Annotated in this window: 28 protein-coding genes, 1 tRNA gene and 1 pseudogene; 19 read left to right on the forward strand and 11 right to left on the reverse strand. The window is 42.9% G+C overall.

What is annotated here, in order from left to right; all coding sequences use genetic code 11:
* Positions 1-231: 231 nt before the first annotated feature.
* Together V7K42_RS18685 and V7K42_RS18690 are read right to left on the reverse strand one after the other, a co-directional pair.
* Positions 232-906 carry a response regulator transcription factor gene (locus V7K42_RS18685; protein WP_334918630.1) on the reverse strand — a complete coding sequence of 225 codons (675 nt, stop codon included), beginning with the start codon at positions 904-906 and terminating at the stop codon, positions 232-234.
* A 281-nt stretch (positions 907-1,187) separates the two neighbouring features.
* Entirely contained in the window at positions 1,188-2,270 is a 1,083-nt protein-coding gene (locus tag V7K42_RS18690; protein ID WP_442938593.1) for a sensor histidine kinase, read from the reverse strand.
* A 547-nt stretch (positions 2,271-2,817) separates the two neighbouring features.
* Here V7K42_RS18690 and V7K42_RS18695 point away from each other — a divergent pair.
* From V7K42_RS18695 to V7K42_RS18720, 6 genes are all read left to right on the forward strand, one after another.
* A complete protein-coding gene (locus V7K42_RS18695) occupies positions 2,818-7,080 on the forward strand; it encodes a PAS domain-containing protein (protein WP_334918632.1) in 4,263 nt (1,420 codons plus the stop codon).
* Between the two features lie 1,004 nt (positions 7,081-8,084).
* Positions 8,085-9,770, forward strand: a complete 1,686-nt coding sequence (kdpA, locus tag V7K42_RS18700; RefSeq protein ID WP_334918634.1) for a potassium-transporting ATPase subunit KdpA — start codon at positions 8,085-8,087, stop codon at positions 9,768-9,770.
* Positions 9,771-10,039: 269 nt separating this feature from the next.
* Complete coding sequence (kdpB, locus tag V7K42_RS18705; protein ID WP_334918636.1) at positions 10,040-12,145, forward strand: potassium-transporting ATPase subunit KdpB; 2,106 nt, start codon at positions 10,040-10,042, stop codon at positions 12,143-12,145.
* Positions 12,146-12,246: 101 nt separating this feature from the next.
* Positions 12,247-12,465 (forward strand): hypothetical protein, encoded by a 219-nt coding sequence (locus V7K42_RS18710; protein WP_334918638.1) that lies wholly within the window; start codon positions 12,247-12,249, stop codon positions 12,463-12,465.
* A gap of 40 nt (positions 12,466-12,505) precedes the next feature.
* Positions 12,506-13,105, forward strand: a complete 600-nt coding sequence (kdpC, locus tag V7K42_RS18715; protein ID WP_334918640.1) for a K(+)-transporting ATPase subunit C — start codon at positions 12,506-12,508, stop codon at positions 13,103-13,105.
* Between the two features lie 119 nt (positions 13,106-13,224).
* The gene (locus tag V7K42_RS18720) at positions 13,225-14,382 is read left to right on the forward strand and encodes a universal stress protein (RefSeq protein ID WP_334918642.1); all 1,158 of its coding nucleotides are present in this window, start codon (positions 13,225-13,227) and stop codon (positions 14,380-14,382) included.
* 4 nt (positions 14,383-14,386) lie between these two features.
* On the opposite strand, the gene V7K42_RS18725 is transcribed toward V7K42_RS18720, so the two are convergent.
* The 3 genes from V7K42_RS18725 to V7K42_RS18735 all read right to left on the reverse strand — a co-directional run bounded on the left by V7K42_RS18725 (position 14,387) and on the right by V7K42_RS18735 (position 18,978).
* Positions 14,387-15,883 (reverse strand): carotenoid oxygenase family protein, encoded by a 1,497-nt coding sequence (locus tag V7K42_RS18725; protein ID WP_334918644.1) that lies wholly within the window; start codon positions 15,881-15,883, stop codon positions 14,387-14,389.
* A 332-nt stretch (positions 15,884-16,215) separates the two neighbouring features.
* A complete protein-coding gene (locus V7K42_RS18730; RefSeq protein WP_334918646.1) occupies positions 16,216-17,631 on the reverse strand; it encodes a folate/biopterin family MFS transporter in 1,416 nt (471 codons plus the stop codon).
* A gap of 543 nt (positions 17,632-18,174) precedes the next feature.
* Positions 18,175-18,978 carry an Npun_F0296 family exosortase-dependent surface protein gene (locus V7K42_RS18735; protein WP_334918648.1) on the reverse strand — a complete coding sequence of 268 codons (804 nt, stop codon included), beginning with the start codon at positions 18,976-18,978 and terminating at the stop codon, positions 18,175-18,177.
* Between the two features lie 1,119 nt (positions 18,979-20,097).
* Here V7K42_RS18735 and V7K42_RS18740 point away from each other — a divergent pair.
* The 4 genes from V7K42_RS18740 (at position 20,098) to V7K42_RS18755 (ending at position 25,781) form a co-directional block, all read left to right on the forward strand.
* Positions 20,098-21,327: an anhydro-N-acetylmuramic acid kinase gene (locus V7K42_RS18740; protein WP_334918650.1), complete on the forward strand. Its 1,230-nt coding sequence runs from the start codon at positions 20,098-20,100 to the stop codon at positions 21,325-21,327.
* 129 nt (positions 21,328-21,456) lie between these two features.
* Positions 21,457-21,903 carry a hypothetical protein gene (locus V7K42_RS18745; protein ID WP_334918652.1) on the forward strand — a complete coding sequence of 149 codons (447 nt, stop codon included), beginning with the start codon at positions 21,457-21,459 and terminating at the stop codon, positions 21,901-21,903.
* A 386-nt stretch (positions 21,904-22,289) separates the two neighbouring features.
* Positions 22,290-23,303, forward strand: coding sequence for a glycosyltransferase family 2 protein (locus V7K42_RS18750; protein WP_334918654.1), 1,014 nt, complete (start codon positions 22,290-22,292; stop codon positions 23,301-23,303).
* Between the two features lie 921 nt (positions 23,304-24,224).
* On the forward strand, positions 24,225-25,781 hold the full coding sequence (locus V7K42_RS18755; protein ID WP_334918673.1) for a serine/threonine-protein kinase: 1,557 nt from the start codon (positions 24,225-24,227) through the stop codon (positions 25,779-25,781).
* A 478-nt stretch (positions 25,782-26,259) separates the two neighbouring features.
* On the opposite strand, the gene V7K42_RS18760 is transcribed toward V7K42_RS18755, so the two are convergent.
* The 4 genes from V7K42_RS18760 to V7K42_RS18775 form a co-directional block, all read right to left on the reverse strand.
* The gene (locus V7K42_RS18760) at positions 26,260-26,457 is read right to left on the reverse strand and encodes an NblA/ycf18 family protein (protein WP_041565841.1); all 198 of its coding nucleotides are present in this window, start codon (positions 26,455-26,457) and stop codon (positions 26,260-26,262) included.
* A gap of 664 nt (positions 26,458-27,121) precedes the next feature.
* The gene (locus V7K42_RS18765) at positions 27,122-27,847 is read right to left on the reverse strand and encodes a Stp1/IreP family PP2C-type Ser/Thr phosphatase (protein ID WP_334918656.1); all 726 of its coding nucleotides are present in this window, start codon (positions 27,845-27,847) and stop codon (positions 27,122-27,124) included.
* An 18-nt stretch (positions 27,848-27,865) separates the two neighbouring features.
* Positions 27,866-29,551: an ABC1 kinase family protein gene (locus V7K42_RS18770; protein WP_334918675.1), complete on the reverse strand. Its 1,686-nt coding sequence runs from the start codon at positions 29,549-29,551 to the stop codon at positions 27,866-27,868.
* Positions 29,552-29,701: 150 nt separating this feature from the next.
* Positions 29,702-30,028 (reverse strand): DUF6825 family protein, encoded by a 327-nt coding sequence (locus V7K42_RS18775; protein ID WP_334918658.1) that lies wholly within the window; start codon positions 30,026-30,028, stop codon positions 29,702-29,704.
* A 133-nt stretch (positions 30,029-30,161) separates the two neighbouring features.
* Between V7K42_RS18775 and V7K42_RS18780 the strand changes: the two genes are divergently transcribed.
* Positions 30,162-30,398 (forward strand): hypothetical protein, encoded by a 237-nt coding sequence (locus V7K42_RS18780; RefSeq protein WP_334918660.1) that lies wholly within the window; start codon positions 30,162-30,164, stop codon positions 30,396-30,398.
* Positions 30,399-30,665: 267 nt separating this feature from the next.
* Here V7K42_RS18780 and abc-f read toward each other — a convergent pair whose 3' ends face one another.
* Complete coding sequence (abc-f, locus tag V7K42_RS18785) at positions 30,666-32,279, reverse strand: ribosomal protection-like ABC-F family protein (protein WP_334918662.1); 1,614 nt, start codon at positions 32,277-32,279, stop codon at positions 30,666-30,668.
* Between the two features lie 528 nt (positions 32,280-32,807).
* On the opposite strand from abc-f, the gene V7K42_RS18790 reads away from it, so the two are divergent.
* The gene (locus tag V7K42_RS18790) at positions 32,808-33,509 is read left to right on the forward strand and encodes a Uma2 family endonuclease (RefSeq protein ID WP_334918664.1); all 702 of its coding nucleotides are present in this window, start codon (positions 32,808-32,810) and stop codon (positions 33,507-33,509) included.
* A gap of 68 nt (positions 33,510-33,577) precedes the next feature.
* Here V7K42_RS18790 and V7K42_RS18795 read toward each other — a convergent pair whose 3' ends face one another.
* Positions 33,578-36,289, reverse strand: a complete 2,712-nt coding sequence (locus tag V7K42_RS18795; protein ID WP_334918677.1) for a CBS domain-containing protein — start codon at positions 36,287-36,289, stop codon at positions 33,578-33,580.
* Between the two features lie 151 nt (positions 36,290-36,440).
* Here V7K42_RS18795 and psbZ point away from each other — a divergent pair, with 151 nt between their 5' ends.
* From psbZ to V7K42_RS18830, 7 genes and pseudogenes are all read left to right on the forward strand, one after another.
* Positions 36,441-36,629, forward strand: coding sequence for a photosystem II reaction center protein PsbZ (gene psbZ / locus V7K42_RS18800; protein ID WP_094346523.1), 189 nt, complete (start codon positions 36,441-36,443; stop codon positions 36,627-36,629).
* Positions 36,630-36,819: 190 nt separating this feature from the next.
* The gene (gene ribH / locus V7K42_RS18805; RefSeq protein WP_100901501.1) at positions 36,820-37,398 is read left to right on the forward strand and encodes a 6,7-dimethyl-8-ribityllumazine synthase; all 579 of its coding nucleotides are present in this window, start codon (positions 36,820-36,822) and stop codon (positions 37,396-37,398) included.
* A 131-nt stretch (positions 37,399-37,529) separates the two neighbouring features.
* Positions 37,530-37,601, forward strand: a tRNA-Gly gene (locus V7K42_RS18810).
* 630 nt (positions 37,602-38,231) lie between these two features.
* Positions 38,232-38,639, forward strand: coding sequence for a hypothetical protein (locus tag V7K42_RS18815; RefSeq protein ID WP_334918678.1), 408 nt, complete (start codon positions 38,232-38,234; stop codon positions 38,637-38,639).
* Between the two features lie 4 nt (positions 38,640-38,643).
* The gene (locus tag V7K42_RS18820) at positions 38,644-39,909 is read left to right on the forward strand and encodes a glutamate-5-semialdehyde dehydrogenase (RefSeq protein WP_334918667.1); all 1,266 of its coding nucleotides are present in this window, start codon (positions 38,644-38,646) and stop codon (positions 39,907-39,909) included.
* 108 nt (positions 39,910-40,017) lie between these two features.
* Positions 40,018-40,320: pseudogene (locus V7K42_RS18825) on the forward strand (PhoD-like phosphatase N-terminal domain-containing protein); the annotation flags it as partial.
* 499 nt (positions 40,321-40,819) lie between these two features.
* Entirely contained in the window at positions 40,820-41,671 is an 852-nt protein-coding gene (locus tag V7K42_RS18830; protein ID WP_334918669.1) for a universal stress protein, read from the forward strand.
* Positions 41,672-42,444 lie beyond the last annotated feature (773 nt).

A 42,444-nucleotide genomic window follows, 5' to 3' on the forward strand; every position in this document is an offset into this window, starting at 1 on the left:
TAGAAAAACTAAGTTATGTTCTATCTATATTTCTTCTAGTACAATAAAATTTATACTGTATAAAAAATACAATCAACTGTAATTATACTTAAATAGATCGGAGTGACCCAATACGATTTATTTTTAGGATTTTGCGATCGCTCTTATTTAGAAAAAGCTAGACTTTTTAACTAAAAAGCCACTGCATTTAAACTCAAGTTAGGTCTAGCTCCTAGCTTGATGTGAATGAATCTAGTTAATCAACAGTTCTGGTGCTACCAATCCTTTTTGGATCGCCAAGACTGCGGCTTGAGTGCGATCGCGTACTTCTAGTTTCTGTAAAATAGCATGGACATGAACCCGCACTGTACCAGGGGCAATGTAGAGAATCTCAGCAATTTCTTGATTGCTTTTACCAGCTGCTACCAGTGCCAAAATTTCTTGCTCTCGCTTCGTTAGGGGATTTTCTAGGGTTCCCTCTGTTTTTGCAGGCAGCACTACAGTAGAATTACCTTCAAAAGCTGCTCTAATCTCTGTTGTTGCCGTTTGATCCCACCAAGAAGCGCCCGCAGCAACCGATCGCACTGCCAATATCAGAGACTCAGCAGGAATCCCTTTCAGACAGTAACCTTGCGCCCCGGCAGCAATTAACCGTGAAATCAGAGGTTTTTCAGAACGAGATGTTAAAACCAGAATTGGTAAATTTGGGTGCTTCTGCTTGATTTGGCGACAAGCTTCAATTCCACCAATACCCGGTAAACCTATATCCATCAAGACCAAATCTAGGGGATAGCGATTTGCTAATTCTACAGCTTGTTCCCCATCTTCTGCCTCTGCAACAATCTCCAAAGTAGTTTCTTGCTGCAACCGCATCCGCAGACCAAGCCTAAACAATTCATCGTCTTCAACAAGTAAGATTTTTGTCATTTGTTATTGGTCATTGGTCATTTGTCATTGGGGACTGGTTATTAATTCTTCTCCCCCTGCTCCCTGCCCCCTGCAGGAGCAATGCTCTAACAGTGAGATGGGTAAGCAGGGGAGGCAGGGGAGGCAGGGGAAGAGAAAGAAATAAGTGTAGAAGCAGTCTGTTTCGGTAGTAAAAAATACTAAAAATGCCTCTTTACTCCCCCTGCTCCCCCTGCTCCCCCTGCCTCAAGAGCCTATTTCACGAGGATCTCACTTTTTCGCGTTGCTCCTGCCCCCTGCTCTCATCTCCCCGGTGGTGGACAAGCTGGGAGTCGAAAACCAAATATTGCTCCCCGTGGTGAGCGATTCTCTGCCCAAATTGTACCCCCATGAGCAGCGATAATTTGCCTTGTTAAATAAAGCCCTAGTCCAGATCCTGAGACGTGGCGATCGCTATGTCCTTGATAAAACCTCTCAAATAAGTGGGGTAACTCTTCTTCGGTAAAGCCGGAACCAGTATCGAGTATTTTTACTACTTGATCGCTAGAATAACTTTCAAGTACTACTTCCACTTTACCGCCACGCGGGGTATGGTTAATGCCATTACTCAGGAGATTAGTGAAGACTCGCCCCAGTTGCAAAGGGTCGCCATCTACCCAGAGAAAGCTCCGAAAATCTGATTCGCCATAGTGCAGAGAAATATAAACCTGACGTGTTCTCGCTAATTCAGTCAGGGTAGCTATTACCTCCTCTGCCACAGTTGCCAAATTAACGGGTGATATCTGTAATTTCAACCCTTCGGCATCGTTGCGGTATACATCTAAAAGAGTTTGGACTAATTGCAGTGTACTCCGATGACTACGAGCCATTGTTTGGAGGACTTTTGCTTGCATGGGCGTGATTTCACCAAATTGCTCGTTTTGAAAATATTTCAGTGTTTCAATTGCTCCTAATAGGGGTGTTTTCAAATCATGCGTTAGGGTAGAAACAAAATCTTCACGCATGATAGCTAGTTGTTCTTGGGAGCGTAATTGTGCTTGGGTATAAGCGATCGCTTCTTCATTGCGGTGGTTGCGATCGCTTAACCAACCCGTTACCAACAAAGCCAATACTGCAATCAACCTATTTGCCAATGTTGCAGCATTAATTATTTCTCCCCCTGGGATAAACAAATTTAACAATGTTAATCCTGTGGCTGCCAGAGTGATCCCCAATACTGCTTTCCGATTCAATCGAGAATCTGCTACTAAAATCGTCCCTGTGTAGAGGTAGCCAAATACGTACTCAGGTGGTGTCAAATATTCTAAGCCGATTACGATCGCAAAGGCGATCGCTATTAGCCCATAAGTCTTCCGCCGCTCATTTATAGCTTCTTTTATAGCCACTAATCAACTTAATATTATTATTTCTAATTTACTAAAAATTTTTACCCTACAATCTTTATAACTATTTAATTCAACGATTATGATTTATCTGCAATCTATATCTGCAAATACTTACTTGAGCATTAACTCGGAAATTCTGATTGTCCAGATATAAAAATTGGTGCTGGGGACGGGAGCAATGCTCTAACAGTGAGCAGGGGGAGCAGGGGAGGCAGGGGAAGAGAAAGAAACAAGTGTATTTATAGCTATAAAGGTCGTAAAAAATACTAAAGTTTTCTCTTCACTCCCTCTGCTCCCCCTGCTCCTCCTGCCTCAAGAGCTCTTTTCACGAGGATCTCACTTTTTCGCGTTGCTCCCCTGGGGACTGAGGATTAGGGACTGAGTAGTTGCCTACAAGGGACAGAGTATCTAACACAACCTTCTCAAACCGTAATCCCTTTCAGAAAATCCTCTAAGATATTTATATTCTTTGAAACTAGCAAACTTCGAGAATGTATTGTATAGAACCCATTTGGGATCTTGGGAGAGAGGGTAAAATAAGAAATAAATGCCGTACTCCAGCAGTGTAAGCGATTCTGAGGGATTGCCGCAAAAGCGATTAATTAAGTCTGTGACTGCAAACGAGACACAGCGGTTGTCCGCGCTGCATCGCTACAGGGTTCTTGATACCCCTCCTGAAGTAGCATTTGATCGCATTACTCGGTTGGCAGCACGGCTATTTAATATGCCGACCGTACTAATTTCTCTGGTTGATGAGTCAAGAGCCTGGTTTAAGTCCTGCGTTGGTTTTGATGCCCGCGAAGTGCCGCGTGATGCTACGCTTTGCAGCTTTGCGGTGTTAGCAGACGAGCCACTGATTATTCCTGATGCTCGACTCGACGATCGTTTTGCCTGCAATCCGTTTGTGCAGAGTGAACCGGGAGTACGGTTTTATGCGGGTGCGCCCCTGCTCAGTCAGGATGGCTTCAATCTAGGAACGCTGTGTCTGCTCGACAGTCAGCCCCACGACCCTTTGAGCCAAGAGCAGCAAGCCACTCTGGTGGATCTGGCAGCAATGGTGGTCGATGAACTGGAACTGAGATTGGCATCTCACAAAATTGCTCAAGTCGATGCGGCGCTGTTGGAAATCACGCAAGGCGTAGTGACAGTAACGGGTGGCGCTTTTTTTGATGCATTGGTACAGCACTTTGCCAATGTTTTAGACAGCGATTATGTCTACATTGCCTTACTGGAGGGCGATCACCCCAAGCGGATGAGAACGATCGCCACTTGCGCTCACGGTCAAATCGTCGAAAACTTTGAATATCTCTTGCAAGATACGCCATGCTGGGAAGTGCTTGAGCAGCGAAAAGTTTGCTGCTACCCGCGCAATGTGCAGGCGCAATTTCCGAATGCGCCCTTGCTGAAACCGCTTGCGATCGAAAGTTATGTAGCGACTCCCTTCTTTGACTCGAACGGCACACCGTTAGGGTTGTTAGGGGTGATGGATGGTGAGCCACTAGAGAATGTGCATCTGGCAGAATCGTTGCTAACAGTCTTCGCCGATCGCATTGCGACAGAACTAGAGCGCCAGCAAACAGAAATTGCCCTACGCGAATCTGAGCAGCTAAAGCAACGCATTCTGGACAGCAGTAATGACTGCATCAAAGTTTTAACGTTAAACAGCGAAATCGTCTACATCAGTCCCGGTGGGTTGTGTCTGTTAGAAATCGATGATCCGACTTCTATCTTGAATACAATTTGGGTTGATCGCTGGCAGGGCGAAGATTACGAGAATGCCCAAGCTGCGATCGCCTCTGCCACTTTGGGCAACATCGGACAATTCCAAGGTTATCTCGCAACTGCCAAGGGCACACCGAAGTGGTGGGATAGCCGGATCACGCCTGTGCGAGATGCGTCTGGACAGGTTGTGCAACTGGTGGCAATTTCACGAGATATTACTGCTCGCAAACAAGCAGAAGCCGAACGCCTACAAACAGAAATGGCGCTGCGAGAAGCGCATGTGCAGTTGGAGTCTGCTTTAGCGGCAGGATCGGTCTACACCTGGCGCTGGAACATTGCAGGCAATCGCGTTGTTGTCAATGCTGCCTTCGCTCACCTGTTTGACGTAGACCCAGCAGACGCAACGACGGCAGGGTTGGCAATCGAGTTCTTTATCAACTCGATGCATGAGTCAGACCGTCCTCGCGTTTCAGCCGCCATCCAGCAGGCGATCGAGACGGGAGAGGAGTATACGGCTGAATACCGCGTTCATACTGCCACTGGCGAGGAGCGTTGGCTCACTGCACGCGGGCAGGTTGAATATGATGCCGCAGGCAGACCGATTGCGTTTCCCGGTGCGCTTGCTGATATTACCGAGCGCAAACGGGCACAGGAAGACCGCGATCGCTTCTTCCAGATGTCCCACGATATGCTGGCGACCATTGACAAAAACGGGTACTTCATCCAGCTAAATCCAGCCTGGACAGAAACGCTCGGATACACTCTACAAGAGCTAGGCGCACAGCCTTATATCGAATTTGTGCATCCAGACGATCAAGCAAAGACAATAGCTGAAGCGGAAGTCGTTGCCCAGGGCAAGCCTACGATCGAGTTTGAAAACCGTTACCGCGCTCGTGATGGTTCCTACCTCTGGATTTCGTGGAATGTTGTCCCCTTTATTGAGCAAGGACTCCTCTACTGCGTGGCGCGGGATATCACCGATCGCAAACAGGCAGAAGCAGCCATTGCAGCCGACCTTCGAGATACACAACTGTTGCATGACCTAAGCGTACAACTCACTAACGAAACCGATATTCAGGTACTTTATGACGAGATTATGGCAACCGCTATCGTGCTTACAGGAGCAGATGCCGGAACGGTGCAAATTCTCGATACCGTGACACAAGACTTGGTGCTGCTTGCCACGCAGGGATTTGAGCAAAATATGACTGAGCATTTTCACCGCGTGAATGCCAGTTCTAACACGTCTTGCGGCATCGGCCTTAAGAATGGCAATCGCACCTTCATTGACTTCGATGTGCCGGAGAGCGAAGACCCTGATGGTTCATTGCAAATACATCTGGAGGCTGGATACCTCTTTGGGCAGTCCACCCTGCTGATCACCCGTTCTAGTAAACTGATCGGCATGGTTTCCACGCATTGGCGAGAGTACCGCCGACCCAGCGATCGCGAGTTGCGGTTTCTCGATTTACTTGCTCGCCAAGCTGCTGACCTGATTGAGCAACGGCAGACCCAAGCAGCCCTGCGCGACAGTGAAAACCGCTTCCGCATGGCAATCGAGTCTGCCCAATTAGGCACCTGGGACTGGAATCTGATCACCAATCAATTGATTTGGGATGAGGGTTGTAAAGCCATGTTTGGGTTACTACCAGAAGCCGAAAGCAGCATTGAGGTCTTTTTTGCAGGGCTGCACCCTAACGATCGCCAACGACTAGAACAGGTAGTGCAATGGACTTTGAACCCAGCAAGCAGCGGCAAGTATGACGTAGAATATCGCACGATTGGAATTGAGGATGGGGTGGAACGGTGGATTGCAGCAAGAGGACAGGCTTACTTTGATGTAGATGGAAACCCGCAACGTTTTGTTGGTACTGTACTCAATATCACTGAGCAAAAACGCATTGAGGCGGAACGGGAACAACTCCTTGTCCGCGAACAAGCCGCCCGAGCGGAAGCCGACCGCGCCAACCGGATCAAGGATGAGTTTTTGGCAGTACTCTCGCACGAGTTGCGATCGCCCCTGAACCCGATTTTAGGTTGGATACGGTTGCTACAAAACGGCAAACTCGATCTAGCTCGGCAAACTGAAGCTTTGAAAACGATCGAGCGCAACGCCAAACTACAATCGCAACTGATCGAAGACCTGCTCGATATCTCCCGCATAATGCAGGGTAAGCTGACTTTAACAGCGGCTCCCGTGAGTTTAACCTTTGTGATTTCTGCGGCAATCGAAACGGTGCGTTTGGCAGCAGAAGCCAAAAATATTCAGATATTGCTTGACCTTAGCACGACAGTATCCCAGGTCTTTGGCGATGCGACCCGCTTACAGCAGGTCGTGTGGAACTTACTAATCAATGCTGTTAAATTTACCCCTCAAGGTGGACAAGTCACCGTCGAACTGCGGCAACTCGACGGGTTGGCTCAGATTCGGGTGAGTGACACCGGAAAAGGAATCAATCCGCAGTTCTTACCACATGTGTTTGAGTATTTCCGTCAAGCAGATTCCACTACAACCCGGAAATTCGGGGGATTAGGGTTAGGGCTAGCGATCGTGCGACAAATTGTGGAAATGCATGGGGGAACCGTCAAGGTAGAGAGCTTAGGTGAAGATCAAGGTGCGATCTTTACGGTACAACTGCCCATCATTCAGCAGACAGTCCCGACTATAGCTGAACTTGTTCAGACTAAAGCAGAAAAGACGGAAAATCCTTTAAGTAATCTGCAAATTCTAGTTGTGGATGATGATGTGGACACCCGCGAGTTTCAAGCATTTGTGCTGGAACAAAGTGGAGCGAGGGTAATCGCTGTTGCTTCTGGCTTGGAGGTATTGCAAGTGCTAGATCGATCCATTCCTGACGTACTGGTAAGTGATGTCGGTATGCCTGAGATGGACGGTTATATGCTGATACGGCAAATTCGCTCCCGCCCACCCCATCAAGGAGGAACAATTCGAGCGATCGCCGTGACCGCTTATGCGAGGGACTTTGAGCGGCAAAAAGCACTTCAGTCAGGGTTTCAAGGTCACATCACAAAACCTGTGGAACCAGAGATATTGGTCAAGACAATTGTGGATTTGCTAGACCGTTAATGGTATTGAGCCGAGATCCAGATAGGGGTTCAGCCAGGGTACCCGCAAAACAGGACACGTTGTAAATTTTTGTTGCAGAGCGTGTTTTATTGATTTACCAACTTGCCCATAAATGATATCCGGGCAATCAAAATTTTGCACGATAAAATCAACTATTCACCCCAATAGTCCCTCAAGCTTGCCCATAAACAATCATTTTTGGTGATGTTTTCATCTTCAGTTGACATCACAACCACGGGGTGAAACAACGCTAAATCAATAGTTTCGGCTACTTATTGTTACAAAACTTTACAAGGTGTCTCAATCTACACGTATCCCGCCTGTACCCCAACCAAAGCAGAAATTGCAGCCCTTGGGAAAACTGGATTTGTACCTGTAGCTAGGGAGCAATGCGATTTTGTGAGCAGGGGATGCAGGGGATGCAGGGGAGGCAGGGGAAGAGAAAGAAATAAGTGTATTTATAGCTATAAAGGTCGTAAAAAATACTAAAGTTTTCTCTTCACTCCCCCTGCTCCCCCTGCTCCCCCTGCTCCCCCTGCTCCCCCTGCCTAAGAAAGCTCTTTTCACGAGGATCTCACTTTTTCGCGTTGCTCCCTGTAGCTACCCGGTAGGTAATTGAGCGGTCAAATGCTTGGATGGAACGCTGTAAAAGTTTGGTCAAAAACTTTGAGAGAACCCTCTCCCATGCCACCGCGAAGCTCAATCTTTGCTTCATCAGACTCATGCTCAAGCGATTGGCAAATGGATAGACCCCAAATGGGTTCTATAAACAAATAATCCTAAATAACAACATAGATGAATTTAAGAATAAAAATTAAATATTCTTAACAATAACTTTAACAAAAATCTGGAAAATAGTAATAACTGAAAATACTAAACCAGATTAAAAAATGGCGGTGAGATTTTATATTACCAAATCCATCAAAATCAAATACTTAAACAGTTAATCTGTTATTTCTAAGAATTAGCTTGCTAGCACTTAAATTTAATTGATCTGGAAATATATGGGACAAGGTTTTTTGCAAATTGGCTTAACGCTGTGTATTGTCATAGCAATCACTCCGCTACTGGGTAGATACATAGCCCGTGTCTTCTTGGGAGAAAGAACACTGCTTGATTTTTTAATGAACCCCATAGAGCGAAGTATGTTCGTACTGGCAGGTGTCCGCAGAAAAGATGATATGACGGGTTTGCAGTATATCCGGGCTGTATTGTACAGCAATCTGATTATGGGTATTTCAGTGTATTTGCTGATATATTTCCAGAGACATCTGCCCTGGAACCCTAACGGCTTTGGTGCGCCCAGTTGGGATGTATTACTGCACACAACCATTTCTTTTGTAACCAATACCGACCAGCAACACTATGCTGGCGAGACAACCTTAAGCTATTTTAGCCAGGTAGCAGCTTTAGGCTTTTTGATGTTCACCTCCGCAGCCACCGGTTTAGCTGTGGGAATTGCCTTTATTCGTGGGTTGACGGGGAGAAAGCTGGGAAACTTTTATGTCGATCTCGTCCGTGGAATTACGCGAATATTGCTGCCGATTTCGATTATTGGAGCGATCGCTTTACTTGTCGCAGGTGTACCACAAACATTAGCTAAGACTCTGGATTTGAGAACCTTAGAAGGTGGGACGCAATATCTTGCCAGAGGCCCAGTGGCATCCTTTGAAACGATCAAACTTTTGGGCGAAAACGGCGGTGGCTTTTTTGGCGTAAACTCAGCCCATCCTTTTGAAAATCCCAATGGCGCTTCTAACTTGATAGAAATGATTGCCATGATTTCTATCCCAGCTGCCTTGATTTACACCTACGGTATCTTTGCCAACAACATCAAACAAGCTTGGCTACTTTTTTGGATGGTGTTTGTGATTTTTGTCGTTCTGGTGGGAGTGACAGCCGTGGGAGAATTGCAAGGCAATCCCCTGGTTAATAACGCCTTTGGATTAGAACAGCCCAATTTAGAGGGTAAAGAAGTTCGATTTGGCTGGTTACAAACGGCATTTTGGGCAGTTATGACTACTGCTACTATGTCTGGCGCTGTGAATGGGATGCACGATTCTTTGATGCCGCAAGGAATATTCTCGACCCTCTTCAACTTGTTTATCCAGATTATCTGGGGTGGGCAGGGAACTGGAACAGCTTACTTATTTATTTACTTAATTCTCACAGTGTTCCTCACTGGACTAATGGCGGGACGCACCCCAGAGTTTTTAGGACGCAAAATTGAAAAGCGGGAAATCGTCCTCGCCAGCGTAGTGTTGTTGATTCACCCAATTCTAGTTTTGATTCCCAGTGCGATCGCCCTAGCTTATCCCATCTCCCTCTCTGGAATTAGCAACCCTGGCTATCACGGGATTTCTCAAGTAGTTTATGAATATGCCTCAGCCGCAGCAAATAATGGCTCCGGCTTAGAAGGGTTGAAGGATAACACCCTGTGGTGGAATTTGAGTACTTTAGTTAGCTTAATAGGAGGACGCTACATTCCGATAATTGCCATCCTGCTGTTAGCCGAGGGGATGTCTCGCAAACAACCAGTGCCTGAAACCCCTGGTACTCTAAGAACCGATTCTCTAGTATTTACTAGTATTACAGCTGGAGTAACACTGGTTTTGGGAGTGTTGACTTTCTTTCCCGTTTTAGCTTTAGGCCCCATAGCTGAGGGTTTGAAACTAGCATCTGGCAATTAGAAAATTTATGAGTTATAAGTCTGGAATTAAGAGAATACCAAAAAATAAATAAATTATCCGGTTTCGGAGGAGAGCCATTGCGTTGCGGTGAATCCAGCGCTGTCGGCGACTGGTGTTAGCGTTTGACTCGCTAACACTGCGCTATCCGTTGTCACAACTGGCGTTGCGTTAGCGATCGCGTAACGCACCCTACAGATTGGATCTGTTTTTTATTGGAAACTCCTAACTCCTAACTTCTAACTTCTTACTTTTAACTCCTAACTTTATTCATGAATCAAGTGGCAACTAACTTCAAAGCTAGACGGCCAAATCCTCGTTCTGGCGATCGCCGCCAAGGACGTAAGAAGGCGAAAAAAATTACTAAGTGGCTGTACTTAAGAGCAATTAGAGATGCTTTTGTCAAGCTCAATCCTAAGTATGCAATCAAAAATCCCGTGATCTTTGTGGTTTGGGTGGGGACAATCATCATCTTATTGCTAACGATTGATCCCAACCTATTTGGCCCGTCCCGACAAAAGAACCCGCAAATTTTCAACGCCTTGCTGTCGGGAATTTTATTCTTTACAGTTTGGTTTGCTAATTTTGCCGAAGCAGTAGCAGAAGGGCGGGGTAAAGCTCAAGCTGATGCTTTGCGATTAACGAAATCAGAAGCGATCGCTAAAAGACTCGCTCCCGACGGCATAATTAGTGAAGTTTCATCCACCAGCCTGAAACAGGGCGATAACATCTATGTTGTTGCTGGCGATATCATCCCCGCCGATGGCGAGGTAATTATGGGTGTCGCCTCAGTAGATGAATCGGCAATCACAGGGGAATCCGCACCAGTATTAAAAGAATCAGGCTCCGATGTTTCTAGTTCTGTCACTGGTGGGACAAGGATTATCTCAGATGAACTAATTATCCGTATTACTGCTGACCCAGGCAAAGGCTTTATTGACCGGATGATTGCTTTGGTGGAGGGGGCAGAACGCAGCAAAACACCCAATGAAATTGCCCTGACAGTATTGCTGGCAGTTCTCAGCTTAGTGTTTTTGTTAGTTGTAGTAACTTTGCCCGCGCTTGCTTACTATGTCAACAGTCCAGTCAGCGTGCCAATTTTAATTGCTCTATTAGTGGCATTAATTCCTACAACCATTGGTGGCTTACTCAGTACAATCGGCATTGCTGGTATGGATCGAGTTGCCCAATTTAACGTTATTGCCACTTCCGGACGAGCAGTCGAAGCTTGTGGTGATGTCAACACTTTAGTTCTCGATAAGACAGGTACAATTACCCTCGGCAACCGTTTGGCGGAAGAGTTTATCCCTATTGACGGTCATTCAATGTCAGAAATTGCTAACGTTGCCTGGGCGGCTAGTGTCTTTGACAATACACCAGAAGGTAAATCGATTGTCCGACTGGCAGAGAAATTAGGCGCACGGTTTGATTTCGACTCTAACCAAGCAGAAGGAGTTGATTTTTCCGCCAAAACCCGGATGAGTGGGACTAACTTACCTGGTGGATATGAGGCCAGGAAGGGAGCAGTCGAAGCCATTAAAGGATTTGTCCGTTCTCGCCACGGACGCGATACACCAGAATTGGATGCTGCCTACGAACGAGTTTCTCGCCTGGGAGGTACACCCCTTGCAGTTAGCCTAGATAACGAAATCTATGGGATTGTTTATCTCAAAGATATAGTTAAACCTGGTATCCGCGATCGCTTTCTTGCACTGCGACGCATGGGAGTACGTACCATCATGCTAACTGGAGACAACCATATTACAGCTTCTGTCATTGCTAAAGAAGCAGGCGTTGATGACTTCATCGCCGAAGCCACACCAGAAGACAAAATCAACGTCATTAAAAAGGAACAAGCAGCAGGTAAACTAGTTGCCATGACGGGAGACGGAACTAACGATGCTCCTGCATTAGCCCAAGCTAACGTCGGCGTTGCCATGAATACAGGGACGCAAGCGGCAAAAGAAGCCGCCAATATGGTCGATTTGGACTCCGATCCCACAAAGCTGATCGATATCATTAGCATCGGCAAACAATTGTTGATTACTCGCGGGGCATTAACCACATTTTCTGTCGCTAATGATATTGCCAAATACTTTGCAATTATCCCAGTGATATTTGTCGCTGCTAATCTCCAAAGCCTAAATATTTTGAGTTTGACTAGCCCTAAGTCTGCTGTACTATCAGCGCTGATTTATAATGCTTTGATTATTCCCGCTTTGATTCCCTTGGCATTGAAGGGCGTGCGATTTAGACCACTGACAGCTAATCAGCTAGTCCAACGCAATATCTTAATTTATGGCTTAGGCGGTGTGATTGCGCCGTTTATCGCCATTAAGTTGATAGATATACTGATTACCCTTATAGGCTTGGCTTAAGGATAGCAAAAGTACAGACGCTACCAAACAAGCGCATCTTGACCAAAGTAAAATAATAAACATTTTTACTTTTACCTGTTGAGAGAAGGAAAAAGAAGAATATGAATAAACAGGTCGATGCTTGGGAAAAGTTTCTGCCGATAGATGTGATACAGGCAATGTCCTTTATTTGGTCGCAATGGCGTAAACAACACCCACCACTCGCTATTTTTATCCTGCTGTGCTTGAATGTGGTAATTGCCCCAGCTACTTATGCTGTTAGCGACAGCATTTTTGAATGTCGTTTTGATTGGGTAAAAGAATTAAAATTTAAAATTTAAAATTAAATATTAAATTTTAGTAGTAATTGGAAAAGTTTTTATGGCTATTATTCGAGAAACTATCAGAGCAATTTTTATAACTCTAATGCTTTGGTTGTTAACTGCAATCATCTATCCTCTAATAATCCTTGTAGTGGGTCAAGTTTTTTTCCCCTATCAAGCTAATGGCAGCATTATGCTGAATCTAAATAATGAAGTAATTGGATCGGCTTTGATTGGGCAGGCGTTCACATCTGAGCGATATTTCCATCCTCGTCCCAGTACTGTTAGATATAGCCAAGGGAAAAAAGCTAAGCCAACTGGCATATCTGGAGCTAGCAACCTCGCTGCTAGTAATCCAGAGCTACTAAAGCGGATTCTAGAAGAGGCAAATCAATTGCGAGACGAAAATCTTCAACCGATCGCTGATATGATTTATACCTCTGGATCGGGTTTAGATCCGCATATTTCCTTCAAAGCAGCAAGGCAGCAATTGACGCGGGTTGCTGGTGCGCGGGGTGTCAAAGAAGATGAGATCCTACGTTTAATTAACAAGTATACTGATGACAGATTTTTATGGACTTTTGGCGAACCGGGAGTTAATGTTCTCCGACTGAATTATGCTCTTGACTTGCAGGATATTAATCGTCAGCAAAATTAATAAATGGGAATTGGGAATCGGGCTAAACGCCCCGCTAACAGCACTCATCAGGGGCATGGGAAAAACGCCGTTTTCTAATGTAATAGGAAGGATTGCCATTATAGATACCAAAAATTGAAATGTCAGATAATAGTAATACTGGTTCGACTGGCAATGCACCTCTAAATTCTGCAAGTTACTCGCTTTATCCGGTACGACGACGGGGTAAGCATAAAATATTTATTGGCATGGCTCCTGGAGTAGGCAAAACCTACCGGATGCTAGAAGAGGGACATGCACTTAAACATGAAGGAATTGATGTCATTGTTGGGCTTTTGGAAACCCACGGACGCAAGGACACGACCGAGAAGGCAGAGGGACTGGAGATTTTACCGCGCAAGCAATATCCTCGCGGTGAGTTGATGCTAACCGATATGGATACAGATGCTATTTTACAGCGATCGCCACAACTAGTTTTAATTGATGAACTTGCCCATACCAATGTCCCTGGTTCCCCCCGCGAAAAACGCTACGAAGATGTAGAAGTAGTTTTGGCAGCAGGTATTGATGTCTACTCCACAATGAATGTACAACATTTGGAAAGTCTCAACGACCTTGTAGCCCGAATTACTGGGGTTGTAGTCCGTGAGCGAGTTCCTGACAGGATTCTGGATGAAGCAGATGAAGTAGTGTTAGTAGATGTCACACCAGAAACCCTGCAAGAAAGGTTATTAGAAGGGAAAATTTACGCACCGCAAAAAATCCAACAATCCCTAGAAAATTTTTTCCAACGCCGTAACCTGATTGCTTTGCGGGAGTTGGCTTTGCGGGAAGTCGCAGATAATGTAGAAGAAAATGCAATCGCTACTATCCCCAATGGGCAATTCTGTAATATTCACGAGCGGGTTTTGGTGTGTATATCTACTTATCCCAACTCAGTGCAGCTGTTACGCCGGGGTGCAAGGTTGGCTAACTACATGAATGCCCCACTTTACACTTTATTCGTTGCCAATCCAGAGCGCTTTCTCACCAAAGAGGAAAGCTTACACATTTACACTTGTGAGAAACTCTGTAAAGAATTTGAAGGTAGTTTTCTTCATGTTACCAACAATAACGTTGCCAATGCGATCGCTGAAGTTGCCGAAAAATATCGGATTACCCAAATTGTAATTGGAGAGAGTCAGCGATCGCGCTGGCAAATGCTTCTCAAAGGATCTTTGACGCAAAAATTGGTGCGCTTGCTCAAAAATATCGATTTGCATATCATTGCCAGCGAAAAAATGGTTTCATCCAAATAGGGGATTAAATTTCCCCAAAAACCTCAGAAGTAAAGCTCCCATGCAGACCATAAGGGATATGATGCTTGAGATGTAGTCGTGCTATTGTCCCTTTAGAAAAATCACTAGCATCCAAAATTACCAAATCAGAGCGATGATGGGCAGCATCATAAACCAAAGCTAATACCCAACCATCATCTTCCTTTTCAGAATCTGGACGTGGGACAAAAATCGGTTCACTGATAAAACCACGAGGTGCAGCACTCCAAAATTGTCTTTCTCCAGACTCTAAATCAATTTTCAACAAAGCTTGTAAGGGAGCATTACCACTCTCTGCATGAGCCGCACCTATATATAGATATCGATAGGGATTTCCCACATTTGCTGGATGGATGCTGGGAAATTCACAACAGCGACTATCAATCAATTCTCGCCGGACTGTCCCATTCGTTAGATTCAAATAAAATCGCCAGAGTTGTCCAGGTGAAGATGCCTCAAAATCAACTTGTCGAAAATCGCTTTTAGGTTCCACTTCTGGTAAAGATTGGTAGCAAATGGAGTCAATCAAAACTTCGTCTTCTACCTCAAAAGCATTAACGTGGTGGAAGACAAAACCGGACTGAGTTTTTAGAATTTTTATCTTTTTTTGCCCTTCTTTAGGGAAGCGGGGAATAATTAGAATTTTAGTTGGCTGATTTGGCTGAAATTTGATACATTCTCCCGCCGCACGTATTCCCAAGGCGAAAGGTATGGGATTAAAGGTGACAGGATTTTGAAAGAAGATGCAGTAATTGGGAGTAATGACAAAATCGTGAATGAAGCAGAAACTAGGAACTTGATGAGCGTGCTGTCTGACAATTTCACCTGCTGGGTTTAACTCAAAAATAGTAATTGTGGTAGATAATCCCGGTTTAATCGAGAAATTTACCAGGCAAGGTTTACCTCCATCTTGCTCACAATTATTTTCCAAGCGGGGATGAGCAGCCAAAGCTTCACCTGCTGACAAAGCACCATTAAAATATTCATTGCCCAAGGTTTCAAGAGTGTAGGGATCGAGGCGATATGCTTCAGAAGCTTCCCATAGTGCTAGCAGTTTACCACCCCAATAGATAACATTTGTATTAGCGATATGTTTGAGTTTGAAGTCAAAGATATTAGCTAGCCAACCGCCAGGTTTTTGAGTACCAAAAATACCGCGATAGAGAATTTTTCCCGCCTTTTGTTCTGCCAAATACCCAGTTGTACGGACAAAGCGGTTGCGAAAATGGGCCCGACCGTTGGTAAAGGTAATTTTACTAATCATCCCATCGCCATCAAATGGGTGATGAAGATATTGACCATTCACATCCAGCAAACCGGGGCCATTTCTAAACAGCGTACCTTGTAATCCTGTGGGGATTTGTCCTTCTATATCATCAATCCAATAATCAAATTCTTGGGTGAGAGATTGATATCCTCCTTGCCAATCTGCACGAGTGTAGGATTTTTCTGCAACTAGGCTTTCTTGATTTTTCAAATGCATATAGTTTGTTTTTTATTGTTACCTTGTACAAAAATATGTAGCCGCTAAAAAGAATTCCGTTGCAGCAAAGTTGCAACGGTGAGGCAGCACCCTAACTTGACTTTGCATAAAATTTATGACATTAAGTTGTCGCGCCTACAAGTTGCCTCATAATCTTTTAGGTAAAACCTGTAAACCCTCTCCTCTGCCCCTCTGCCCCTCTGCCCCTCTGCCCCTCTGCCCCTCTGCCCCTCTGCTCCTCTGCCCCTCTGCCCCTCCGCCCCTCTGCCCCTCTGCCCCTCCGCCCCTCTGCCCCTCTGCTGTCTCAATGTGCAAATTAAAAACACAACAGCTTATTCCACTATTTTCGACTCTGGTTCTCTCAGTACCAACTCAGACATCAAATCAGGCAAAAACGCTTCTTCCCCATCTTTGGGTGTCTCAGCTTGCTCTTGGGCAGCAGGTAGCCAGTTGATAAATGGTAAGGGTAACAGCGTACTGAGGTTAGTAATTAGCACCAATAGCCAAAGTGATTCAAAGTTCGTCGAGGTGATCCCCAGCCAATACGTGATTAATGCCCCAAATGCACGAGAAACCGCTCCTGCCGAATTAAACACCGACATTAACAAGGCAAATAATGTCGCTTCCACACCAGAGGGACAAAGCCTTGCTGCTAGAACCATCACTTGCATAAAGGCAATTTGACCCATCACAGAGAGAACAACACTATCACCCAAACTAAACCAGTGGTCATCTATACCCAACAGCCTGTTTGTGTGAGTCACTAACAACAGCATCGTCATCCCTAAAATTGACGAAAGGACTGTACTCCAAGCAAAAATCACACGAAAAGGGATGCTTTTGAGGAAACGTTGAAAAATCCAAACACCTGCTAAAGAAGCGAAACTTGTTACCAAATGTACCCGACCCAAAAATTCTGGTTCAAAGTGTAATTCGTTGGTAGAGAAGTAGAAAAAGGCTGAGTCAGCACTTGGCGTAGCTTGCCAGACGAAGATAAACGCCGTTGGTAGCCAAATTGTTTTTTGGGTAATGGCTTGGCGTAGCTGCCCCAGTTGATGTCTGATTGGTAAAGGGTTGGTGTGATTGCTATCTTCAACATCTTTGCTAACGGGGGACTCAGCAATTAACCAAGCTACCCCTGAAATGATCAGAGGAAAGAAGGCGGTAATTCCAAAGACAGTACGGGTAGTAAAGTATTGGAGCAGCAGACCGCTAAAGTATGCTGTTATTAAACCTCCGATCGCAGAAGCACCCCAGCAGAGAGATTGTAATGAACCGGCTTTTGCTTGGGATTCGCCTCTAGCACGTTCCACAACCAGCGAGTCAACTATGACATCACTCATGGCGACGGAGAGAGAACTAAGAGCGATCGCTAACGTAGCAGCCCAGCTAGTATGAACTATCGTAGCCAGACTCATCCAGGAAGCAGTTCCCAGTATCCCGGATAAAATCAAGTAAGGACGACGACGATAGCCAAATATGGGCAAGCCATCAGAGATAAAGCCAAACACCGGCTTAATCATCCAAGGTAGGAAAACAATTCCCAATAACGCCGACACCTGGACTGGACTCAGCAGCAGTTCATCTTTGAGGAAAAAGCTCACGGCTAGACGCGATAGCCCTAAAACTCCTTGGACAAAGTAAACGGTGAGAATTGCAATTAATTCTGCATTGGGTTCATTACCCAAAAAGATTTTTTGTGTTAATGAGTCTTTGACCTTGGACAAGCCAGATGATTGAAGCACCATTCGATAAATATTTTTTAAATTTTATCTACTTTCCTATCATATCGATTCTTAAAACCTAGGCTTGAGGATCGGCGCTATCTGAAGTTAAGCCTGTAAGCTGAAGCAGAAGCCAATTCGGGCATTATCTAAGTGATGTAAAGTCACTGCTCATAAAATAAATCGCAAAACAATTGGGCGAGTTTACTTAAGTAAACTCGCCCTAACTTGTATTAAATATTGGCTTTTTGATGTAACTTCTGAAATCCTGTCTATGGCAGACTACGCGAAGTGGAGCCTGGGAGTAAGGCATAGAGAAAATCAGGTAAATCTTACTGAGCTACAATTAGTATAGCAAGGGGCTGGGGACTGGGGATTGGGGACTGGGTGAAAAGTCTTTTTGTGTCTAAGTTTCATCATCTGTTGATGTCCTAAGCACCAAGGCTTGTGCTATATCTTTAATCAGATTGCTTTAAAGCACTGATATTAAAGTGGCGATCGCTTGAGAGTGACATTCGGTTAATTATCATCAGAGGTGCAGAAGGCTCTTAATGTGAGCCTCTACACTTATGACAATTGCAAAACTGATTTTTTCTTAACTCGACGAGTCATAACTGAAGTAGCACCCACGAAACCAATTACAAAAACTCCTAATACAGAAGAAGACTCAGGAACTGCTGCTGTAACTACATCACCAGTGATACTCTTGTAGCCAGAGGCGACTGTGTGATTATCTGATTCAAAACCACTTCCGCCAATATTGGTGAATTGAACCTGATCGAAAGTTCCGCCAACATCGTAGAAGTTGATGAACGCAAAGGGTTCTCCAGAATCCTGATTTTTGAATGCCGCATTAGGATTACCGTAGTAGCTGGCTTTATTTGATAACCCTGCGATATAATTGACCACATCAGCAGTGGTCATAGAAAAAACAGTCTGACCTTGTGAAAGAAATGTAAGTACGTTGTTAGCATCTCCAGCAGACCACCAAAGTCCAAAGTAACTTTGTGGGGTTGTCAAATTGAGAGTAGAAACCTTTTGACCGTTACCCGATCTATTCGTGTCTACATCAAAATACTTGCCTGTTCCCCCAGCAGCACCATATTGGTCTGGATCCATGATCAGAGTATCTTTATAGCTACCAATATTTTTTGTTCCATCCTTCCATTGAAAGCCTGTTGCGCTGTAACCTTGTGCTTGTGCATCAAAGGTTTGTACATGAGCATCAACAAGATTTGATGAGTTTGCATTTTGTACGCCTGCGTTTTCTATTGATATCGCAAAAGATGAAGCCATTGCAGGACGGCTAAGAGTAGCTAAGGACAAAACAACACCAGAAGCGATCGCGGACTTAATTAAAAGACTTTTCATTTTACAATCCTTTTCGTTTTTTTATCTCTCGTGTTCATAGCCTCATTTTGCGATGTGCTTCTAGATTCCAACATCAGAGGGATTACTAATTTTTAAATTTGGTTATACGCAGATAAAAATGTAAGTCGTTATATTTTATTTAGAGGAGAATCACTGATACTATTTTCTTTGATGTCTATCGCTTTATGTAGAGAGTACGAAGTTATCAGTGCTAAGTTGTAAACAAGCTTTATTTATAAAAAGTGCCATTTGATGATTCGCAGGTAGTTTACATTTTTATGGTTATAGGTCAAGAACAGATGAGGTATTGTGTTATCCAATCTCTTTAAAACCTGTGCTTATCCCTTGGCTGAATAGTTTTTAAAGCTGACGCTCAAGATTATCTTGGTTCTTCTTTAGGGTAATTAAATAACCTCCATTTTGCTGTATTATAAGCTTCACAATCTTTTTACAGTAGCTTGCAATAAAATGAAATGCAAAATGCTGGGTTAACTCATCAGAGATAAAGAGTTTCTATCTCTGGCCTCCAAACCTCTAGCTTTGTAAGCTGTTGTGTTTTTAATTTGCACATTGAGAGAGCAGGGGAGCAGGGGAGCAGGGGAGCAGAGGAGCAGAGGGGCAGAGGGGCAGAGGGGCAGAGGAGAGGGTTTACAGGTTTTACCTAAATGATGATTATGAGGTAATTTGTAGGCGCGACAGCTTAGGGATTTCCAAGGAATAAATTATCCCAAAAAACGAACCACAGAGACGCAGAGAACACAGAGAGAAGAGAGATTAAGAGGATTTTTGCGTCAGTTTTGGAATATTTTTTTTATTTGGAAGTCCCTTACTTGATGCAAAATAAAACTGCTGGATAACAACCGTCCACATCAATTTTGATATATTGTCAAAATAGTTCTAATACATTTCCTCACATTGAAATTACTGTGATTTCAAATGTAATTCTTCTTTCTAATTCAAGGGAATACTACATTTTTTGACAGGTAGCTGTCGCTTGCCTCTCACCCCTTCCCTAATAATTCGTCTTTTTCCAGTCAACTATGCCACTTTAGTTTTTTTTGACATCGGTAGTAGCATGAATTAAACTACCTCTTGCAATCAACAAAAGAATCTTGAGCAATGCATCCGACTGAAGAAGTTGCTGTCCCTACTCGCGTTATCGGTTTAATTAGTGGCACATCTGTAGATGGCATAGACGCGGCGTTGGTAGATATTTCCGGTACAGAATTGGATCTTAAACTTGATTTGCTAGCTGGGTTTACATATCCTTATCCAGCCGAACTCAGAGAAAGAATATTGGCAGTTGGTGCAGGTGCTGCCATCTCAATGGCAGAATTGGCAGAAATAGATGATGCGATCGCCCAAGTCTTCGCCCAAGCCGCCCAAAATATTCAAATTGGTCATCAGCCAGCCACTCTCATTGGCTCCCACGGTCAGACGGTTTATCATCGACCACCAGGGGAGAAAGGGAGAAAAATGACTCCTGACTCCTCATCGGCTAAACGCCCTGCTAGCGCTAACAGTACTTCCTTGGGTTATAGTCTGCAACTAGGGCGGGGCGAATTAATTGCCCATCTTACCGGCATTACAACTGTGAGCAACTTCCGCGTTGCTGATATCGCTATTGGTGGTCATGGTGCGCCTCTCGTGCCCAGAGTAGATGCCTATTTGCTCAGTCATCCTGAAGAAGGACGTTGTATTCAAAATATTGGTGGCATTGGTAATGTAGCTTATATTCCACCTCAGCATGGCGACTGGCTCTCAAAAATTCGCGCTTGGGATACTGGCCCAGGAAATAGTCTGTTGGATCTGGCGGTGGAGCATTTAAGCGCTGGTGCTAAAACTTACGATGAAAATGGCAATTGGGCAGCAAGTGGTACTTCTTGTCATCCTTTGGTAGAACAATGGCTCCACCAAGACTATTTTCATCTACCCCCGCCCAAATCTACTGGTCGAGAATTATTTGGTGTAACTTACCTGCATCAGTGTTTAAAAGATGCCCAAGCATACCAACTCAATGCTGCTGACATACTGGCAACTCTGACGGAACTGACAGCTGCTTCAATTGTTCATAGTTACCGCACTTTTTTGCCAAAAATGCCACAACGGGTACTATTATGTGGCGGTGGTAGTCGAAATCTCCATTTGAAACGGCGATTAGAGTTGTTATTGGGATCAATACCAGTTTTGACTACAGATGAAGTTGGTTTGAGTGCAGATTTTAAAGAAGCGATCGCCTTTGCAGTTTTAGCCTACTGGCGGCATTTGGGCATTCCCGGTAACTTACCTACTGCTACTGGCGCACCGAAAGAAGTGCTTTTGGGAGAAATTCACCAAAGTCACTCCTGAGTTATGCGACAGCAACAATAAAAAATTTCTTTATTCTTCACTCAGTACGGTCTAAACGCCTCGCTACCGCTAACAGCACTGCTATAACTATAGTCTTGGCGGCACTCGATTGAGACAGGGAATATATAAGTGGCTCATACTTTTTTATTGGAACCAGGACGCTGGACAATGCAAGGAAATTGGCTGGAACGTAATGGTATGCCAATCAGCGTCAAGGGTATGACCTTGGTAGCTTGGAATCGAGATAACTGGTTCACTATGGCCACTAAGCTGATATTTCCTGGTAGCGATCGCTCAGAAATCTCTCTACAATACAAAGGACGATTGCATGAGGGGGAGCGCCAGTATACTTTTTTACTACAACATAATATTTGGGGACAAGTTGAAGGTGAAGGCTGGATTGGTTTAGATACTATTGTGCAGCGTTACTGGGTAATAGGCGATCGTCAGCGTCGTAGTGGCTTTGAAACCCTACACCGGATTTCAGAAGATAGATATTATCTCAGTAGTGGTATCTTAGCTGGTCATTTTTTAACTAACACAATGGAAGTTAGCTTAGAGCGTCAGTCAACCTAAGAACAATGTAGGCTCACTGTTGTGAGTCTGGGTTAGCAGCCTTTCGATAAAATACAGAAGTTTCCTTTTGGATAAAGTACAAAGCTATGGATTTTGAGGCAGTTATTTATTACTGGAGGCAGATCGCTTTTAGCATCTCCCTTTGGGAGAAGATAGGAATTCTTTATATCTGAATTTTGAGTCATACATTTTGTACCTCACTTATTTGCAAACTGCTATAACTTTCAACGTACTGCTTTTCCCAACCTTCAATGTCTCATGCCTGACCTTAAATCATCGTTTATTCTCACTAACCTCTTGAGTTGTATAGTATGAAAGAGAAGTTTTTAAATTATCGTCATAATTCTAGTATTTTTAGGTAGCTGTTTAGTCTGGAGTTCAGTTTTATGAATCCTAAAGTCTCTGTCATTATCCCTGCTTACAATACTGAAGCATATATTGCGAAGGCAATAGAGTCAGTCTTAGAGCAAACGCTTAATGATATTGAACTGATCGTGGTCGATGATGGTTCAAGCGATCAAACTGTAAAAGTCGCTAAAAGTTTTTCTGATCAACGTCTCAAAGTAATAGTTAATCAAGAAAACCTGGGGGTTTCTGCTGCGCGTAATCGTGCCCTCACAGCAGCTCAAGGAGAATGGATTGCTATTCTTGATTCAGATGACTGGTATAAGCCGGAAAGATTAGAAAAGCTTGTGTTGCTGGCAGAGGAAACAAATGCAGACATGATTGCTGACGATCTTTATTTAATCCAAGATGGTGCAACATCTCCTTGGAGTACATTGATTCAAGAAAGTGGAGAACATATAGATAAAATTCTCCAAATCGATCCCGTTTATTTTGTGAAAACGAATGTCTATGGACAAGCAGGGTCGAGTCTTGGTTTAACCAAACCTATATTCAAACGAGAATTTTTAGTTAAGCACGGCATTATGTACGATGAGAGTGTCAGCATAGCTGAGGACTATTGGTTCGATATGAAATGCCTAATCAATGGCGCTCGTTTTTTTATTGTGCCAAAACCTTATTATTTCTACCGTTCACGCTCTATTTCTCTTGTCCGTCAAAGCATATTGTCACGTCTAAATCAATACTCTGTAGCGAGTAATTCTTTCATGCAACAAGAAGCTGTGAAAAAAAACCCAGCTTTAATACGTGCTTTGTCTTCTAATCTTGCAGTTATTAAGAAAAATTTAGCTTACTTTCAAGTTGTAGTGCCGATCAAGGAAGGAAAATGGTTAACGGCATTAACAGAAATGATGAAAAATCCTTACTTTTTTTCTGATTTCATCTCTCGATTTAACAATATTATTAAACGTCGAGTTGAATACTATGTAATGGGTAACAAATCAGTTTTTGATATTTCTTACAATCTCCAGAGAAAACGAAAGAATTCCAACTAATAGTAGGGTCAACCTTGGATTGCAACAGTATATCTTTACCTAACAGAATGAAACTGAAGGTTAAAAACCAGATCGCGCAATAAGTATTTATAATTATCTCTACCTACAAAACAAGTTATCAGAATGTAGTGAGTGTGGCACTCCCTTAAAACTAGCCCTTTCAAGATGACTCCAAAAATATCTTTTTTTCCTTGTGTTCTCTGCATTTGAAGCAGTTTACAGGTAATTATTTAACCACCCCAGACGCTGAGAACATAGAGGTAAGAGTTTAAAAAGAGATTTGTTGAGCAACATTCTTACCAACATTAAAAGGGCTACACCCAGCATTTACCAACCCTCTCCACTTTACTGGTTGCGATCGCATAGCTTTATTATCCGGCTATTTGTCACCATAACAGGGCTACCCCCGTCCCTAATGAAGGTTTTTGGCAGATCCTAGAGTTATCTATCTACTCAAAATTGGGCAAACTAAGACTACACCACAATTAAAGTGCAAAATGGTACAAGCGTCATTATAAATCTACCCTTTCTGTTTGTTCGATCTGGTATGTTGCACCAGTTGTAATAACCGTCTAGCTTGCAAACTGTCAGAGCATGGTTTCAGTCCTCCTTTAGAGGATTGAAAAAAGCTAGCACAGCACCGCGTAAATAGAGCAACGATTTTAAATCGCCAGCCAGAAAGCTTACTTATATGATAAACTTTTCGCCTTTTTAACTCCGATTTATAGCTTGCGGTACTCATGTAGAAAGTCATTTTTGGCTTGGTGGTTAGGACATCAACAGATGATGAAACTTAGACACAAGAAGACTTTTCACCCAGTCCCCAATCCCCAATCCCCAGTCCCCAGTCCCCAGCTATATCAGTTTGAATACACTTTTCCTCGCAAACACTTACAACCTGCTTTTGGATTCAAATTCTCTATGTCAGACCCCAACATTGGTCGATTACTCAGCAAACGCTACCAACTCCAGGAGTTAATCGGTACTGGAGCAATGGGTCGGGTTTATCGTGCTAAAGATACTTTGTTGGGAGGTGTACCTGTTGCAGTTAAGTTTCTCGCTCTATCAATCCAAAATGAAAAGATGCGATTGCAAGACCGCTTTGAGCGAGAAGCAAAAACCTGTGCTTTACTAGGGCAAAAAAGCATCCATATTGTCCGAGTTATGGACTATGGCGTAGATGACAATAACACCCCGTTCTACGTGATGGAATACCTACAAGGACAAAGCCTAAACAATATTATTCGTAAGCAACGACTGCCTTTACCAAGATTTTTGAGTATGGCGCGTCAACTCAGCCTGGGGTTACAGTGCGCTCATGATGGCATCCCAGTTGATGGCGCAATTTGCCCAATTATCCATCGGGATGTCAAGCCAAGCAATATGCTGGTGATTCAAGATCCCAGTTTCGGAGAATTGGTCAAGGTTCTAGATTTTGGTATTGCTAAGTTATTACAATCAGATGGCGACCATACAAAATTCTATTTGGGGACATTGGCTTATTCTTCTCCCGAACAGATGGAGGGTAAAGAATTAGACAACCGTGCTGATATTTATAGTTTGGGCGTGATGATGTTTGAGATGCTCACAGGCAAAATGCCACTGGTAGCACCAACTCACTCTTTTGGAGCATGGTATAAAACACATCACTATCAAAAACCCCGTTCTTTTGCTGAGGCTGTACCCGGATTAGAATTACCAAAAGAAATCGAAAATTTGGTGATGAGTTGTCTCGCTAAGGTAGCACGCGATCGCCCCCAAAGGATTACCGAAATCCTCAAAGTTCTAGCATCTCTAGAAAAGCCTGAGTATGCCCGCAAAATTAAGCAAGATAGCCATGCCCTAATTCCTGCTACGACGACGGCTAGTCCTGAGCTTGAACAGAAGACTAAAGCCGATTTGCGGGTATCGTTGTCAAATGATGAAATCGCTCGTGCAATTTCCTGGCCCCAAAATAAACCAATTGCCGATATTGTGTTTCCTCAGTCCATTCACACCAATGGCGAAGTTTTACCTGCGCTGTGGGTGATGTTACCACAAGAAGAAATTCAAAAGCGCTTACTCTGTACCCGCTATAACCAATTTCTTTTCATCTCTATTCCTCATCCCATGTTGCTATGGATTACTGTTATTTACAACCATAAGTATGGTGCTAAATGGTTGCCCTACTACCTCGATCTTAAGACCAGTCTTGGTCAAGAAATTGCCCGGTTACTACAGCACATAGGTTACTACCGTCTGTTGTTCTTTGCGCGAGAAACACCCAATCGCTGTACCCATATCTTACTTTCCAGCGTTGCTTCTGCCCAGCGTCAACGACTGCAAGAGTGGGTTGCAATGAGCAATACGTTGATGTCGTCCGCAGACCCGCAAATGAGTAAAAGCTTATTGAAAAATGAGTACGAAAAAATTAAGCCTCAAATTCTGACAAAACTAGAAAGCATTGATACAGATTCTCCATACGATCTTTCCAGCTAAGAATAATTTCTGAATATTACATGTCTTATATGTAACCAAAGAGTGGTAACTCAAAGAATGTAAACTTTTATAAACAAAATATATATAAAGATGTAAGTTCTAGTTATATGTATAAAGAGTGAAATAACAAGGCTGCTAAATTAGGGCTGATTAAAATTCTCTCTAAAATATTCTTGTGTACTACATTCCAAGAAATTGTAATTTACGCAGGTGCAATTCTCACACTAGACGAAAGAGACAATATAGGGATTTGGCTAGATGTAACAGCAAGTTTAGCCTAAAAAGCTAAAGTTAGGTCTAGAATCCAGCAGAGTTACCATCGAAAAGTTTACTAGTTGTTAGTTGATTTTGTGGATTTAAATTTTGTGCCGCTTTTGTAGAATTGTTTATCGAAGTTGACGCCCCGACATCCCCAGCTCTTTTCCTCCTTGGAACCAAGCAAGAGAAGGAGGTCGCCCACTGCGACAGTAGAACGACTCTATGCCATAGTGGAACCGGAATCTAAGCCCCACTGGTGCTTAAGAAGCTCTTGATAAGTGGCCTCACGTACTACCATTTGCTCATAGAGCTTAACCAAAAAGTCTTTGGCTTGGTCGTGGCTCATATTCTGTACTTGAGTTGCAAATGAGCAGATGCTGAATTGCTGTTCCAAAGATAGTTTCATGGGTTGGTTCATAGTTAACTCCGAAAAAACAATGTGTAAAGGTGATATCGCTTGCATAAGTCCAAATGGGATAATAATTGGACTTATATTTGTCTAACACTTGTTCCTCTGTATTAAGGAAGATAACAATTGTTTGACAAGATTGCCCACATCCTAAGTGTGGATTTTTTTTGATATGATATCTTGCACCTAATCCTACTGATATACCACCCAAGTCAGCCGAGCCAGATTCCGGAAAATAGGCTCGATTTGGACGAAGGTAGATATAATTACCTCTCTTACTCCTTTCTGCTTTGCACAAGTCTCTTTTGAAGAGATAAGCAGATTTTGTCCCGAATCCGATAGTTTAGCTGTTTGAGAAAAACTAAGATGCTGTCTCCCCCAATATGTATGGAGGAAGCTTCGGAAGCTAGGAATTTTTAGGAGGTTGGGAAATGAATGGTAATAAGCGTGAATTATAGTCGCTTTACCTTATTACGTGCAAGATGTCAATTTACCAATTTTATGCAAATTTAGCCTCATTAGGTCACTTTGGAGGCTAAAAATATTTGTATCAAATTGTAAAAACTAAAAATGCTCACACTGAACAAATTACTGAGTATATCTACCAGATTTGTCAATTGTCATTTGTCAGTTGGCCTTTGTTTAAGGTTAGTAAGGATCGACTAATGACTATTTATTCGAGTAAGACGATGACAACTGTGATGTTATCGTGCCCTCCATGCTCCTTAGCAGCCTCAATTAGAGAGATGGCGGCTTTATCAAGCCAAGGTGCGTCTTGGAGGCAGCTAGCAATCTTCTGTTCAACGAGTTCTTCTGTGAGACCATCACTACATAACAGCAAGCGATCGCCAAGTTTTACATCTAGTGGTTGCACATCAATTTGATGCAAGTCTTCACGCCCTAGACAGCGTGATAATACATGACGAAAAGGATGGGTTCGGGCTTCATCAAAGGTGATGTCACCGATTTTGATTGCTCGTGCTACCCAAGTATGGTCTTCTGTCACCTGTTCTAATTGCGACTCTCGGAAGCGATACAGCCGCGAATCGCCAACATGAGCGCACCAAGGCGATTCTGGGGCGCGGAAAATCACTGCTACAACTGTTGTACCCATGTCGGCGCGTTCGGGATGATGTTGCTGATCCCGCAAAATAGCTTCATTTGCACCCCACAAAGCTTGCTCTAGCAATTCTTGAGAAGATTTAGAAGATTCCCAATTTGCTACCAAATACGCCTGAATTTCTCCAGTAGCTATGCGACTTGCTTCCTCACCTCCCGCATGACCACCCATTCCATCGGCGACAATGAAAAATCGCCCTTCTGGGTCGACATAGTAAGCATCTTGATTATTAGAACGAATAAGTCCCGGATCGCTAAAACCCGTGAAATTAAGTTTCATAATTTTTTTTTGCAACAATTAATTCATCCGATCGTAACGGTCAAGGCGTAAGATTAATCTGATTAGGATCACTGAAATCCCTAGTGCAATTAACCCAGGTAACAGTGCCCACCAGACATGATTGCCAACCACTAAGATCGTAGCTGAAAGTGTGAAACCACTAATTAACAGAGCATAGCTCATTGAGAGCTGAATACTGCTCTGCCGCCGCAATAGCCGTTCAGTTTCTATAGACCGAACGCGGAGGCGCATGTCTCCCCGTTCTAGCTTTTCTAGCGTATCCTCTAACCTACGTGGTAGACCAAAGGCAGTACTACTTACCTGAGCTGCTTGACGACTTAATTCGTTAATAAAGGTATTCCCCTCAGAACCATTCATATCGGTCATAAGCTGCATTGCATAAGGTTTGGCAACTTCCATAAAGTTAAACTCTGGATCTAAACCTTTGCCTACTCCTTCTAGAGTAGAAAAAGCTCGCATCACAAAAGTGAAGGTTGCTGGAAATCTAAATGGCTGATTATAAGCTATTTCATAAAGGTCGTCACTGATTGCCGCCACTGACTGATTTTCAAAGGGCTTATCCATGAAATTATCCAGCATGTACTGGACGGAACGCCGCACTGGGCCCATATCATCAGTTGGGGCGATCGCACCTAAATCGATCAGAGATTGGACAACGCGATCGCCATCTTTTTGAGCGATGCCAAACAGTGTTTGCATCAATCCTTCGCGGATGTTGGACTTAATCCGCCCCATCATCCCAAAATCGTAGAATATTAAAGCACCGTTTGCACTAACGGCAATATTACCTGGGTGAGGATCGGCGTGGAAAAAGCCACTATTGAGTAACTGTAGTAAGTAGGCTTGAGCGCCTTGACGAGCGATCGCCTTTCGATCTAAACCGGCTGCTTCTAAAGCTTCGTATTGGCTAATTTTAATTCCAGGGAGATATTCTAAAGTCAGCACTCTGGAACTAGCATAACGCCAGTATACTCTTGGGACATTCACCCAATCGTAGCCGCGAAAGTTTCGGCGAAAAGTATCAGCGTTACGGCCTTCGTTAAGATAATCAATTTCTTCCCAAAGAATGCGACAACATTCTTCGTAAATACCTAACCAATCTCTTCCCCGTCCCCATTTGGGATGGTTTTGAAAATAGCGGGTAATTCCCTTGAGAATTTGTAAATCTATTTCAAATAACTTCTTTAATCCAGGACGTTGCACTTTAACAACAACTGATTCTCCACTATGCAGCACAGCTTTGTGTACTTGCCCCAAGCTAGCAGCAGCTAAAGGAATCGGTTCAAAATTATGGAAGAGTTCAGGAATTTTCTTGCCTAATTCTTTCTCAATGGTCGCTTCTACTTGCTCATAGCTAAATGCCGGTACTTTGTCCTGTAATTTGGCTAGTTCTTCTACATATTCACCAGGGAAGATATCAGCACGGGTAGAAAATAGTTGCCCAACTTTAATGAAGGTTGGGCCTAAATCCAGCAGCGTATTGCGAATCCAAACCGCTTGGGTTTTGCGTCTTGCAACTTGCTTTACCTCAGTCACGCCACCCGGATAACTCCAAGATTTGTTGTATAGCCAAAGTTTGAACAATAAGGTCAAGACAAAAGACCAAATGTCCACAAAACGCCGTCTGCTAGAGTATTTTTCCCGATTCCAACGGTATGCTTTATCTGAATAACCTTGTTCCATATCCTTTGTGTACCGTTGGTTTGCAACCGAATCACTTGAGAGAGAAGACACTCTGATTCCTAAACTGTTTTTTTTATAGTGTCATTTGTCATTTGTCATTTGTGAATAATTTTTGACCAATGACCAATGACTAATAACCACTGACTAAATTTATGCAGAAGTTCGGCGATAATGTTGCAATTCTGTGCGTAACAGGGCAATTTCTGCTCGTAATTCATCAATATCTGCTTGCAAGTCACCTGAATCAGAACTGGCTTGTCCACTACCTGTAGTAACTTGACCAGAATTAGCTGCTTCTGCTGACCGATTTGCCCGCTCTAGGACTTCTTCTGTAAACTGGCGTAACTGCTCTCTAGCTTCTGCATCAAATTTGCCCAGATCGCTCAAAGCATCGGTCAAGGCGACCTCTAAACGCTCATTAACTACTTCGGCTACTGCTCTGCCTACGAAAAAGGCTTGTACTAGTGGGTTACTCATAAATTTTTGTTACGTTGATCCGCAAGAGAATTATAACTTGCCTGTATGCTTTACGGCTTCTGCTGAGGAGTTAGAGATTTGCAGTTGCTAACGGCTAAATTGGTTCAGTAGAAAAAATCCTTGATGAAATTCTATGAAATACAACAATCTTTGGGAAGGTACTCGTTATTGGTTGCCGGCATTTTCTCTTCCCATACTCCACTGGGTAAAACCTTTTCTACCTTTTTTGGGATTACCGGATTTTATACTCAAGCAGCCGCTAGTTTGGGAGCAAATTTATACTCAAGTGCTGCTTGAGTATAAATTTGCAAGAGAAACGCAGGATTTGTCAGGGAAATACTATGACCAAGTTATCAAGCAATTCAGATAGCTTTGACTATTAACTATTAAAGCGTTAAAAGCGATCGCCTCTCAACTCAATGCAAAGGAACGTCAAGAGGTAGCGCTGTGGGCAGAACCCATATTAGATCGACCAGAAGTTTGGCAAATAATTTATACAAATGCGCTGAATGAATACAAACAACGGCGACAGGAAGTAGAAAAACAAGGGGAACTAAGTTTCTAAACTTGTGGTGTTAGCAATAATACTTTTAAAACATCGTTTTATTTGTGCTACTTCGTTAAGAATGCGATCGCTTTATGTATGACATTCCAGTAACTCTTGATAATATTGCTCAGGTGTACTTGGTAAATAAGCCGTCATGTGCAAAGTTTGTTCCCTCAATTTGAAACTTTGAGTAATATTAATTCGGCTGAGAAAATCTAGATCGTGGGAAATTACCCAAATAGCTCCTTGGTAATCATTGATACCTACTACCATTTGTTCAACAGTTTCAATATCTAGGTTATTAGTTGGCTCATCGAGAATGAGCAGATCGATTTCTGAGATACTGATTATTGCGATCGCTAATCTTGCCAACTCACCCCCACTCAGCACAGACGCGCTTTTGTGAACGTCATCATATTTAAAAAGGAAGTGTCCCAACTGTTGACGCAAAAGCTGATAGCTGAGATTAGGATTGGCAGCTTGCATATTTTCCAAAAGTGTGTATTGGCGATTAACCAATTCGTAGGTTTGATCGAGATATACAGCTTTCATCGCTGGTGCTAGCAAAACCTCACCTGATTCTAGAACTGCTGTTTGGTTTTCCATTCCCAAAATAGCTTTTATCAGACTCGATTTACCAGAACCGTTTGCGCCGATAATGGATATGCGATCGCCAGAGGACACATGCAATTGAATATTTTGAATCAATAGGCGTTCTGATACCCTAAGATTTGCACCCTGGATATTAATTAAATTTCGGCGTTTTTGATTTTTTTCCTCTAGCTGAATACTTGTGACTTTCGTAGTTTTGACCTTCGTCTCTGCAACCTTTTGATTAGCCTTGGCTACTGCTGCTTCATGTTTCTTTTTTGCAGTTCCGGTAGACACCTCAGCTTTGGTTTTAATTAGTCCTGCTGCCATTCTATCAATACTACCATTCAGAAACTTGGCGCGACCGTTGCGGCTAGATTGGGCTGCGCGTTGCTGTTCTTGTATAGCCGTGGCTTGGGTATGTTTGAGTTCCTTTCTGGCGACTTCGTGCGATCGCAATGCTACCTCTAACTCGATTTTTTTCTGCTCTCGATATTGAGAAAAATTGCCTCCATATACTTTCAAAGCATCAGGTGTGAGTTCCCAAGTAACATCTGTAACTTGGTCTAAGAAAAAAGGTTTATGTGAGACAATTACAAACGCGCCAGTTAAATTTTGGAGAAATTGTCTTAAGTTTTCTAAGGCTTGCAAATCCATGTGGTTGGTTGGCTCATCTAGCAACAGTAGGTTGGGCTGTTGAGATAATCCGATCGCCAGAAATAGTTTTGTCAGTTCTCTACCACTCAAGTTAGCAATTGGTAGAGAAAGATTAATATTTGTCCCAAATTGTGTTTGCAAAATCTCCTCAATCTTCCACCATTCATCAGAGATGGAAATTAAAAAATTAAGTACTGTCTCTGCTGTAATTTCTTGCCTGATAGTGCTGATTTGTGGCAAATAGTAAACAACATCATTACGCAAAACAGAACCTGTGCTGGAGTTAATTTGCCCTGCAAGTATCTTTAATAAGGTTGATTTTCCTACACCATTGCGACCAATTAAAGCAATGCGATCGCCTGCTTCGATATTCACCTGGATTTTTTGAAATAAAATTCTATCTAAGCTGAGTTCGTAGGTTAAATTCTCAGCTAATAAGATTGATTTTTTCTGCATTATTCTCAAACCTAAATTCGCCAACTTCTACCCGCGTGTTCACAAAATTTACGGGTTTAGATATAAAAAATTTAGCCGCAGATTCTTGTCAAGCGGTTAAATGTAGATACGAGTGATGACAATATTTTTAGTGCATGACTATGTGAAGTAACCCTGTCAAACTAGTTGCGTTTATTCTTTGTTGACATTTGTTGCTTGGTACTACTTCATTTGTGCTATCTCGTTGGAGTCGTGATGAGGTTTGATATTGACTACAGTGTAGCATAAAGGAATTTCGGAAGCTAGGAGGCGATCGCTCTTTTCTGTGGCTAATAAAAATTTTTAACAGCAGAGGTACAGAGAACGCAGAAGTAAGATGTTGAGGAAAAATTTATATTTTTACATGAAATTGGTTCTGAGGCCATCAAGCCTTAATTGCATGATTTTTTCTTCCACTAAAAAGAGACGATTATCTAAGATACGCTATGCGATCGCTAACTACAATACTGCTAAAATAAATCCATAACGATTTGATGCCGCATCCATTCTATGACCATAGCTCAAGAATTAGATTCTCAAAAAGGTATCTCCCAAGATGTTATATTTCCCCCTAGCGATCTATATAGTGATGAACCTCCCTTGGAAAGCGAACTTCATCTAGAGCAAATCATGCTCTTACTCAAATGCCTAAAATGGTTGTGGCGAGATAGAAATGATTTCTACGCGGCGGGAAACCTGACTATCTACTACAGCCCACGTCAACGAAAATCAGAACACTTCCGGGGACCAGACTTTTTTGTAGTACTGGGAACTGAACGTAAAACCCGTAAAAGTTGGGTAGTTTGGGAAGAAGATGGTAAATATCCGAATGTAATTTTAGAAATTTTATCTGACTCAACAGCGAATACTGACAAAGATTTAAAGAAAACAATTTATCAAGATACTTTCCGTACCCCTGATTATTTTTGGTTTGACCCTTATACACAAGAATTTGCAGGATTTCATCTAGTAGATGGAGAATATCAACCTCTACAAGCCAGCGAACAAGGATATTTGTGGAGTCATCAACTAGGTTTATATTTGGGAATTTATGAAGGTCTATTGCGATTTTTTACACGAGATGGGCAACTAGTACCAACACCTGAAGAAACGGCAGAACAAGCACAACAAAAGGCAGAACAAGCACAACAAAAGGCAGAACGTTTGGCAGCAAAACTACGAGAATTAAATATCGATCCAAATACAATTTAGACTATTGCTATATCTTCTCTACGAGACGCTACGCGAATGATATAAAAACCATATCTGGGAAATATAAATTACAGAGGATAATGCTTGGCTAAAAACTCTTCAGCCTCAGCCCTATCTTTAATCACTCTATCCAAGGTAGCGGCAACTACATCATCTAATATTTGCCGATACTGTGGCCCTGGTTTGTAACCAAGTTTCTTTAAATCATTGCCATTCAATAGTGGCTGCACATTCGCCCAAACTGTTAAATATTCCCAAATCTGATGTCTAATCTCTCGCGGACTTTGCAAAGCAATTAAAATCAGCATTGGTAAATCGTACTGTCGCAACAACTGCACTCGTTGACTTGGGCGTTGCAAAGTGGGTAAAGATTCTATTACTTGATTAAAGCTTTGGGCTAAGTTTTTCAACCTAACAATATTATCGTCTTGTAATTGCAAATTTTGTGCTACTTTCACCCGATATTCAGGGGCTAGGTGGGCGATTAATGCTTCTAAACGCATTTGCCAGTGAATGAGAGTTTGTTCAGCATCAAATCGCCGCAAACAACGTTCTAATAAACGTAATTGCCGCAAGAGTGAACTATCTAACTTGAGGGTAGGATGGATACATTGCAACGCTCCTAAGTTATCGAGTAACTGCAAAGCCGATTTCCAGTAAGGGGCTTCTAGGATGTGCTTTAATTCTGTTTTCAGTCGAGTTTGCAGGGCTGGAGTTTTGGTATTCTCTTGAGAAGTGCGATCGTAAACACCACTGTTGATGGCATAACGAATAAACTCTTCAGTTTGCGGTTCAATTTCAAATCCGAAGCGCACGGCAAAGCGCACGCCACGATAAATGCGGGTGGGATCTTCGATAAAGCTGTTGGGGTGTAAAACCCTAATTTGTTTAGCTTGTAAATCGAGTAAACCGCCAAAGAAATCGAGTAAACCGCCTGAGCGAGGAGAGGTAAGGCGCAAAGCGATCGCATTAATGGTAAAATCTCGACGATATAAGTCTTGACGAATCGAACTCGCCTCAACTTCTGGATTCGCCGCTGGGTAAGGATAAAACTCTGTTCTAGCGGTGGCAATATCTACCCAAAGAGAATCTAATTCTGGGTCTTTGTGCCACAACAAAGCCGCAGTTTGAAAAGCCCCGTGGATTTCTAAACGAGCCGCAGGGTAAAGTTGTTGGAGTGCTTTTGCTAGTTGCACACCAGCGCCAACATCTGCTGATTTGTGAAAGCCATCAACTACTAGGTCAATATCTTTAATCATCAAGCTACCTGCTGTCTCAGCTAACAGCAAATCCCGCACCGCACCCCCAACGAGATAAAGATGCCAACCCCGTTTTTCGGCTTCTTGCGATGCGATGGTGAGCAATTGCCACAGTTGCGGAGCAAGGCAATTTTGCAACTCAGTACTGAGACGAGTTTTGAATTTTGAATTTTGAATTTTGAATTTTTGCTCGTCCTCTCCCCCTTTTCCGTTTTCATCCCTTTCCTGATGTAATTCCCGCAAGACATCAGTACGAGTCACAAGACCAACTAACTGCTCATTTTCCAATACTGGTAAGCGTCCGATATCATAAGTCACCATCAGCGACTCAATTTGTGGCAGTGTTGTATCTGGTGTAATCGTTTTCAGATTTGTGGTCATGTAGCCCTTGACTGGCGCATGACCAAATCCGTGGTGCAGGGCAATATCAATATCCCGGCGCGAAATAATACCTACTAGTTGCCCTTTATCGACTACAGATAAACCAGAGTTTCCATAGCGCAACAAAATACGCTGTGCTTCGCCAATAGTAGTTTCAGGTAGAATCGTGCGGACAGGAGAAGACATCAAATCCCTCGCTGTAGGGGGATGGGGAATTTGCGCTTTTACCCCGTCAAGGAGTTGTTTTAATATTGCTTGTGAATCAACTCCTCTTAGATTTACCGATGCGGCTTGGGAATGACCCCCGCCTCCTAGAAGTTGGAATAATAGGTTAAGATTAGTTTTGGGAATTTGCGATCGCCCAATTACTGTTAACCGTGAATCACTTTCATTCAAAGGATACTCATTAGCCAACAGTATGGCATCAATTTCGGTTAATTCCACCAGTTCTGAAGCCAAACTCGATAGCCCTGGCACAAAAGCATTTGTTTTAAGAGTTACCCAAGCTATAGTATATCCACGCAGACAAAGATATTCTAAAGTTTCCAACGCCTCAGTTAATAACTGTTGCAATTGCAATGACAAGCCAGGGTCACGGTAGGTAGAAATTACTGATAAACTCGCACCTTGTTGCATCAACCAAGCCAAAGCTAAGGCATCCCGCGCCGTGGACTGGTCAAATGTTAAAGAGCCTGTGTCAACGTGGATACCCAAAGCCATAACAGTTGCTTCGGCAGGACTCAAGGAAATTTCCTGTTGTTGCAATTGCTCCACAATTAAAGTTGTGGTGGCTCCAACTGAAGAAATATGCGATCGCGTGGCGGGAATATCTGATTGTCCTAAGTGATGGTCATAAACTATAATCTCTCCAAGATGGGGTAAATCTAACCACTCAGCAGCTTTACCCAAGCGATCGCGCATTTGCGTATCCACCACAGTCAAAGAACGAATTTTTTCAGGATTCACCGAACGGCGTTCAATTAGGGGATATTCATCCCGATGCAATGCTAAAAAATCCCGCACAGGAGGATGAGAACCGCCAGTCAGCACAATCTTGCTTCCTGGTAGTAGGCGCGTTAACCCTACAGCTGCTCCTAATGCGTCAAAATCTGCTGTCGTGTGGCAAAGAATTAAATCCATAATATAAGAGTCATTAGTCATCGGTACTTAGACAAAGGACAAATGACTAAAGTGTTGCAATTTCTGCTAGCTTAAAAATAATAAGAAAGTGTCAATGTCGCCCTTTAGGATATTCTATCCTTAGTATTTCGCTGTATTGGGAGAAGCAAAAATGACCATAATATTCCAATTTGCCTTGATAGGTCTAGTCCTATTGTCTTTTATCCTGGTTGTGGGCGTTCCTGTTGCTTATGCAACTCCCCAAAGTTGGGGTGAATCTAAAAAACTGATCTGGGTTGGCTCTGGTGTCTGGATTGGTTTGGTATTTTTAGTTGGTTTGTTAAACTTTTTTGTCGTGTAGGCGACCGCTTCGCTCTGGCGCAGGCACATAATATAAGAACTAGAGGGGCAGAAAAGCCAATGGTCTTTGACCAAAGGAGAAAAGAAGAAATTTTTTCCGATTTCCTTTTTTCTAACCGTGCTTTGCTGCTCCTCTACATTTAAATAAGAAATGTATATTGGCCAGAACTATAGTTGATTAAGAGGCAGTCATGGCAGTTTTCGAGGGAACTTTTACCCAAACGGAGCCTTTGCGGTTTGCAGTGGTGATTGGTCGATTTAATGACCTTGTTACCGGAAAGCTGCTAGAGGGATGTCAAGATTGCTTGAAACGCCACGGTGTAGATCCTAACCCCCAAGGTAATCAGGTTGACTATGTTTGGGTTCCGGGAAGTTTTGAGGTACCTTTAGTAGCTCGCCAACTAGCACTTTCCCATCGTTATGATGCTGTAATTTGTCTAGGTGCAGTCATTCGTGGACAAACACCCCATTTTGATTATGTATCCGCCGAAGTTTCTAAAGGCATTGCCGCCGCTAGTTTTCAAACTGGAGTGCCAGTAATTTTTGGCATTTTGACAGTAGACACTATGCAACAAGCCTTAGAACGGGCAGGCATCAAAGGTAATCATGGCTGGGATTATGCCTTGAACGCCCTAGAAATGGCAAGCCTGATGCGGCAATTGCGTTCTAACCTAGCAGAGCCGTATTCTCTTAATAGCCAATCTTTGCCAGCCTCTTTTCAAAGTGCCAGCATCGGCAATTTAACTGCGGAGTCAGAAGAACTAGGCTAGGGCATGTCATTGTCTCATTAGTCATTTGTCCTTTGTTATTCACTTAATGACCAATGACAAATGACCAATGACCAAATAAAGGGGTTGACAATTAGGGATAAATCTGAGATATTGATATATGGCAATTGATTGCGGGTGTAGCTCAGTGGTAGAGCGTCACCTTGCCAAGGTGAATGTCGCGCGTTCGAATCGCGTCACCCGCTTCCAACTAAAACCTCTTGAATTTAAAAATCTCAAGAGGTTTAGCATTTTTAGGGTGCATTGAAATCTTTGGCGATTCACGCTGTATTCTTGTGAATCGTTCCCAACTTTCAAAAATTTCGTAGATAGGTAGAATATAAAGTAACTTAGATATGGTGGATAGATTTTACCCATCTAGTAAAAATTGTTCCAATTATGGGGGAATTCAAGCGTCTTAGTCTCTTAAGGTTTATGTATATCAGAAATGTCAGACACTGCTGACTAAGATTTAAATATATCTAAAAATAAATCTCGAAACTTATGCACGGATAGCTGAATCGTATCTGAATATTAAGGGATAACCGCTCCTATGCTCCAAATCTAGTTTTGTCTAGATTTTATATAGTAGAAGGAAATTTTAAATAAGATTGTCAGCTACGGGGAAAGACTATAAACAGCAAACTCCGTACTGATATGAAAATTCGGATACTTAGAGTCTGCTGCATCTACTGTTTGCAATCATGGCGATATTTGCATCGCTAGTCTATGTATATAAAGAGAGCAATCAATAGTAGCAGAAGCTTCTATTGCATTTACCAAAGGATTATATTGTCGTAGTTCGTGTAAAACACGCTCAAGTTACTAGAACGCTTGTGCCATCTCAAAAACCCGAAAAAATAGATTTCAATGCTGACTACCCCTGTCCCTGTCGTCGCCGGGGTCAGTTAGTTCCAATTACGTTGACAGAAGCATTTGGTTGCGATCGCTGTCAGCAAATCTTTGTTGTAGAAGATAATGGTCATGTCCTAGAACAACTTTCTACCACCTATCCCTACAAACGGGCTTGGCGTTGGATGGGAAATAGTTGGCATGTTGTCCATCCCCGCTTAGGAGAAAGCTATCTGCCTATAGCACTTGGCATTATTTTCGTGCTAGTGATTATATGGCTGCCGTTAGCACTGCGATTAGCAAATGGTTCCAGCATTATTGCTTGGGCAATGGTGGCGGTGCTATTAGCTATTCTGCCAGCATTAATGGTCTGGCTTACCTACAGACGTTAACTCAATGACTGTTGAAGTTTTAGATGACCACCCCGAACCAATTACTAGCGCCCAACGAGCCTATCAAGCTTCCCTAAAGTTGGGGATCACAAAGGGAGCAGATCGAAGTCGTGCAGTATTGGCGATGGCACAAGCGCTTGAGCGCTCATTTGACGACATTCTAGAAGCCAACACCTTGGATTTAGAAGCTAGTCGAGAAATGGCAGTGCCAGAGTTGATATTAGACTGGCTAAAGCTGACTCCCACAAGGCTAGAAATGACAGTAGACATTCTACAACGGTTGGGGGAATTATCAGATCCGTTGCGGCGCGTCAGAACTGCTGATTATCAACTAGGAGATTCCCAGAGTTACACCCAATTAATGCCCTTGGGAGTGATTGGATTTATTTATGAAGCATTCCCTGATTTAGGGGCGATCGCAGCAGGTTTTTGCATCAAAACTGGCAATAGTATAATTCTCAAAGGCAGTACTGAAGCTAGCCATTCCAACGCCGCCATTGCTGAGGCATTGCAAAATGCGATCGCAGAGGTTGGTCTACCTCCGGGCTGTGTAGAACTGATCGCAGCCGAAGGTGGTGCTTCCATTCGGGATTTAGTCACCCAAGACCAATACGTAAATCTAGTTATTCCCTACGGACGTACTAGCTTGATACAGCAGGTAGTGCGACAGTCAACTTGCCCAGTCTTAAAGTCAGCGATGGGTAACTGTTACCTCTACTGGTCGCTAAATTCCAGCTTAGAAATGGTGCGCTGGATGATTCTTGATAGCCATCAAAGCGAACCCGATCAAGTTAATGCGATTGAAAAGGTACTCATTCATCGTCAAGCCTTGCCATCATCCTTAGGAGTTCTGTGGAACAGCTTGATGGAAAAAGGCTTTGAAATTAAAGGGGACGCGGAACTAGTACGAGCCTTTCCCCAGTTGCAGCTGGTGAAAGATAGCGAATGGGGAAACCCTTATTTAACTAAGACAGTAGCTTTTAAACTGGTAGATAGCTTAGAGGGTGCGATCGCCTGGATTAATGAACACGGCAGCGGTCATGCTGACTCTATCGTTACTGAATCCTACCAGGAAAGTCGGCAGTTTGCTTTAGGAGTTAACAGCGCCTCTACCTACATCAACACTTCCCCGCGTTTTTCCCGCAACCCCTCGCGGGGAGATTCTGTATTTTTGGGTATGTCTAACCAAAAAGGTCATCGCCGAGGATTTATCAGCCTAGAAACTTTGACCACCGTTAAGCACATTGTTCAGGGAAATGGCAGATTTTAAAATAAAGAACTAGTGCCCAATTCCCAATCTTAAACTTAACAAAATCTTAATTTCTGCTTGATCCTGGATTGCTAGGTTCCTTGTATTTACATCTGGGTAGAGGTGAATATAGAACTTATAGATGGCACGCGCCTCCTAGCAAATCGGTGCAGAAGGCGGAGTTTTCTGTTGGGTGCAGGATTCTTAACAGGGTTAACAATAACTAGCCAATGGCATCCGGTATTAGCTAACTCAAGGTTTTCTGACTATCCCTTCAGTCTTGGTGTTGCCTCTGGCGATCCTTTGCCGGATGGTGTTGTTATCTGGACATGACTGGCTCCCAACCCACTCTCTGGAGGTGGAATGCCATTGGTAAATGTGCCAGTGCGGTGGCAAGTTGCCCTTGATGAAAACATGAGACAGGTTGTTAAATTTCAAGTCTCTCCCTCTCCGAGTTAGAGAGGGACGGTTTTACGTAGTAAAACCAGGGAGAGGTTTTCATTTTGTATAAAATATTACTTTTCAATACTCAATCCGGAAGCGATCGCTTGTTCAAGGCTACAGCCAATCAATTATTCTAAAGAGTTGTTTGGGAATTTCTTTGCAATACTTAACTAACTTCTAATTAAAAAAAGTGAACATAGATTAACAGTGATAACTAACATCATATTTTATTAAGTTAATCAGACTCAATTGAGAGTATGCTTAATAATTGGAGTCTAGTTAAGAAGTTAAGCAACTAGGTGCAAATAAACTTTAACTTTTGTTGAGATTTTTTTACTTTGCTATTTGTTTGAGTATTAAATACTAAGAAACAAAGTTTATTTGTGCGAACTTACTAACTACTTTATCGAGTAAAACTGTAAAAATTCAGACCTGAACCAAGTACTAAAAGCGAAAACAAAAGTAAACTTAAAAACAATTACGTAAGATGATAAACAAAATTTTGCTGACTGTATCGGGATTGGGACACGCAGAAGAAATGCTCAAAACCCTGAGAGAAATCCCTTCAATTGAATCTGCGAAAGTTACAATTTTGCATGTTGTTCAGGCACAAAATACTGCTGCTACCATGACAACTAAATGGGAAAATGGTGGTAAAATTCTGGCTAATGCCATTCAAACTTTGAACTTAGATCCTAGCCAGGTTTCTTCAATTTTGCGCGAAGGCGACCCCAAAGATGTAGTTTGCCAAGTAGCTGATGAAATTGATGCTGACTTGATTGTTATGGGTTCACGCGGACTGAAGCGACTACAATCTATTTTATCGAACTCAGTCAGTCAGTATGTTTTCCAGCTATCTTCTCGCCCCATGTTGCTGGTAAAAGATGACATTTATGTTAAAAGAATTAAGCGCGTTATGGTGGCAATAGATAACTCTGATTCTGCAAAAAACTGCTTGAAATTGGCACTGTTTTTATTGCGAGATATTCAGGGAGGTCAGTTAATTTTGGCAAATATTAGTACAGATTTAGGCGGTAAAAAATCGGAAGTAACCGAGGTTAACTCAGATAAAAATCCAGTTTTAGCAGCCGCAGTTGCAGAAGCTCAAAAACAGGGCATCCAATCTCGTTCTTATATCAGTAGTGGGAAACCTGGTGAAGAAATTTGTCGGTTGGCAGACGAGTTGAATATAGACTTATTATTGCTCGGTTCTCCAGATCGTCGTCCATCCATTGCTAAGAGTTTTGTTGATATAGACCGACTCATCGGATCTTCATTATCTGACTATGTTCGAGTCAATGCTACTTGTCCGGTACTGTTGGCGCGGACGATCGCTTAAGGGACTTCCAAGAAATAAATTACCTAAATGAAACGAACCACTCCAGACAATAGAGTTTCCAGTGCGTTGCGGGGGTTCCCCCGTTGTAGCACCTGGCGCAACACAGAGGAATGAGGAGGAGAGAGTTTTATCGTCAGTTTTTTGAGTATTTTTTTATTTGGAAGTCCCTAAACTAAGGAATAAGAATTAAATAACATACAATTTATGTCCCTGATTTACCTCATCCTCATTCCCTCTCCTTAGCTCGACTTTATCCATTTTTTGGCAACGCTCAAGCTTACTTTGAAAGCCTTGTGGGACGGTAGTTTTACTTTTTCGTTTTCACCGATAATCAGTGATATGGAAAAAGTTTTTGCCGAAAAGCTAGGGTTTTGCCGATACAAGAGAAGCAAGTTCTTAATTTTGGATAAAGTCGAGCTTAGAGGATGTTTGAAAAGTCCTTAGTGATGTATCAAATACTTTTAGATTCCCCTAAGTCCCCCTTAAAAAGGGGGACTTTGATTCCGTTTCCCCCCTTTTTGAGGGGAGCCAGCGCGGTCTTGGGGGTTTCCCCCATGAGCGACTGGCGTGGGCTAGGGGGGATCAAGAAGTGCCTAATATCACAGCCGACCACTTTTCAAACAACCTCTTAATAAGGGCTACGGTGTACACATCTCTATACAAACCCAAAATCGTTGGAGATCCCCCTAAATCCCCCTTAAAAAGCTATCCATTATAAACATCTTTCTTAACAAAAGCTTTGACAAAAACCAGAAATTGTGTATGTTGTAAAC

Source organism: Nostoc sp. (genome assembly GCF_036917455.1).
Lineage (GTDB): Bacteria > Cyanobacteriota > Cyanobacteriia > Cyanobacteriales > Nostocaceae > Nostoc.

Excerpts from the sequence above, each read along its gene's own strand:
- V7K42_RS18685 (WP_334918630.1), bottom strand. The coding sequence starts at position 906 with ATGACAAAAATCTTACTTGTTGAAGACGATGAATTGTTTAGGCTTGGT.
- V7K42_RS18695 (WP_334918632.1), top strand. The coding sequence starts at position 2,818 with ATGCCGTACTCCAGCAGTGTAAGCGATTCTGAGGGATTGCCGCAAAAG.
- kdpA (WP_334918634.1), top strand. The coding sequence starts at position 8,085 with ATGGGACAAGGTTTTTTGCAAATTGGCTTAACGCTGTGTATTGTCATA.
- kdpB (WP_334918636.1), top strand. The coding sequence starts at position 10,040 with ATGAATCAAGTGGCAACTAACTTCAAAGCTAGACGGCCAAATCCTCGT.
- V7K42_RS18710 (WP_334918638.1), top strand. The coding sequence starts at position 12,247 with ATGAATAAACAGGTCGATGCTTGGGAAAAGTTTCTGCCGATAGATGTG.
- kdpC (WP_334918640.1), top strand. The coding sequence starts at position 12,506 with ATGGCTATTATTCGAGAAACTATCAGAGCAATTTTTATAACTCTAATG.
- V7K42_RS18720 (WP_334918642.1), top strand. The coding sequence starts at position 13,225 with ATGTCAGATAATAGTAATACTGGTTCGACTGGCAATGCACCTCTAAAT.
- V7K42_RS18725 (WP_334918644.1), bottom strand. The coding sequence starts at position 15,883 with ATGCATTTGAAAAATCAAGAAAGCCTAGTTGCAGAAAAATCCTACACT.
- V7K42_RS18730 (WP_334918646.1), bottom strand. The coding sequence starts at position 17,631 with ATGGTGCTTCAATCATCTGGCTTGTCCAAGGTCAAAGACTCATTAACA.
- V7K42_RS18735 (WP_334918648.1), bottom strand. The coding sequence starts at position 18,978 with ATGAAAAGTCTTTTAATTAAGTCCGCGATCGCTTCTGGTGTTGTTTTG.
- V7K42_RS18740 (WP_334918650.1), top strand. The coding sequence starts at position 20,098 with ATGCATCCGACTGAAGAAGTTGCTGTCCCTACTCGCGTTATCGGTTTA.
- V7K42_RS18750 (WP_334918654.1), top strand. The coding sequence starts at position 22,290 with ATGAATCCTAAAGTCTCTGTCATTATCCCTGCTTACAATACTGAAGCA.
- V7K42_RS18755 (WP_334918673.1), top strand. The coding sequence starts at position 24,225 with ATGTCAGACCCCAACATTGGTCGATTACTCAGCAAACGCTACCAACTC.
- V7K42_RS18760 (WP_041565841.1), bottom strand. The coding sequence starts at position 26,457 with ATGAACCAACCCATGAAACTATCTTTGGAACAGCAATTCAGCATCTGC.
- V7K42_RS18765 (WP_334918656.1), bottom strand. The coding sequence starts at position 27,847 with ATGAAACTTAATTTCACGGGTTTTAGCGATCCGGGACTTATTCGTTCT.
- V7K42_RS18770 (WP_334918675.1), bottom strand. The coding sequence starts at position 29,551 with ATGGAACAAGGTTATTCAGATAAAGCATACCGTTGGAATCGGGAAAAA.
- V7K42_RS18775 (WP_334918658.1), bottom strand. The coding sequence starts at position 30,028 with ATGAGTAACCCACTAGTACAAGCCTTTTTCGTAGGCAGAGCAGTAGCC.
- V7K42_RS18780 (WP_334918660.1), top strand. The coding sequence starts at position 30,162 with ATGAAATACAACAATCTTTGGGAAGGTACTCGTTATTGGTTGCCGGCA.
- abc-f (WP_334918662.1), bottom strand. The coding sequence starts at position 32,279 with ATGCAGAAAAAATCAATCTTATTAGCTGAGAATTTAACCTACGAACTC.
- V7K42_RS18790 (WP_334918664.1), top strand. The coding sequence starts at position 32,808 with ATGACCATAGCTCAAGAATTAGATTCTCAAAAAGGTATCTCCCAAGAT.
- V7K42_RS18795 (WP_334918677.1), bottom strand. The coding sequence starts at position 36,289 with ATGGATTTAATTCTTTGCCACACGACAGCAGATTTTGACGCATTAGGA.
- psbZ (WP_094346523.1), top strand. The coding sequence starts at position 36,441 with ATGACCATAATATTCCAATTTGCCTTGATAGGTCTAGTCCTATTGTCT.
- ribH (WP_100901501.1), top strand. The coding sequence starts at position 36,820 with ATGGCAGTTTTCGAGGGAACTTTTACCCAAACGGAGCCTTTGCGGTTT.
- V7K42_RS18820 (WP_334918667.1), top strand. The coding sequence starts at position 38,644 with ATGACTGTTGAAGTTTTAGATGACCACCCCGAACCAATTACTAGCGCC.
- V7K42_RS18830 (WP_334918669.1), top strand. The coding sequence starts at position 40,820 with ATGATAAACAAAATTTTGCTGACTGTATCGGGATTGGGACACGCAGAA.